This is a genomic window from Streptomyces sp. NPDC028635 (assembly GCF_040637635.1).
Taxonomy (GTDB): Bacteria; Actinomycetota; Actinomycetes; order Streptomycetales; family Streptomycetaceae; genus Streptomyces.
In genome coordinates, this window is sequence record NZ_JBEZWX010000050.1 from 1 (window position 1) to 41608 (window position 41608).

Annotated in this window: 33 protein-coding genes and 1 pseudogene; 14 read left to right on the forward strand and 20 right to left on the reverse strand. The window is 73.8% G+C overall.

Features of this window, described 5'->3' with window-relative positions; translation table 11 throughout:
- The coding region (locus tag AB0E88_RS32265) for a Gfo/Idh/MocA family oxidoreductase (protein WP_361638013.1) at positions 1–820 on the forward strand (820 nt) is incomplete at its 5' end.
- On the opposite strand, the gene AB0E88_RS32270 is transcribed toward AB0E88_RS32265, so the two are convergent.
- Entirely contained in the window at positions 810–2834 is a 2025-nt protein-coding gene (locus AB0E88_RS32270) for a phosphocholine-specific phospholipase C (protein WP_361638015.1), read from the reverse strand. The genes AB0E88_RS32265 and AB0E88_RS32270 overlap by 11 nt on opposite strands.
- Before the next feature lie 386 nt (positions 2835–3220).
- Here AB0E88_RS32270 and AB0E88_RS32275 point away from each other — a divergent pair, with 386 nt between their 5' ends.
- Positions 3221–4642: a SpoIIE family protein phosphatase gene (locus AB0E88_RS32275; protein ID WP_361638017.1), complete on the forward strand. Its 1422-nt coding sequence runs from the start codon at positions 3221–3223 to the stop codon at positions 4640–4642.
- A 100-nt stretch (positions 4643–4742) separates the two neighbouring features.
- On the opposite strand, the gene AB0E88_RS32280 is transcribed toward AB0E88_RS32275, so the two are convergent.
- Entirely contained in the window at positions 4743–6239 is a 1497-nt protein-coding gene (locus tag AB0E88_RS32280; RefSeq protein WP_361638018.1) for a hypothetical protein, read from the reverse strand.
- Between the two features lie 253 nt (positions 6240–6492).
- On the opposite strand from AB0E88_RS32280, the gene AB0E88_RS32285 reads away from it, so the two are divergent.
- Both AB0E88_RS32285 and AB0E88_RS32290 read left to right on the forward strand, forming a co-directional pair.
- A complete protein-coding gene (locus AB0E88_RS32285) occupies positions 6493–7638 on the forward strand; it encodes an aminoglycoside phosphotransferase family protein (RefSeq protein ID WP_361638020.1) in 1146 nt (381 codons plus the stop codon).
- A gap of 426 nt (positions 7639–8064) precedes the next feature.
- A complete protein-coding gene (locus AB0E88_RS32290) occupies positions 8065–10029 on the forward strand; it encodes an N-acetylmuramoyl-L-alanine amidase (RefSeq protein WP_361638022.1) in 1965 nt (654 codons plus the stop codon).
- Between the two features lie 12 nt (positions 10030–10041).
- Here AB0E88_RS32290 and AB0E88_RS32295 read toward each other — a convergent pair whose 3' ends face one another.
- The 8 genes and pseudogenes from AB0E88_RS32295 to AB0E88_RS32330 form a co-directional block, all read right to left on the reverse strand.
- The gene (locus AB0E88_RS32295; protein ID WP_361638024.1) at positions 10042–10539 is read right to left on the reverse strand and encodes a hypothetical protein; all 498 of its coding nucleotides are present in this window, start codon (positions 10537–10539) and stop codon (positions 10042–10044) included.
- 112 nt (positions 10540–10651) lie between these two features.
- Positions 10652–11551, reverse strand: coding sequence for a universal stress protein (locus AB0E88_RS32300; protein ID WP_361638026.1), 900 nt, complete (start codon positions 11549–11551; stop codon positions 10652–10654).
- A 200-nt stretch (positions 11552–11751) separates the two neighbouring features.
- Entirely contained in the window at positions 11752–12147 is a 396-nt protein-coding gene (locus tag AB0E88_RS32305) for a GNAT family N-acetyltransferase (RefSeq protein WP_361638028.1), read from the reverse strand.
- A gap of 28 nt (positions 12148–12175) precedes the next feature.
- Positions 12176–12418 carry a DUF397 domain-containing protein gene (locus tag AB0E88_RS32310; RefSeq protein ID WP_361638029.1) on the reverse strand — a complete coding sequence of 81 codons (243 nt, stop codon included), beginning with the start codon at positions 12416–12418 and terminating at the stop codon, positions 12176–12178.
- A 217-nt stretch (positions 12419–12635) separates the two neighbouring features.
- Positions 12636–14978, reverse strand: coding sequence for an MFS transporter (locus AB0E88_RS32315; protein ID WP_361638031.1), 2343 nt, complete (start codon positions 14976–14978; stop codon positions 12636–12638).
- A gap of 126 nt (positions 14979–15104) precedes the next feature.
- Positions 15105–16123: pseudogene (locus AB0E88_RS32320) on the reverse strand (sigma-70 family RNA polymerase sigma factor).
- Positions 16124–16256: 133 nt separating this feature from the next.
- Positions 16257–17711, reverse strand: coding sequence for an FAD-dependent oxidoreductase (locus AB0E88_RS32325; RefSeq protein ID WP_361638033.1), 1455 nt, complete (start codon positions 17709–17711; stop codon positions 16257–16259).
- 58 nt (positions 17712–17769) lie between these two features.
- Positions 17770–19002: a polysaccharide pyruvyl transferase family protein gene (locus tag AB0E88_RS32330; protein ID WP_361638035.1), complete on the reverse strand. Its 1233-nt coding sequence runs from the start codon at positions 19000–19002 to the stop codon at positions 17770–17772.
- Between the two features lie 213 nt (positions 19003–19215).
- Between AB0E88_RS32330 and AB0E88_RS32335 the strand changes: the two genes are divergently transcribed.
- Positions 19216–19701 (forward strand): DUF1360 domain-containing protein, encoded by a 486-nt coding sequence (locus AB0E88_RS32335; RefSeq protein ID WP_361638037.1) that lies wholly within the window; start codon positions 19216–19218, stop codon positions 19699–19701.
- Positions 19702–19827: 126 nt separating this feature from the next.
- On the opposite strand, the gene AB0E88_RS32340 is transcribed toward AB0E88_RS32335, so the two are convergent.
- Both AB0E88_RS32340 and AB0E88_RS32345 read right to left on the reverse strand, forming a co-directional pair.
- Positions 19828–21099, reverse strand: a complete 1272-nt coding sequence (locus tag AB0E88_RS32340; protein WP_361638039.1) for a cytochrome P450 — start codon at positions 21097–21099, stop codon at positions 19828–19830.
- Between the two features lie 70 nt (positions 21100–21169).
- Positions 21170–22273, reverse strand: a complete 1104-nt coding sequence (locus tag AB0E88_RS32345; RefSeq protein ID WP_361638072.1) for a galactosyldiacylglycerol synthase — start codon at positions 22271–22273, stop codon at positions 21170–21172.
- Between the two features lie 305 nt (positions 22274–22578).
- Between AB0E88_RS32345 and AB0E88_RS32350 the strand changes: the two genes are divergently transcribed.
- From AB0E88_RS32350 to AB0E88_RS32370, 5 genes are all read left to right on the forward strand, one after another.
- Positions 22579–23430 (forward strand): SDR family NAD(P)-dependent oxidoreductase, encoded by an 852-nt coding sequence (locus AB0E88_RS32350; protein ID WP_361638041.1) that lies wholly within the window; start codon positions 22579–22581, stop codon positions 23428–23430.
- Between the two features lie 149 nt (positions 23431–23579).
- A complete protein-coding gene (locus AB0E88_RS32355) occupies positions 23580–24479 on the forward strand; it encodes a DMT family transporter (protein ID WP_361638043.1) in 900 nt (299 codons plus the stop codon).
- The gene (locus AB0E88_RS32360; RefSeq protein WP_361638044.1) at positions 24476–25243 is read left to right on the forward strand and encodes a polysaccharide deacetylase family protein; all 768 of its coding nucleotides are present in this window, start codon (positions 24476–24478) and stop codon (positions 25241–25243) included. The genes AB0E88_RS32355 and AB0E88_RS32360 overlap by 4 nt, the downstream gene beginning before the upstream one ends.
- A complete protein-coding gene (locus AB0E88_RS32365) occupies positions 25236–26042 on the forward strand; it encodes an SDR family NAD(P)-dependent oxidoreductase (protein ID WP_361638045.1) in 807 nt (268 codons plus the stop codon). Before AB0E88_RS32360 ends, AB0E88_RS32365 begins: the two co-directional genes overlap by 8 nt.
- Positions 26039–26551 (forward strand): hypothetical protein, encoded by a 513-nt coding sequence (locus tag AB0E88_RS32370; protein ID WP_361638047.1) that lies wholly within the window; start codon positions 26039–26041, stop codon positions 26549–26551. Before AB0E88_RS32365 ends, AB0E88_RS32370 begins: the two co-directional genes overlap by 4 nt.
- Before the next feature lie 124 nt (positions 26552–26675).
- Here the strand turns inward: AB0E88_RS32370 and AB0E88_RS32375 are convergent, their stop codons facing one another.
- Both AB0E88_RS32375 and AB0E88_RS32380 read right to left on the reverse strand, forming a co-directional pair.
- Positions 26676–27167 carry a hypothetical protein gene (locus tag AB0E88_RS32375; protein WP_361638048.1) on the reverse strand — a complete coding sequence of 164 codons (492 nt, stop codon included), beginning with the start codon at positions 27165–27167 and terminating at the stop codon, positions 26676–26678.
- On the reverse strand, positions 27164–29548 hold the full coding sequence (locus AB0E88_RS32380) for a nitrate reductase (protein ID WP_361638050.1): 2385 nt from the start codon (positions 29546–29548) through the stop codon (positions 27164–27166). The genes AB0E88_RS32375 and AB0E88_RS32380 overlap by 4 nt, the downstream gene beginning before the upstream one ends.
- A 193-nt stretch (positions 29549–29741) precedes the next feature.
- Here AB0E88_RS32380 and AB0E88_RS32385 point away from each other — a divergent pair, with 193 nt between their 5' ends.
- Complete coding sequence (locus AB0E88_RS32385; RefSeq protein ID WP_361638052.1) at positions 29742–30878, forward strand: SchA/CurD-like domain-containing protein; 1137 nt, start codon at positions 29742–29744, stop codon at positions 30876–30878.
- A 73-nt stretch (positions 30879–30951) separates the two neighbouring features.
- On the opposite strand, the gene AB0E88_RS32390 is transcribed toward AB0E88_RS32385, so the two are convergent.
- The 4 genes from AB0E88_RS32390 to AB0E88_RS32405 all read right to left on the reverse strand — a co-directional run bounded on the left by AB0E88_RS32390 (position 30952) and on the right by AB0E88_RS32405 (position 35987).
- A complete protein-coding gene (locus AB0E88_RS32390; RefSeq protein ID WP_361638054.1) occupies positions 30952–31980 on the reverse strand; it encodes a methyltransferase in 1029 nt (342 codons plus the stop codon).
- Positions 31981–32028: 48 nt separating this feature from the next.
- Positions 32029–33087, reverse strand: coding sequence for a right-handed parallel beta-helix repeat-containing protein (locus AB0E88_RS32395; RefSeq protein ID WP_361638056.1), 1059 nt, complete (start codon positions 33085–33087; stop codon positions 32029–32031).
- Positions 33088–33456: 369 nt separating this feature from the next.
- The gene (locus AB0E88_RS32400) at positions 33457–34542 is read right to left on the reverse strand and encodes a C45 family peptidase (RefSeq protein ID WP_361638058.1); all 1086 of its coding nucleotides are present in this window, start codon (positions 34540–34542) and stop codon (positions 33457–33459) included.
- Positions 34539–35987: a cytosine permease gene (locus tag AB0E88_RS32405; RefSeq protein ID WP_361638060.1), complete on the reverse strand. Its 1449-nt coding sequence runs from the start codon at positions 35985–35987 to the stop codon at positions 34539–34541. The genes AB0E88_RS32400 and AB0E88_RS32405 overlap by 4 nt, the downstream gene beginning before the upstream one ends.
- Positions 35988–36137: 150 nt before the next feature.
- Here AB0E88_RS32405 and AB0E88_RS32410 point away from each other — a divergent pair, with 150 nt between their 5' ends.
- Both AB0E88_RS32410 and AB0E88_RS32415 read left to right on the forward strand, forming a co-directional pair.
- A complete protein-coding gene (locus AB0E88_RS32410; protein WP_361638062.1) occupies positions 36138–36761 on the forward strand; it encodes a TetR family transcriptional regulator C-terminal domain-containing protein in 624 nt (207 codons plus the stop codon).
- Between the two features lie 113 nt (positions 36762–36874).
- Positions 36875–38497, forward strand: a complete 1623-nt coding sequence (locus tag AB0E88_RS32415; RefSeq protein ID WP_361638064.1) for an amidohydrolase — start codon at positions 36875–36877, stop codon at positions 38495–38497.
- Positions 38498–38500: 3 nt separating this feature from the next.
- Here AB0E88_RS32415 and AB0E88_RS32420 read toward each other — a convergent pair whose 3' ends face one another.
- Both AB0E88_RS32420 and AB0E88_RS32425 read right to left on the reverse strand, forming a co-directional pair.
- Positions 38501–38896, reverse strand: coding sequence for a VOC family protein (locus tag AB0E88_RS32420; protein WP_361638066.1), 396 nt, complete (start codon positions 38894–38896; stop codon positions 38501–38503).
- A 154-nt stretch (positions 38897–39050) separates the two neighbouring features.
- Positions 39051–39737 (reverse strand): helix-turn-helix domain-containing protein, encoded by a 687-nt coding sequence (locus AB0E88_RS32425; RefSeq protein ID WP_361638068.1) that lies wholly within the window; start codon positions 39735–39737, stop codon positions 39051–39053.
- A 103-nt stretch (positions 39738–39840) separates the two neighbouring features.
- On the opposite strand from AB0E88_RS32425, the gene AB0E88_RS32430 reads away from it, so the two are divergent.
- A complete protein-coding gene (locus tag AB0E88_RS32430; protein WP_361638070.1) occupies positions 39841–41427 on the forward strand; it encodes a methylmalonyl-CoA mutase family protein in 1587 nt (528 codons plus the stop codon).
- Positions 41428–41608 lie beyond the last annotated feature (181 nt).

Here is a 41608-nt window from a genome sequence, read left to right on the forward strand (position 1 = left end):
CGCCGACATGCCCAAGCCGGTGGTCGCCGTGTCCGAGATGGACATGCCGAACGCGTTCGCCACGGGCCGCAATCCCGACCATGCCGTGGTCTGTGGCCCGGACTCCGACGGCGCCCTGCGGGTGGTCGAGGCGGAGGCGCGGCTCGGCCGGCGCCTGGCGCAGATCGGCTTCATGCGCCGCTACGACGCCGAGTACCAGCGGCTGAAGGCGCTGCTGGACGGCGGGACGCTCGGCCGGCCGCTGATGCTGCACTGCGTGCACCGCAACGTCTCCTCCCCGCCCGGCTTCACCAGCGCGATGCTGGTCAACAGCTCCGTCTCGCACGAGATCGACGCCGCGCGCTGGCTGCTGGGGCAGGAGCTGACCGCGGTGACCGTGCTGCGTCCGCGCTCCTCCTCCAAAGCCCCCGGGGGGTTGGCCGACCCGCAGTTCGTGCTGTTCGAGACCGAGCGGGGCGCCCTGGTCGACGTGGAGGTGTTCGTCAACTGCGGCTTCGGCTATCAGGTGCGCTGCGAGGCCGTCTGCGAGGCGGGCAGCGCACGGATCGGCGAGGAGCACGGCATGGCCCTCACCGCGCGCGGCGGCGCGGGCGTCGAGGTGCCGCAGGACTATCTGGTGCGGTTCGCGGACGCCTACGACCGTGAGGTGCAGGCCTGGGTCGACGCCACCCGGGAGGGCCGGGTCACCGGTCCCGGCGCGTGGGACGGCTATGCGGCGTCCCTGGTCGCCGAGGCCGGCGTGCGCTCGCTGGAGAACGGCGGGCGGGTGGCCGTGGAGCCGGCCCCGCGCCCGCCGCTGTACGCCGGGGTCAGCCGCTGACGCTGGGCGCGCCGGTCTCCAGGTGCCCGGTGAACCGGCGCGACCAGGACGGGTCCAGGTCCACGGTCACCGTCAGGTCGTACCAGCCGTCGCTGTAGGCGACGGCGTTGAAGAAGTCCTCCGTCGACGAACCGGCGGCGACGGTGTAGGTCCACGGGCCGTCGCCGCGGTAGTGGTTCGCGGTGACGGTGAACTTCGCCGCCGCCGTTCCCGTGTTGGTCATCTTCAGGTAGACGGCGAGCTTGCCGGTGCCCGGCTCCACCGCGTAGCGGCTGTGGACCTCGGCCGCCTTGCCGGCCTTCGTGGCGTCGCCGGTGACGCGGCGCAGGAAGCGGTTCGGGCCGGCCATGGTGAAGTCGTACTTCCCGTCGCCGTACCCCGTGCCGATGTTGAAGGAGTCGGCGGTCGTGCCGCCCGGGTCGACCGTGTACTGCCAGGGTGTGGTGTCCCGGTAGGCGGCCGGGTGGAGGGAGAAGTGGGCGGCCCGGGTGGCGGGGGTGCCCTGGTTGGACAGGGTGAACCAGGCGAGGATCTTGCCGGCGCTGCCGAACTCCAGCCGGTCCAGGTAGCCGTTGGGCTGATAGGGCAGGGCGCGGGCCGGGCGGGTGCCGGTCTCCTGGGCGGGCAGCGCGTTGCCGGTCGGGACCGGGTTCGGCAGCGGGCCGCAGGTGGAGTAACCGATCACCTTGGTCGCGGGCAGCGCGACGGAGCCGTACACCGGACGGGCGAAGTCGAAGACGCCGGTCAGGTCGCCGCTCACCCTGCGCCGCCAGTCGCTGATGTTGGGGCACTTGGCGGGCTTGCCCAGGGCGGTCGTCCAGGTCTCGAGGAAGCGCAGCACCGAGGTGTGCTCGAAGACCTCCGAGGAGACCCAGCCGCCGCGCGTCCAGGGCGAGACGACGATCATCGGGACGCGGAAGCCGAAGCCGAACGGCACCCCGTTGAGGAACTCCCCGGCGGTGCCGGCGGGCGGTGCCGGAGGCGGGACGTGGTCGAAACAGCCGTCGTTCTCGTCGTAGTTGAGGAACAGGACCGTCGAGTCGAAGACGTCCGGGTCGGCGGCGAGTGCCTGGTAGACCAGGTGGACGAAGTGGGCGCCGTCGCCGGGCGGGGCGTAGGGGTGTTCGGAGAAGGCCTGGTTGGGGACCACCCAGGACACCTGCGGCAGGGTGCCGGCGAGGACGTCGGCCTTGATGGCGGCGGCGATGTCGTCGGGGGTGGAGCCGGTGACCTTCGGGACGGAGGACATCCCCCGGTCGTACAGCGGGGTGCCGGGACCCGCCGCGGTGAAGTTCTTGAAGTAGGCGCAGCCGTTGTCGCCGTAGTTGTCCGCCGCGTTCTGGTAGACCTTCCAGCTCACCCCGGCGGCCTGGAGGGATTCGGCGTAGGTCTGCCAGGTCAGGCCGGACTCCTCGCCGCCGTCGTAGCTGGTGGAGTCGACCTTGCCGCTCCACAGGTAGGTGCGGTTGGGTCCGGTGGCGCTGAGGGCGGAGCAGAAGTAGGCGTCGCAGACGGTGTAGTTGTCCGCCAGCGCGTAGTGGAAGGGGATGTCGGCGCGGTCCAGGTAGCCGAGCGAGCGGACGTTGCCGACGCCGGCGACCCAGTTGTCCAGACGGCCCTTGTTCCACGCCGCGTGCTGCGAGGTCCACGAGTGCGGCAGATCGCCGGAGCACTGGGCGAGGGTCTCGCCGTCGGTGCCGCCCGCGGCGGGGGTGGCGCTGAGCTTCCAGGGGTACTGCCGGCCGGTGCCGTTGGGCTGGTCGAAGACCGTGTGGCCGCCAGCGAGGGTGATCGTCGCCCGGTCGTCGAAACCGCGGACGCCCTTGAGGCGGCCGAAGTAGTGGTCGAAGCTGCGGTTCTCCTGCATCAGGATCACCACGTGCCGTACGTCGGAGATGGTGCCCGTCGCCGCGGACCCCGCCGCGGCCGCGGGCCGCGCGGCGGCGCCCGTCGCCAGGCCCGCCGCCACGGTGGCGCCCAGACTCACGAAACCTCTTCGGCTGATCGGTGTCATCGGCCCCGTCCTCGTCACGGAGTGCCCCTGCGGCACACCGCGCGCAAGGGTGCACCCGGTGAGGGGCGGGGTCCATACCCGTGCGGTGAGAGGGCAGTGAACAGGAGACGACGAGAGGGGCGAACACATGCCCGTCGAACACTCGCCTGATTGTCTGCCCCCAATCTCCGACGGTCCGTCAAGTCACGTACAACGACTACGATTTACCCCTGGCGGCGACTACTCCGATCGTAGCGCGCCGTCGGTCCGGGAAGACTGTGGCATATGCCAGAAGCACCACCGTATCGTGTGGTGCCAAATCCCTTACACGGCCTCGCGGGCTGTGCAACAGTCGTAACCGGCCCCACCCGTCCGCCTGGCCGTACCGTCCCGCATCGGAGTGCGTCATGCCGTCCCATGTCTCCGCGGACCGCTCTTCCGCCCAGCCGCCCTCCCGCGGCTCGGTGGACGCGCTGATATCGCAGGCGCGGCGGCTCAAGGGCGATGTGGACGCGGTCCGGCGCGGCACCCAGGGCGACGGCAGCGACCCCACGGAGCGCTGGCAGCGCGCCCTGTACGACCTGGCCCTGCACCAGCTCGACGACCTCGACGAGCACTTGGCGCAGTTGCGGGACGGACCGCTGCCCGCCGGGCCCGCGCCCGAGGAGCCGCCCGCCGAGGCCGAGCGGGCACCGAGCGGTGCGCTGCTCAGCCGGGTCGGCAGCGCGGAGTGGAACCTGCTGACCGACGAGGCCACCTGGTCCGGCGAGCTGTACCGGATCCTCGGCCGCGACCCGTCGGGGCCGGCGCTCACCCTGGACGAACTGCCCTCCCTGGTGCTGGAGGAGGACCGGCCGCAGCTGACGGCGATGGTCACGGACTGCCTGATCGACGCCAAACCGATCGACGGCGAGTTCCGCATCGTGCGCCCGGACCGTGAGGTCCGCACGGTGCACATGATGGGCGAGCCGGTGCTCGACACCGACGGCAGCACCACGTCCATGTGGGCGGTGCTGCGCGACGTCAGTGAACTGCGGCGCAGTGAGCGGGCGGTGAGCGAGACCCGTGACTCGCTCCGGCGCCGCCGGCAGCGGGCGCAGACCGAGCACCGGGTCGCGGTCGAGCTGCAGGAAGCCGTGCTCCCCCCGTGGCACGGCTCCCTGCGGCTCCCGCGCCGCGGCACCGGCTCCCTCGACATCGCCGCCCACTACCTGCCCGCCTCGGCCGGCGAGCTGATCGGCGGCGACTGGTACGACGCCATGGAACTGCCCGCGGGTGAGAGCCTGCTGGGCGTCGGTGACCTCACCGGCCACGGACCTGTCGTGACGTCCACCATGGCCATGCTGCTCGGCGCCGTGCGCGGCATGGCGATGGCGGGCACCGCGCCCGGGCAGCTCATGGCGCTGCTCAACCAGTTACTGGACACCGCCGGCCGGCCGGCCCTGGGTAGCGCCGTCTGCTGCCGCTACCGGCCGGCCGACCGCACCCTGACGTGGGCGCAGGCCGCGAATCCCGCCCCCGTGCTGTACCGCGCCGGGTCGGGGCGCAGGCTGGTGCCCCCGGACGGCGTCCTGCTCGGCGCCACCCCGACCGCAGGTTACGGCCAGGCCGAGGAGGTGCTCGAGGTCGGCGACGTGCTCCTGCTGCACACCGCCGGCCTGCTGCCCTCACACGCCGGGACGGACGGCTCCGACGCCCTGCTCGACCTGGCCCCGCGGTGCGCGCAAGCCGCCGATGCGCAGGACTGCGTGCGCGCGGTCGTGGCGGAGTTCGACGCCGCGGAGCGCCAGGACGGTGCGTGCGTCCTGGTGGCCCGGGTGGAGTCGTAACCCCGTTTCCTCACGGCGGTGGCGCCTGTCGCCTGTTCCGGGATCGCCCGCGTCTTGCGCCGGGAGCGCGCGCTGTGGCGTCACCGCGGCCGCCCGCTTCTCACGCCGGTGCGCTGCCCCCCGCCCTGCCGCTCTTGCCCTTGGGCAGGGCCTGCATGATCTCCTCGCGCAGCTCCTGGATCCCCGGGTAGCCGGCGTACTCGGCGGTGAGCCGGTACATCTGGCGCAGCCGGTCCCAGGTGCGGCGGGAGGAGTTCGAGCCCATCGACATCAGGGCCAGGCGGGCGTAGCGGTCGGCCTGTTCGGGGTCGTCGGCGATGAAGCAGGCCGACGCCATGGACAGGTGGTCGAAGATCTTCGAGCGTTCCCGGCCGTCGATCCGCAGGTCCAGCGCCTTCTGCGCGTAGTACTGGGCGTGCACGGCGGCACCGGGGTCGAACTCCGCCAGGGTGCGGTAGGCGAGCGCCTGCATGCCGTACAGGTCCTCGTCCTTGAAGGTCTGCATCCAGTCCGGCGTCTCCTCGTCGGCCTTGTCGGAGACGAAGAGGTCCTCGGCCCGGCCCAGGGTGCGGCGCATCGCCTGGCCCTTGCCCATCGACGCCTGCGCCCAGGCCTCGATGGTGTGGAACATCGCCTTGGTCCGGGGCAGCAGCCGGTCGCCGGAGCCCGACTGGGCGAGTTTCATCAGGTCCAGCGCGTCGTCGGGCCGGCCCAGATGCACCATCTGCCGGGCCGCCCGGGACAGAGCCTCGCCCGCGCGCGGACGGTCGCCGCCCTCGCGCGCCGCGTGGGCGGCGATGACGAAGTACTTCTGCGCGGTGGGCTCCAGGCCCACGTCGTGCGACATCCAGCCGGCCAGGACGGCGAGGTTGGCGGCCACGCCCCACAGGCGGCGCTGGATGTGGGGCGAGTGGTGGTAGGAGAGGATGCCGCCCACCTCGTTGAGCTGGCCCACCACGGCCTTGCGCTGGAGCCCGCCGCCGCGGGCCGCGTCCCAGGCACGGAAGACCTCGACCGAGCGTTCGAGCTCCTCGACCTCCTGCGTCCCGATGGGGGCGGCCTCGTAGCGGTCGAACCCGGCGGGGTCGGCGTGCAGGGGGTGGTCGATGTGGGGGGCGTCGGCGGAAAGGGTCGGGTCGGTGTGCAGCCAGTCGTGCATGGCTCCGCTGAGTGCGGATCCCGCGGCGAGCGCGGCACCCGCGCCCACCAAGCCGCGTCGGTTGAGCATGAGGTCCATTCCCGTGAATTCGGTGAGGACCGCCGCGGTCCGCTCGGGCGCCCACGGCACACCGTCGGGATGCTCCACGCTCCCGTCGCCCTGCCGTTTCCCCGCGCGCCCGTGCCTGACCAGACCGAGGTCCTCGATGGTCACGACACGGCCGAGACGCTCGGTGAACAGGGCCGCCAGCACCCGCGGCACCGGATCGCGCGGGATCTCCCCCGTCTCGATCCACCGCCGCACCCGGGAGGTGTCGGTCGACAGCTGGGGGTGGCCCATGGCCGCCGCCTGCTTGTTGACCAGCCTCGCGAGTTCTCCCTTGGACCAGCCGGCCATGCCGAACAGGTCCGAAAGACGGGTGTTGGGTTGTCCGCTCACTCAAGCCCCCAGGTTCTCGGCTGAGTTGACACTAGCCCGGTGGGAGGTGCCGAGCGACTATTCGCCAGGGTTCGCCAGGGTCCGCCAGATGGTGTGCCAGTGGCTGTCGGGTGTCAGGTAGATATGCGCCACCCCGACCCGGTCGCCACCCGCTCGCAGCCATCGCGACGGGCGCACTCCCCAGGGTGCACCACGGCGGCCGGGCCGGACGGCGCTTTGACGTCGCAGGCACACGAAGGGATCTGTTTCGCCCATGTACGCAGCATCATCCTCCGTGTCCGCCCCGCCCCGGCCGCTGCTCCCCCGCCCCGCGGTGGGCGGCAGCGGCCCCTACCTGGCCCCCGCGCGTGGGGCGGCCCCCGTGCTCGGTGCCGGCCGCGGCCGGCGCGGCCCGGGGGCCGGCACGCAACCGCTCAGCGGGAGACTCGACTTGTCCGGCCCCCAGGGAGCGCAGCTGCGCTCGGCGATCGCGTCGGTGCACCGGATCTGCCCGGAGTTCTCCCCGGTGCAGGTACTGCGCCGCAGCGGACGTTCCGTGCTCCTGGTCGGCACGACCGGTCGCAGCACGGCCGTCGCCAAGTGCTTACTGGATCACTCCCCCGAGTGGGCCGAGCGGTACCGGCAGGAGATAGCCGCATACCGCACGTTCGTCCGGCACCGCCCGCCGGTGCGGGTGCCGAGGCTGATCGCGGCGGATCCGGACAACTGCACGCTGATCGTGGAGCGGATGCCGGGACGGGTGGCGGCACTCCAGCGGCATCCGGTGGAGGCACCGCCGCGGGCGGACGTACGGGCTGCCCTGTCGGCGATCTGCCGGCTGAACGCCTGGCGGCCGCCGGCCGGCACCTTCGGCGCCCCCCTGGACTACGCGGCCCGCATCAACCGCTACCACGAACTGGGCCTGCTCACCGACCGCGACCTGGGCGACCTGCAGAAGCTGCTGCACGGCATCGCGCACGCGGCGGGCCGGGGCGGCATGGGCCAGTTCTGTCACGGCGACGCGCTGCTGTCGAACCTCCTGCTGTCACCGGCCGGTCCAGTGCTGGTGGACTGGGAGCACGCGGGCTGGTACCTGCCGGGCTACGACCTGGCGACGCTGTGGTCCGTGCTCGGAGACGCGCCCGTGGCCCGGCGGCAGATCAGCCAGCTCGCGCAGCAGGCGGGACCGGCGGCCCGGGACGCGTTCCTGGTGAACCTGATGCTGGTCCTCACCCGGGAGATCCGCACCTACGAGACGGCCGTGCAGCGTTCGATGCACGACGCTCCCCCGGCGGCCCCGGGAGCGGCCCATCCGGGCGCCGCGCCCTCCGGTGAGGAACTGCGCCTGCTGTTGCGCCGCCTGCACGACGACTGCCAGCTGGTCCGCCGGGCGGTACGCGCGGCGGTCGGCACGCGCTGACGGACGGCCCGGGTACGAGCGGTGCGCACCGACGGCCGCCGCGGGCGAAGACGCGGCGTTCACCGAAGGCAGCCCCTCCAGCGGTGCGCCCGGCCGCCGTGGGCCGGGCGCCCGAAACCCCGGCCGCCGAGCACCGGCACCCTCCCACGCCGGTCGGTGCTCCCGTGCCGGGGCCGTGGTCCGCGGTGCGTTCGCAGCGGCGGCGCACCGCGGACGGCCGCCGGGTGGCGGACCGCGACCACTGGTATGGGCCACTGACGCCGCGCAGGCGGGTGAACCGCCCGTCACGAAACCCGCCCCACCCACCGCTTGACGTGGGAAATCGCCTCCACGACCGCATGATTGACGGATCGTCGGCCAACCGGTACCACTGACCGGGTTCGGCCCCGCACGCCCCGTCATGACCGCCCGTCTCTGGAGGCAGCTTTGCGCGGTTCCGTCACCGACCCCCACCTCTCCCCCGGCCCGAGACGGCTCGCCCACCGGGGAGCCGTCGCCATGGCGTCCGGCGCGCTGCTGCTGCCGCTGCTCGGCGCCGGACCGTCCCACGCCGACGACTCGGCGGGCGCGCTCCAGCGGGCCTTCGCCACCGCGGCGGCCGAGTACCACGTGCCGCAGAGCGTGCTGCTCGGCGTCTCCTACCTCCAGTCCCGCTGGGACGCGCACGCGGGCGCGCCGAGCGTGACCGGCGGCTACGGCCCCATGCACCTCACCGACGCCCGCACCGCCCTGGCGACCGCGCCGCACCACGGCGACGGCACCGAGGACGCCCGCGGCGACGAATCCCGTCCGGCGCTGCGCCCCGAGCCGAGGCTCCCCAAGGAGAGCGCGCTGCCCGCGCGGCTGAAGACCCTCACGCGTGCCGCCGAGCTGACCGGCATCCCGGACGGGGAGCTGCGCTCCGACGCGGCCGCGAACATCGCGGGCGGTGCCGCGCTGCTGGCCGCCGCGCAGAAGGACCTGGGCGAGCCGCTCAGCGCCGACCCGGCCGAGTGGTACGGCGCCGTCGCCCGCTTCTCCGGCGCCGACGACACGGCGACGGCAGCGGCGTACGCGAACGACGTGTTCGACGTGATCCACACCGGGCAGGAACGTTTCACGGACTCGGGCCAGCTGGTGGCGCTCGCCGCGCAGCCCGGCGTGGCCCCGGACACCCGGCAGCTGACGCGCACGGGCCTGCGCCGGGCGTCGACGGCGAACACCGAGTGCCCGGCGTCCGTGTCGTGCGAGTGGGTGCCGGCGCCGTACGAGGAGTTCGGCGACAACGACTACGGCAACCACGATCTGGGCGACCGGCCCGCCTCGCAGCGCATCCGCTACATCGTCGTCCATGACACCGAGGGCAGCTGGGAGGGCGTCCTCAACCTGATCAAGGATCCGACGTACGTGTCGTGGAACTACACGCTGCGCTCCACCGACGGACACATCGCCCAGCACGTGAAGGCCAAGGACGTGGCCTGGCACGCGGGCAACTGGTACATCAACGGCGCGTCCGTCGGCCTCGAGCACGAGGGCTTCCTGGCCAACCCGGACGCCTGGTACACGGAGGCGATGTACCGGGCCTCCGCCCGGCTGGTGAAGTACCTGTCGGGCCGGTACGGCATCCCGCTGGACCGGCAGCACATCCTGGGCCATGACACGGTGCCGGGCCCGACCACGGGCACGATCCCCGGCATGCACACCGACCCGGGCCCCTACTGGGACTGGCGGCACTACTTCGAGCTGCTGGGCCACCCGGTCAAGCGCACCGCGCGCGGCGGCGGCCTGGTGACGATCCGGCCGGACTACGCGGCCAACCAGCCGGTGTACACGGGCTGCGCCAAGAGCGGCCAGCCGTGCCCGGCGCACGGCTCCAGCGAGGTGCGGCTGTACTCGCAGCCGGACGAGAACTCCCCGCTGATCAAGGACATCGGAACGGGGACGACGCCGACGACCGACGTCAACGACCTGTCGTCACGGGTGTCCACCGGACAGCAGTTCGCGGTGGCCGGCCAGGACGGCGACTGGACGGCGATCTGGTACCTGGGCCAGAAGGCCTGGTTCAAGAACCCCAAGGGCAAGCCGGCGGCCGTGCCCGCGGCGGGCCTGGTGGTGACCCCGAAGGCCGGGGCGACGAGCATCCCGGTGTACGGCAGGGCGTACCCGGAGGCCTCGGCCTATCCGGCGGGTGTCCCCGCGCAGTCGGTGTCCCCGCTGCCGTACAAGGTGCCGGCGGGCCAGAGTTACGTGGTCGGCGACAAGGTGCCGGGTGAGTACTACTACGCGGTGACCTTCGACGAGGCCTCGCACCGGGTGGTGGCCGGCAAGGACCTGTACTACGAGATCCAGTACGGCCACCGCGTGGCGTTCGTGCGGGCGGCCGATGTGCGGGTGGCGCAGTCGGCCGAGTAGCGGCGGCGGGCCTCAGCCCTGCTGGAACAGCTCCGCCGGGAGCGGCTTCAGCAGGGCGTACAGGTCGTCCGTGATGGGACGGTCCCAGGCGGCGATGGTGACCAGGACGTTGTCGCTGCGGTCGAACTGCACGCAGGAGATGCGGGACTCCGACAGCTTCAGCCGGCGCACGATGAGCAGGTTGTCGCCCTGCAGCACGGGCACGTCCTCGGTGCCGACCACGGTCACCTCCTCGTCGTTCTCCAGCGCCAGCAGCAGCTGGGCCACCTCGAAGGGGACCTCTCCCTCGTCGACCTCCCGGGCCGGTGAGCCCTCGGGGAGATTGCCGATGATCATGGCCGGGCCGCGGCCGCCGAAGAGGTCGTAGCGCAGGTAGACGCCCTGGCAGGTGCCGTCGGGGGCGGGCAGCAGACCGGCGCCCAGGTTTCCGGGCCAGTCACCCGGGTCCATGGCCAGCACGTCGAAGTCGGGGCCGGCGGGGGTGGCGCTGCGGCGACGGAGGAACGACATGCGGCCCATGGTACGTGCCCGGGGCCCCTTGTCGTCGTGCGGGCCGCCGGCCAGGTGATCTTGCGGTGGCGTCCGGCCGGTGGCCGGGGCGGCGCCGCGCACGGGCCGCGGGTCACTCCTCCGGCGGATGCGGGGGGACGACCGCGATCGGGCACACCGCGTGCAGCAGGACCGCGTGGGTGACGGAGCCCAGCAGCCGCGGGGCCAGGATCCGGCGGCGGTGGCGGCCGACGACGATCAGGTCGGCGCCCTGGGAGGCGGCGACGAGGTTGCCCGCCGCGTCGCCGGGGAGCACGGACGGCTCGGCCCGCACCTCCGGGTGGCGTTCGCGGTGCGGGGCGAGGAACCCTTCGGTCAGAGCGCGGGTCTCGGCCTCCACGGCCGCCTGGTCGACGGCCGGCGGCAGGATCTCGCCGTGTGTGCTCCAGGTCTGCGCGGGCCACGGGTAGGCGGCGACCACCTGGAGACGGGCGCGGCGCAGCTCGGCCTCCGTGAACGCGAACTCCAGGGTGGTCTCGTCGGGGCCGTCGGCGTTGAGGCCCACGACCACGCGGGGGCCCGGCTCGCCCGGCAGGGCGCCCTCCACGGTGCGGTCCGGCCGGGGCACGACGACGACGGGGCACGGGGCCTCCCGCGCCGCGGTCATGCCGTTGGAGCCGAGCAGCAGGCTGGTGAAGCCGCCGCGGCCCCGGGAGCCGAGCACGAGCAGCTGGGCGTCGGCGGCCAGTTCCGGCAGGGCGGCGGCCGGTGCGCCGTCGATGCCGATGTACGCCGCCGCCGGGGCCTGTCCGCGCGTCTCGAGGCGGGCGCGGGCGTCGGTGAGCACCGGGTCCTCCTCCGGCGGGGGCGGCAGGACGACCGGCGCGCCGGGCTGCGCCCAGGCGACGTACTGCCGCACATGGACGACCTGCAGGGGAGCCGTGCGCGCCCGGGCCGCGTCGGCGGCCCAGTCCAGGGCGCGCAGGCTGTCCTCGGAGCCGTCGACCGCCGCGATGACCGGCAGGGTGCTCATGCGTCTCTCACCTCCGGAACAAGACCTTCCTCATCCTGGGCCAGCCTGGCGCAGGCGGCGCGCCGGGAGCGGCCGGTGGGGTCGCGTGTCCGGAAAACGGGGTGCAAAGAACGCGGGCGGCCCCTCGCGGGATGTCACAGCACACGGGCGGCCCTCGCGGGATGCCGACGCACGGGGCGGCCTTCGCGGGACGTCGGCCGTCACAGGGCGAGCAGGCCCGCGCTGGTCGGCTTGAAGCCGCAGGCCCCGAGGTAGAAGGCCGTCAGCTCCGGCTCGTGGTCGACGTGCAGCCAGGCGCAGCCCGCCGCGCGGGCCCCGCGGGCGGCCTCGGCGACGAGCGCGGCGCCGACGCCCGCCCCGCGTTCGGGCGCGGTCACCATGGTGTCCAGGACGAAGGCGTGGGCGCCGCCGTCCCAGGCGAGGTTCACGAAGCCGACGAGTACGCCGTCCCGCCGCGCGCAGACCCAGCCGAGGCTGTGTCCGAGGAGGCGGGCCCGCCACTCGGCTCCGAGCGGCGGGTGCCCGAAACACTCCGCGTGCAGATGGTCGGTCTCGTCGTCGGTGAAGTCGCCGCGCCATTCGTAGGTGATCGTCACCGCCGCATCGTACGGGCGGCGGCGCGGCTCAGGTCAGGTCGAACTCGCCCTCTCGTGCGCCGGAGACGAAGGCGCCCCACTCCGCGGGTGTGAAGATCAGGGACGGGCTCGCGGGGCGGCGGCTGTTGCGCATCGCGATGAACCCCTCGACAAAAGCGATCTGGACATCCCCCAGGCCCCGGCTCCCCGACTGCCACTGGGCGTTGCTGAGGTCCAGCTCCGGCTTGTCCCAGCCCGTGAGCGGCTGCTGCTGGATGGTGCTCTCGGCCACGTCCGTGCTCCTCCCGACTCGTCGTCCGCGGTCAGCCTAGCGATCGACCGGGGACCCCGACAGGCCACGTGAGGGGGACCTTTCGGGAGCGGGGAGGATCCGATCCCACCCGTCACACGGGTGCGTACGGGCACTGACCGGCGTCCGCCAGCACGGCGCCCGGTCCGCACGCGGGCGGGCCGGGCAGCGTCTTCCGCGCTTCCGCCGGCGGGTCGGTCTACGACACCGGGTGGGCCAGTTCGATGTCGTGCTCCCCGTCTCCCCCGCCGGCGACGGTGATCCCGGTCGCCTTGGGCGGATAGCCGGTCGCGATCACCGTGTACGCGCCGCTGTCCAGGTCGGAGAAGGCGTACGCCCCGTCCGCGCCGGTGGTGGTCGTGCCGACGACGTTGCCCGCGGCGTCCACCAGCGTGACCCGGGCGTCACCGAGCGGTGCGCCGGCGCCGCGCACGGTGCCCCGGACGTACGCGCCGGCGGTCAGGTCGAGGTCGACGCGGGTGACGCCGGTGGCGGATATCTCGGCGTGCAGGGCCAGCGGGCGGTGCTTGGGCGCGTTGACGGCGAGGGTGACGGGGCCGGGCACCAGGTCGGTGAGGGTGAACTCGCCGAGGGCGTCGGTGCGTCCGGTGGCCAGGACGTCGCCGCGGACATCGGTGACGATGACGACCGCGTCGGCGACGGGCGCCCCGCTGTCCGCGGACCGCACCACGCCGCTCAGCCCGCCGGAGCCGTCGAGCAGCACGTCATGGGCGGTCTCGGGGCCGGTGACGACGAGGGTGGTGGCCTGCGGCCGGCAGCCGTCGGCCGCCGCGATCAGCACATACGTCCCCGGCCCGGGCGCCGGCAGGACGTAGGAGCCGTCGGTGTCCGTGACCGCCCGGCCCAACTGCCGTCCCTCGAGGGAGATCAGGGTCAGGGCGGCGCCCGGGACCGGCGCCGATTCGGCGCCGCGCACCCGGCCCCGCACCTCGGCTGCGCCGGGCGCCGGCTCGTCGCCGGTCAGGCCCGGGACCGTCGCCACCAGCTCGGCGACCGCCCGGGCCAGCGGAACGGCGACCGCCGCGCCGACGGCCTCCTCGGCGGCGGCCGCTGCGGGTTCCTCGGCCGGGGCGGGCGCCGGTCCGGGCGCGGGGGCGGGCGCCGCGGCCGGGCGCCGGCCCGGGATGAAGGCGGCGACCAGCAGGGCCAGGACCGCCGCGCCGCAGCCGGTGGCCATCACGACCTTGAACCCGTTCTCGCTGGGCAGCGCCACCGGTCCCAGGTGCGTCGTCAGGTGGGCCAGGACGACTCCGGCGATCGCACTGGCCGTCGAGGTGCCGATGGAGCGCATGAGTGTGTTGAGGCTGTTCGCGGCTGCCGTCTCGGAGGGCTCCACCGCGCCCATGATCAGGGCGGGCATCGCGCCGTAGGCGAAGCCGACGCCGGCGCCGATCACGCAGGAGACGAGGACGAGCTGCCAGACGGCGCTCATCAGCCAGATGTTCAGCCCGTAGCCGGCCGCGACGATCACCGCGCCGAGCATCAGCGTCACCTTCGGGCCCTTGGCGCGGGAGACGGCGGCGGAGACGGGCGCCGTCGCCATCATCACCAGGCCCGTCGGGGCCAGGACGAGACCGGCGTCGAGCATCGACCTGCCGAGGCCGTAGCCGGTCGCCTCGGGGAGCTGGAGCAGCTGCGGCAGCACCAGCGACATCGCGAACATCGAGAAACCGAACGCGATCGAGGCGAGGTTGGTGACCAGCACCTGGCGACGTGCGGTCGTGCGCAGGTCGACCAGCGGTTCCGCAGTGCGCAGTTCGTACGCGCCCCACAGCAGCAGGATCACGACGGCCGCGGCGAACAGGCCGAGCGTGGTGCGGCCGGCCCAGCCCCAGTCGGCGCCCTTGGAGATGGCCAGCAGCAGGCAGATCAGGCCGGTGGCCATGCCCAGCGCGCCGACGCCGTCGAAGCGGCCGCCCGTGCGCACCGCCGATTCCGGCACCAGCGTCAGGACCAGCGTGAACGCCACCACGCCCAGCACCGCGGAGGTCCAGAACAGCACGTGCCAGTCGAAGTGGTCGGCGATCAGGGCCGCGGCGGGCAGGCCGAGTGCGCCGCCGACCCCGAGTGAGGCGCTCATCAGCGCCGTCGCCGAGCCCAGCCGCTCGGCGGGCAGTTCGTCGCGCATGATGCTGATGCCGAGCGGGATCACACCGGAGGCCAGGCCCTGCAGTGCCCGGCCCACGATCATCGGCGCCAGGCTGTCGCTGAGCGCGGCCGTCACCGAGCCCGCCACCAGCAGCACCACGCTCACCAGCAGCAGGCGCCGCTTGCCGAACATGTCCCCGAGGCGCCCCGTCACCGGCGTCGCCACGGCGGCCGCCAGCAGCGTCGCGGTGACCGCCCAGGCCGCGTCGGAGGCGGACGCGCCGAGCAGTTTCGGCAGCTCCGGGACGATCGGGATCACCAGGGTCTGCATCAGCGAGACGACGATCCCGCCGAAGGCCAGCACCGCCACCACGAGGTTGGTCCGCCCAGGAGCGGTCACCTGCTCGGCGGGCCGGGGATGAGCGTGAGACATGGCTGTCGGGCCTCCGTGAGGGCAGCGCGCATCGATACGGCCCACGAAGGTAGGACAATTGATTGACTTAGGCAAGGAGATGGGGGAAGTGTGATCGTCCCGTGAGAATCCGGGTGGCGCGGAGGGTCAACTCGCCCACTCCACAAGGCGTTCGCCCGTTTCGCGCTCGCGGAGCAGGGCCAGCGACTGCTTCTCCAGCTGCCGCACCCGTTCACGGGTCAGACCCACGTGCCGGGCCACCTCCTCCAGGGTGCGCGGCCGGCCGTCGTGCAGGCCGTACCGCAGGCTGAGGATCATCGCCTCGCGGGGTGCGAGGGTGCCGACGGCGTCGCGCAGTTCCTCCGCCAGCGCCTGGTACTCGGCGACCTCCGGGGCCTGCAGGACGTCCGTGTCCGGGATGAGGTCGCCGACGACCGTCTCGCCGGTCTCGTCGACCGGGGTGTCCAGGCTGACGGACTGCCGCCCCACACGGCGCAGCCACACCACCTTGTCCTGGGCGAGCTTGCCCTCCTCGGCCACCTCCTCGGGGGTCGGATCCCTCCCGAGGGCCAGTTGCAGACGCCGTTCCACCTTGGCGAGTTTCTGCAGTTGCTCGACGACGTGCATCGGCAGCCGTACCGACCGGGCGTTGTTGGCCAGGCCCCGTTCGATGGCCTGACGGATCCACCAGGTGGCGTACGTGGAGAACTTGAAGCCCTTGGTGTGGTCGAACTTCTCCACCGCCCGGATCAGACCGAGGTTGCCTCCTGGATGACGTCCAGCAGCGGCAGTCCGCGGTGGGCGTGCCGTTTCGCCATCGACACCACCAGGCGCAGGTTGGCGCGCACCATGTGGTCCTTGGCCGCCTGCCCGTCGCGCACGGCGGCCTCCAGCGCGGCGCGCCGCCGCGGGGCCGGCGCGCGCTCCCCCGCGTCGGCCTGCTCCAGTTCCTCCAGCGCCTGGACGCCGGCCTGGATGCGCCGGGCGAGCCACACCTCCTGCCCGGCGTCCAGGAGGGGGGTGGCCGCGATCTGCGCCAGGTACTGACCGAGCAGGTCCGGCTCGTCGTCGAGTCCGCCGACCGGATCGCGGCGCCGTGACGTGCGGGCCCGTGCCGGGCCGTCGCGGCGGGGGCCGGACGCGGCCTTGTGTGCCTGCGGAGGCATCGTTCGCTCCTCGCACTCCGTGCTGTCCGGGCGCCCGGGTACCCGGCGGGCACCGGGCGAACCGCGGGCCGGCGCACGCAGACGCGGGCCCGCGCACGCAGCCCGGTACTCGCCGTGGCATCCGGTGCGGCCGCTAGCCTCCCGCCGCCTGGACGTGTCCGCCCTGTGGGAGTTGCAGGCGGGCGCCCTGGCGCAGGAGTTCCTGCTGTACGAGGGCGGCGGGGACCCTGCGCGGGGAGCGGCCGAGGCGTACGGCGAGGGCGGCGCAGGCGCCCGCGGCCTGGCCCGTCGCCATGGCGATCGGCATGACGCGGTACGAGGAGTGCGCCACGTGGGAGCCGGAGATGCAGCGCCCGGCGACCAGGAGGCGTTCGGTGCCCCGGGGCAGCAGGCAGCGCAGCGGGATGTCGTAGAAGCGGCCGCGGGGCACGCGTTTGAGGACCGTGCCGGTGCCGCGCGGGTTGTGGATGTCGATCGGGTAGGCGCCGTGCGCGACGACGTCCGGGAAGGAGCGGGCGCCGAGGATGTCGTGGCCGGTGAGCTGGTAGTCGCCGAGGATGCGACGGGTCTCGCGGACGCCGATCTGGGTGCCGCTCTGCACGGCGTACGCCTTCTCGAAGCCCGGCACCCGGGTGCGCAGGAAGCGGTCGATCTGTTCCATCTGGCGGCGGGCGACGCACTCGGCGCGGGTCAGGTCCCACACGTCGATGCCGAGGGCCCTGGTGACGCGCGTGCTGTTGACGCTCAGCTCGTGCGGGTGGGGCGTGCCGAAGAAGAGCATGTCCTCACGGGCGAGCCGCAGTTCGCCGTCCCTGGTGGCCTCCTCCACGAGGTCCCACAGCCCGTGCACACCGCGCCACTGGTCGGGGTGGGCCTGCACGTACCCGGCGAAGCCCTGCGGGTCGAAGTCGGCGACGCGGAACATCAGCGTCATCGGCTGCACCCGCCCGTCCTCGGGCCGTCCGACCTCGAACGGCGCCCCGGCGGCGGCCGCCACGTCGCCGTCCCCGGTGCCGTCGACGACCACGCCTGCGTCGATCACCACCGGCCCGGACTTGGTCTCGAACACCACCCGCCAGCCGTCGTCCAGGGGCAGCGCGGCGGAGGCGAACGAGTGCAGCAGCAGCCGTACGCCGGCCTCGTCGAGCAGGTCGAGGAGGACGAGCTTGAAGATCTCCGGGTCGAACGGCACGGTGTAGCCGGTGTCGAGGGAGGGCGGGATGCAGCCGCCGCGCGCGGTGAGCCGGTCCAGCAGCCGCCACAGGAACCCGGCCACGACCGCCTCGCCCTCGCCGTGGTCGGAGGGCAGCAGCCGGCCGTCCTGCCCGGCCTCGTCGAAGACGGCCTGCTTCTGCTCGTTGTGGAACGACATCAGCGGCATCACCAGGGCGGCGGTGGCGTTGCCGCCGAGGAAGCCGTAGCGCTCCACCAGGACGACGTCGGCGCCGGCCTCCGCGGCGGCGTGGGCCGCGGCGGTGCCGGCCGGCCCGCCGCCGACGACGAGGACGTCCGTGCGGCCTCCGTGCCGGGCCGGGCGCGCGGGCAGGGTGACGGTGCGGGGTTCGCTGGGCGGTTCCAGGAGGGGCATGTCCTCTTCCCGTCGGCTGGTTCCGGGGTGCTCGGCAGGGCGGCGGCCCGGTGGGAGGTCAGACCGGGAAGGCCGTGTGGGCCCGCGGCGGGTCGCCGGCGGCCAGGCGGTCGTCGCCGGGGACGCCGGCCGGGTCGGCCGGGAGGGCCTGGAGGGTGTCGAGGAGCGCGCCGCAGCGCGCACAGGTCTCGCGTGAGCGTTCCCGCAGTTGCCGGACCCGCTCGTCGAAGTCGGGGCGCCGCTGCGGGAACTCGTCCCACAGCCGGTCCACCTCGGCCAGCAGCAGTCCGGCCTGCTCGCGGGCCACGCCGACCAGCGCGGGCGCGCCCAGGCGGCGGGCGAAGTCGAAGACCTTGCCGGAGTACGGCAGCGGCAGCACGGGCAGCCCGGCCAGCGCCGCGAAGATCAGGAAGTGCAGGCGCATGCCGACCACCAGGTCGAGGTGGCTCATGAAGCCCAGGATCTGGCCGGGGCTGTATGTGTTGTGCAGGATGCGCCCGCGGTCGGGCGCGGTCATCCGGGACAGTACGCCGTGGGCGTGCCGGACGTCCTGGCGCTCCATCGGCACGAACACCACGTGCGCGTCGAGCCGGCGGACCAGGAAGTCGGCGACGTCGGCGAGCAGCGCGTGGTAGTCGCCCTCGTCGAGCTTCTCCGCCGCCCGGCCCGGCTCGCGCACCGACATCCCCACCAGCCGTACCCCGCCCGGGACGCCCTCCTGCCGCATCATCTGCTCGGTGAACGGCTCGGGGGGCAGCAGCAGGGCCGGATCGGCGGTGACGGTGAGGTCACGGTCGATGCCGACCTCCTCCAGGACGAGCCGGGACTCCTCGTCGCGCACCACCACGTCCGCCATGGCCGGCAGCACCGTGCGCACCGCCGCCCGGTCGTCGGCCTCGCGCAGCGGCCCCGCGCCGACCGCGTAGGCGAATGTGGGCACGCCCCGGGCCTGGGCCGCGCCGACCAGGCGCAGATACCGGCGGGCCTCACCGTCGTACAGGATGCCGCCGCCGCCCAGCACCAGCAGGTCCAGGCCGGCCAGCACGTCGAGGACCGGCTTCTGCGGGACGCCCTCCCAGTCGACGACCTCGTCGGCCTGGCTCTGGTGGGCGCGGGTGTGGCCGGCGTCGCGGCTGAACACGACGAGCCGCGCCTGCGGCCGGTGGGCGCGCAGACAGCTCAGGACACAGGTGAGGATGGCTTCGTCGCCGGTGTTGAAGCCTCCGTAGGAGCCGAGCACGCCGATGCGTGGGCCGCCCCGGACGGTCGGCGAGGGCTCGGTGATGGTCATCCGGACCTCCTCGGAACGCGCCGGCGGGCACTGGCCGCCGGGCGTACTGCGTCGTGCCGTCGGCCCCGGGTCGCCCGCGCCGCCCCGGGCAAACACCCTCGCGCGCACGGGTGGCCCGAGGGTGTGGCGCTGTGTTCATTGTGCGGTCGCGTGTGGCCACGCGCGCGGCGGGGCACTCGGGCCCGGCCCGACCGGCCGACCAGGGAGGATTTCATGACGGCACCCCGCTACGACGACGAGGGCGAGGTCCCCCTCGGGGGGTACGCCGCGCTCGCGACGACCTTCACCGCGGGGGTCGCGCTCTTCGCGGCCGTCGCGCACCGCCGTGGTGTGCGGCCGCCCGAGCAGGTACCGCCGTGGGACGTGGCCCTGATGGGCACGGCGGTGTTCAAGGCGTCCCGGCTGCTCACCCGGGACAAGATCACCAGTTTTCTGCGGGCGCCGTTCACCCGGCGCACCCGTCAGGGTGAGGCCAGTGAGGTGATGGACGAGCCGCGCGGCGGTGGTGCGCAGCGGGCCGTGGGCGACCTGGTGTCGTGCCCGTTCTGCACCTCGGCGTGGGTGGCGGGCGCGCTGGTGTGCTCCTACGCCGTCGCCCCGCGCGGCACCCGGCTGGTGTGCGCGGGGCTGACCGCCGTCACGGCCGCGGACTGGCTGCAGTACGCCTGGACCTGGGCGCAGCAGAACGCCGAGGGCTGAGCGCGGTGGCCGGCGGTGCTCGTCGGGCCGCGGGCGGCTGGGGAAGACGGCACGGGCCCTTTCGCGTACGGCCTCCCGCCGGACGGTCGGGGCCGTCCGTGGCGAGGGCGGACGCCGGGCGTGCGTTCAGGCGGCGTGCGCCGTGCGCGGTGTCGCCGGGAGACGGACGTCCCGCATCACGAAGCCCTCGGCGACCTTCGCGGGCAGGCGGCGCAGGGAGATCCGCAGATCCTGCGGCGGCACCGTGTAGTCGAGGGCGGCCAGCCGCTGGGCGAGCGCTTCGAGCAGCCCGATGGTCAGGCCCTCGCCGGGGCAGCGGTGACCGGCGGCGGGATCGCCCCCGCCCTGCGGGATCAGTTCGTCGCGGTCGACGTGCCGGCGGAACCGCTCGGGGCGGAAGACGTACGGGTCGCCCCACAGCCCGGCGTCGTGGTTCTGGCCGAAGACGTCGAGCAGGACCAGCCCACCGGCCGGCACCGACACCCCCTGCCAGGTCAGGTCCCGCACGGCCACACCGCCGAGGTAGGGCGCGAAGGGGTAGAAGCGGCGCACCTCGTTGGCGAAGCCGGCCGCCTCGGAGAGGTCGCCGCCGCGCAGCCGCGCGCGGTGCTGCGGCCAGCGGTGCAGGGCGTGCGCGGTGTACGCCACGAACCAGGCGACCGCGGCCGTGGGGCGCACGATGTTCAGCAGCTCGACGGCCGCCGTGCGCGCGTCCAGCTCCTCCCCGTCGGCCTCGCGGTGCCGGCACACGGCCGCCGTCAGGGAGCCGGCGGGCGCGTCGGCGCGACCGGCGCGCACGTCCTCGACCAGCCGGGTGAACCGCTTCTCCTGCCGGCTGCGGGCGCGGCGGGCCCGCCAGTGCCGGGGGCCGGCGGTGGCGAAGCCGTCGACCATCGCCACGAGATCGTGGGCGAGCCGCCGGGCCTCGCCGCCGTCCTCGTCGAGCGGCACACCCGCCCAGCGGCACACGCCGCGGGTCAGCACCTCGGCCGCCGCGTCGAACAGCACCACCTGTTCGGCCGCGCTCCAGTCCCGTACGGCGTCGTCCCAGGCGGAACCCACGTGCTCGACCAGGGCGGCGATCCGGTCGCCGTGCAGCAGGGGCAGGAACAGCCGCTTGCGCGCGCGGTGGGCGTCCCCGTCGAGGGTGTGGACGGCGCCGTGCCCGAACAGGGTGCTCAGCACGGGGCCCGGCAGCGCGCCGGAGCGGTGGACGTGGTCCTCGTCGTAGAAGAACCGCACCGCCTGCGGCCCGCGTACGACGAGCGCGGGACGGCCCAGCACGCGGGTGGCCGCCGCCCCGCCGGAGGCGTGGCGCAGCAGACCGGGCAGCCAGGTGTAGCCCTGGGTGAGGGCAGTGAGCGAGCGGTCGGACCGGAGGCGGTCGCTGACGTTCATGCCGGCCGGGTGCCCCGGTGGCCGCGTCGGAACACCCGCCCCGGTGATCACGCCGGTGTCTCGCGGCGGCTCATGCCGGTACCGGGCGGGCGCTCTCGGCCACCCGGGTCAGTACGTCCTGGCGGAACAGCGCCCGTCCGCGCGCGATCCGCCCGGCGCGCTCGGGGCCGTCGGCGGTGAGCCGTTCGAGTGAAGCGAGCAGGGCCGTTTCGTCGGCGGCCGCGTCGGACAGGCCGAGCGCCGCCATCCGGGCCACCCCCTCCGCGCCATGGCCGGGCACGGGCCGGTGGGCGACGACGGGCAACCCCGCGGCGAGGGCCTGGACGGCGGTCTGGCCCGCCGCGTTGTCGACGAGCGCGCGGGCCGCGTGCAGCAGTCCCGGCATGTCCTCGACCCAGCCCGGGGTCAGCACGCCCGGCAGCTCGGCGCAGCGGGCACGCAGGCGTTCGTTGCGACCGCACAGGACGACCGGGAGGAAACCCGACCGGGCGAGCAGCCGGGCGGTGCCGGGCAGTCGGGAGGCGGCTCCCCAGGCTCCCGCGGACAGGACGACGGGCCGGTCGCCGTGGGCGTGGCGGGCGAAGCGCGCGCTCCAGCCGGCCGCGCCGGCCGGTGTGCCGTCCCCGGCGGCGGCTCCACGGAGTTCGTTCCCGGGTGTGAAGAAGCGGGGGGACACCACGGGGCCGGTCGCCTCGGCCGGAGTGCCGAGGTCGGCGCCGACCTCCCGGGCGGCCTGCTCGGTGAGGCAGAAGTAGCGGTCGTTGCCGGGGTGCAGCCACTGGCGGTGGACGGCGAAGTCGACCAGGCACACGGTGCTCGGCACCCGCAGCAGGCCGCGCTCGCGCAGGTGGCCGGTGAGCTGCGCCGCGAGGTGGAACACCGGCACCACCACGTCGGCGCCGTCGCGCTCGACCCGCTCCAGGAACCGTCCGGCGGCGAGCCGGGCCAGCGGCACCCCGCTGGGGCGCGGCCCGTCGCCGCGGCGCAGCAGGGCGCGGTAGACGCCCTCGTAGACCCACGGGGCGTGCAGGACGGACGACCGGTACCCCCGGCGCACCACCCCGCCCAGGGGGTGCGGCAGCAGGGCGAGGACGTCCACGGCGTCGGCGCGGTGGCCGCGCTCGCGGGCACGGCGGACGAGCTCGGCGGCCACGGTGTCGTGGCCCTCGCCCATGCTCGCGCTGACGACCAGGATGCGCCGGGGGCCGCCCGTGGCGGCGGGGGTGTCGTTCACGTCTTCCGGCTGTCCCCCGCACCGTCCGCACCCAAACGGCCGGGCTGCTCCGGCCACCCGCGGGCCCCGGTCCCCTGAGCGAGAGAGCGCCCGCCGCCCTGCGGTCGCGGCCACCCGAGCGGCCATCGTCCAGGGCCTTCATGGCCCGGTGTCACCCGGTGTGCCCCGGTCGGAGAGCGTTTCGGCAGGCTTCAGACGGGATACTCCTCTCCGGCGTTCTCCGTCGCACTCCGAGGTCATCCGACATGCCCCGTGCCCCGCTCAGCGCCCGATCCGCCCACCAGACGCCCGCGGGCGTGCCGGGCCGGGTCGCCGATCCCGGGCTGCTCGGCGCCGACGGCAGGCCCGCGCACCGGGGCGTGGCGGTGGTGACCGGCGCGTCGTCGGGTATCGGCGCCGCCGTGGCCCGCCGGCTGGCCGCCGCGGGCGGCTGGTACCTGGTGCTCAACGGCCGCGACATGCTGCGTCTGGAGCGCGTCGCCGGGCAGGCGTCCGGTGCCGTCTTCCCCGCGGATCTGACCACGCCAGGCTGCGACCGCCGGCTGGCCGACTTCGTGCTGGACCGCACCGGACGGGTGGACCTGCTGGTGGCGGGCGCGGGCATCGGCTGGGCCGGTGACTTCCGCACCATGCCCCCGCGCGCCATCCAGGACGTGATCGACGTGGATCTCACGGCGACCATCGGCCTGGTGCGGCAGATGGTGCCGCACATGGTTCAGGCGGGGTCCGGACGGGTGGTGCTCGTCGGCTCCCTGGCGGGCGCCGTCGGTGTGCGCGGCGAGGCGGTCTACTCGGCCGCGAAGGCCGCGCTCGGCGTCTTCGCCGACGCGCTGCGCTACGAGCTGGACGGCAGCGGGGTGCGGGTCAGCCATGTGATCCCCGGGGTCGTCGACACCCCGTTCTTCGAACGCCGGGGAGAGCCCTACCGGCGTGCGCGGCCCAGGCCGGTCCCTCCCGAGCGGGTGGCGGACGCGGTGTGGCGGGCCGTGCGCCGGGACCTGGACGAGGTGTACGTCCCCGGCTGGCTGCGGCTGCCCGTGCGGGTGCACGGCATGGCACCGGGCCTGTACCGGCGCCTCGCGGCCCGGTTCGGATGAGCCGTGGGAAGCGAATGATCCGGAGATGCGGATGAGCCGGGGATGCGGATGAGCCGTGGGGTGCGGATGAGCCGGGGGATGCGGATGAGGCGTGGGATGCGGTGGAGCCGCCGCGCGCGCCGTCGTCCGAGCCGGTGGGAGACCGCCGGGTGACCGCGCTCACCGTCGTCCTCGCGTTGCTCGCCGCGCTGTCCAACGCCTCGGCGTCCGTGTTCCAGCGGCGTGCGGCGGCCGAGGAGCCCGCGGACGGCGCCGGGGCCCGCGGGGCGCTGCGCCTGTTCGCCCGCCTGGTGCGCCGGCCGTACTGGCTGGCCGGCGCGCTGCTGCTGCTGGCGTCGACGGTGTTGCAGGCGGCGGCGCTGGCCGGGGGCAGCCTGTCCCTGGTGCAGCCGCTGCTGACCGCGGAGCTGTTGTTCACGCTGGCGGTGGGCAGCGTGGTCTTCGGGCACCGGCCCGACCGTCGCACCTGGCTCGCCTTCTCGGCGCTCGCGGCCGGGCTGGCGCTGTTCCTGGGCACGGCGGCGCCGTCCGGCGCACGCACGACCGCCTCGCCGGGGCGCTGGCTGCTGGCCGGGGTGGTCGCCCTCGGCGTGGTGGTGGCGCTGGGCCTGGTGGCCCGCACGGTCGTGGGCGCGCCGCGCGCCGCCCTGCTGGGCCTCGCGTCGGCGGTGTCCTTCGCGTGTACGGCCGCCCTGCTGAAGGAGGTCATGGGCCGGCTGTCCGAGGGGGTGGGCACCGTCCTGCAGCAGTGGCCGCCGTACGCGACCGTCGTCGCCGGGCTCACGGCGTTCGTGCTGTTGCAGGGGTCGCTGCGGGCGGGCACGCTGGCGGCGTCGCAGCCCGCGCTGACCCTGGGCGACGCGCTGACCAGCGTGGCACTCGGCTGGGCCCTCTTCCAGGAGCACATCCTGCTCGGCGTGCGGATCGTGCCGGAACTGATCGGCGTGACGCTGATCGGCCTGGGCAGCGTGGGCCTGGCCCGGGCACCGTCGGTCTCCGGCGCCTGGGACAGCCCCCGGCAACCGAACGAGGAGGCGAAGCGCCCGTGAACCCCGCCGCCGTCAGCCGTACGGCCCTCCTGGGCGCCGTCGGTCTGGCGCTCGGGCACATCGGGCCCGCCGGCACCTGGCTGCCGGGGCCGCGGCGGCGCTGGCTGCCGGGGCTGGCCGGGGTGGGCCACGCCGGGCATGTCGCCCTCACCTTCGACGACGGGCCCGACCCGGTGTCCACGCCGCGCTTCCTCGACGTGCTGGACGAACTGGGAGTGCGGGCGACGTTCTTCGTGCTGGGCCAGCGGGCGGCGGCGCACCCGGGTGTGCTGCGCGAGACGGCCCGCCGGGGGCACGAGGTGGCCGTGCACGGCTGGACCCACGCCCGCCCCTGGCTGCCGGCGCCGGTGCGCGACACGCGGGAGGTACGGGCCGCCGCCGCGGCGGTGCGGGAGCTGACGGGATGCCGTCCGCGCTGGTACCGCCCGCCGTACGGGATCCTGACCTCCGGTCGCTGGGCGGCCGCCCGCGCCGCCGGACTGCGGCCGGTGCTGTGGAGCGCCTGGGGCCGGGACTGGACCCCCGACGCGACGGGCGCCTCGGTCCGGGCGACGGTGACGGCGCAGGTACAGGGCGGGGGCACGATCCTGCTGCACGACTCCGACGTCACCTCCGCCCCCGGCTGCTGGCGCGCCGCGCTCGACGCGCTCCCGGACATCGTCACCGGCTGCCGGCGGGCGGGCCTGACGGTGGGGCCGCTGGCCGAACACGGAGTGCCGGACGGTTGGCGGGGCGGGGCACGGTTACTTGGTCGTCATGACTGACACGCGGCCGCTCGCCCTGGTCACCGGGGCCTCCAGCGGCATCGGATTCGAACTCGCCCGGCAGTTCGCGCAGGCCGGCTTCGACCTGCTCGTGAACGCCGAGGACGACCGCCTCGACCACGCGGCTCAGCGGCTGCGGGAGACGGGCGCCTCGGTGCGGGCCGTGCGCGCCGATCTGCGGGACCCGGCGGGCGTGGACCGGCTGGTCGCCGCCACGACCGGTCTGGACGTGGACGTGGCGGCGCTGAACGCCGGTGTGGGGCAGGGCGGCGCGTTCGTGGACACGGACCTGGCCGACGACCAGGCGGTGATCGACCTGAACGTGACGTCGACGGTCCGGCTGGCCAAGCCGCTGCTGCGGCAGATGGTGGCGCGCGGGGTGGGCCGGATGCTGTTCACGTCGTCGATCGCGGCGATGATGCCGGGTGCGTTCCAGCCGGTGTACAACGCATCGAAGTCGTTCGTGCAGTCCTTCGCGCAGGCGCTGCAGGAGGAACTGAAGGACACCGGCGTCACCGTCACCTCGTTCCTGCCCGGACCCACGGAGACCGACTTCTTCCGCCGCGCCGGTATGGCGGACACACGGGTGGGCAGCGCAGACAAGGACGATCCGGCACAGGTCGCCGCGCAGGCGTTCGAGGCGGTGATGAAGGGCCGCCGGAAGGTGGTCACCGGCTCCGCGAAGACGAAGGCGCAGGGCGTCGCCGACAAGGTCCTGCCCGACGCGGCCAAGGCCGCGGTGCACCGCCGGATGGCCGAGCCGGGGCACGGGACCGGCGCTCGCGAGGAGGAACGATGAACGACCGACCGTCCGGAGCCGTGGACCGGGACCTGCTCGGCATCTACCTCAACGACCATCTCGCGGGCGCCACGGCCGGGGTCGAGCGCGTGCGGTACCTGACGCGTGCTCAGCGGGGCACCGCGCTCGGCGCGGCCCTGCGTCCGGTCGCCGCCGAGATCGACCAGGACCGCCGCAGCCTGGTGGAGATCATGCGGGCGGTGGACGTGCCGGTGCGGCGGTACAAGGCGTACGCGGGCTGGCTCGGCGAGAAGGCGGGCCGGCTGAAGACCAACGGCCGCCTGGTGCGCCGCTCCCCCTTGAGCACCCTGCTGGAGCTCGAGCTGCTGCGGCTGGCGGTCGAGGGCAAGGCGTCGGGCTGGCAGTCGCTGCGCCGCCTCACGGACGTCGAACCGCGCCTGGACGCCGCCCGGCTCGACGAGCTGCTGGAGCGCGCCGCCCGCCAGCAGCGCACCCTGGAGGACCTCCGTGCCCGGCAGACCGGGGACACCTTCACCCGCGCGGACTAGGGGTGTGCCGTCGGTCGGGCCGGCGCGGGGCCGGCCCGACCGACCTGACCTGCCTGACCCGCCTGGCCGACGAGACAGGCCCTGGCGCTGACCGACGAGACAGGCCCTGGCGCCGGCGTGGCGGCTAGGTGCTCAGCAGCAGCTGCGGTGACAGCACCTTGATCATCGTGTTCGTCCAGCGCATCTGCCGCAGCGTCTGGGGGTGGCAGGACGAGACGACTTCGAGCAGGCGCTCGTCCCTGGCCGCCTGCGCGGCCTGCCCGAGCATCTCCCAGTGGACGGAGTTGCGGCCTGCGGCCAGGTGCAGATCGCGCAGGTCGTGCAGGAGCAGCAGCCCGGTCTCGGGGCGCCGGCCGAGCGCTTCGGCGGCCTTCTCGCGCAGTGTGGCCAGGGCGCCGGGCGTGGGGTGGTCGTGCGGGCCGGACAGGTCGAGGCCGTAGTGGTGGCCGAGGGCGGCCAGCCGGGTGCTGTGCTCGCGCGACCAGCGGGCGCAGTCGACGGCGACATGGTGGAACTCGTGCTCCGTGCGGTGCCGTTCGGCGGCGGCCAGCAGGGCCTCCTCCAGGTCGCGCTCCCCGTTGTGCAGGGTGCGCAGGGTCACGCTGATGCCGGTCATGTCCTGCTCCCTGCCTCGGTGCGGGCGCGCTCCGCGCTGTCGCGCCGGGCGACCAGGGTGACGCGGGCCGCGGCCGTCTTGAACAGCGGTTGCTTGGAGACGGGGTCCCAGTCGGTGATCGTCGTCTCGTTGGCGGCGCGGCCGGGTCCGTCGTCCGGCGGGCGGTGGCCCTGCGGGGTGTCCCAGTAGCCGTAGTGGAACGGCACGAAGACGGTGCCGTCGCGCATGGCGGTGGTGCGTAGCCGGGCGCGGATCGCGCCGCGCGGGGTGGTGACCTGGACGAGGTCGCCGTCGGCCAGGCCCTGCCGGGACGCCTCCTCGGGGCTCATCTCGGCCCATACGTCGGGGGCGGCGGCGTTGAGTTCGGGGGCGCGGCCGGTCTTGGTGCGGGTGTGGAAGTGGTAGACGGTCCGGCCGGTGATCAGCAGCAGCGGGTGCTCGGGCGAGGGGCCCTCGTGCGGCGGGACGTACTCGGCGGCCTTGAGCATCGCCTTGCCGTCCGGGTTGAGGGAGCGGTACTCGACGGGCTCCTGGGAGGCTCCGGTGACCAGGTCCTTGCCGTAACTCTCGCAGGCGTCGGGGTGCGCGTAGGGGAAGCCGTCGGTGTAGAGGCGGGCGGTGCCGTCGGGGGCGTCGGGGGTGCACGGCCACTGGATGCCCCCGCCGCGCAGCCGGTCGTAGCTCAGACCGGTGTAGTCGCACAGCCGTCCGGCGCTGCACCGCTGCCAGGCCGCGAAGGCCGACTCGGGGTCGTGCCAGGTGATCAGCGGGCCGCCGTCCTTGTCACGGAAGTCCATCCGGCGGGCGTACTCGAGGAAGATGTCGAGGTCGGGGCGGGCCTCGCCGGGCGGTTCGACGGCCTTCTCCGCGAGGTGCACCGTGCGGTCGGCGTTGGTGAGGGTGCCGGTCTTCTCGCCCCAGGTCGCCGCGGGCAGGACGACGTCGGCGAGCTGGGCGGTCTCGGTGAGGAACAGGTCCTGCACCACGACGAACAGCCGCTCCTGGGCCAGGATCGAGCGGATGCGGGAGAGTTCGGGCAGGGAGACTGCGGGGTTGGTGCCGGAGATCCACAGCATGCGGATCGAACCCTGCTCGGCGTAGCGGAAGATCTGCATCGCGTGGGTGGGCGGCCCGTGGTGCGGGATCGTCTCGGGGGTGACGTTCCACAGCCGGGCCAGCTCGGCGACGTGCTCGTCGTTCTGCCAGTTGCGGAAGCCCGGCAGGTCGCCGTCGGCGCCGCACTCGCGGGTGTTCTCGGCGCTGGGCTGCCCGTTCATCTGCAGCAGCCCGCAGCCGGGACGGCCCAGCATGCCGCGGATCAGGTGGAGGTTGTTCACCTGGACGGCGGCCGCGGTGGCCTGGTGGGACTGGTAGACGCCCTGCAGGACGGTGGAGGTGAGGCGCTGGGCGTCACCGAGGATCTCGGCCGCGCCCTGGATGGCGGCGGCCGGTACGTCGCAGATGCCGGCGGCCCAGCGCGGAGTGCACGGCTCGACCATCGCGGCCAGTTCCTCGAAGCCGACGGTGTGGCGTTCGACGTAATCAAGGTCGATGCGGCCGGTGCGGATGATCTCGTGCAGCAGGGCGTTGAGCAGGGCCACGTTGGTGCCGGGGCGCGGGGCCAGGTGGATCTCGGCCCTCCGTGCCACCGCCGTGTGACGGGGGTCGACGCAGACCAGGCGGGGCGGCGCCGGGCCGTCCAGGCGGTCCAGCACGCGCGCCCACAGCACGGTCTGCGTCTCGGCCATGTTGTGCCCGAACAGCGCGAGCGTGTCGCAGTGGTCGATGTCCTCGTACGAGCCGGGCTGCCCGTCGCAGCCGAAGGTCTCCTTCAGCGCCTCTCCGGCGGTGGCGGTGCACAGCCGGGTGTTGCCGTCGAGGTGGTTGGTGCCGATCCCGGCACGGGCCAGCACCGCGAGGGTGTAGTACTCCTCCAGGAACAGCTGGCCGGTGGTGTAGAAGCCGATCGAGCCGGGCCCCTTGTCGTCCAGCAGCTCCTTGCTGCGGGCGACGACGCGCTCCATCGCGGTGTCCCAGTCGCACTCCACGAGCCGCCCGCCCTGTCGCACCAGGGGACGGGTGAGCCGGTCGGCGGAGTTGTTGGCCTGCCAGCCGTACAGGTCCTTGGGGCCGAGGCGGCCGCGGTTGACCCGGTCACCGGGCCGGCCCCGCACGCCGACGATCCTGCCCCGGGACACGGCGATGTCCATGGCGTCGCCGTTGGAGTGCAGCACCGACGCGGCGGGGACCCAGCGTTCCACCTGGTCCTCGGTGACCCCGTCGGCCAGGTGCTGGTCGGTGCGCTGCGGCCAGGGGCTGCCGGGCGCGTAGGGGGTCCGGGCGCCCCAGGGGTCCTGGACGCGGTCTGCGGGTCGGGACACGGTACACCTCCGCGCGGGCGGGTGGGACGGGCGGCGAGTACCCTGCGGGACCTTCTCCTCACCTCCGCCGATCAACGCCGCCCCGGGCACTCACCCGCGTGGTCCGCACGAGTCGCGGCGACGGTGGGAGCGGCCCAGGATCGGACGCAGGTTCCCCCGTTTTCCGCTGTCCCGCGAAGGAGACGTGCGCAGGATGACCACCACCTCAGAACGACCGCCGGCGCGGCAGGTGTCGCAGCGGGTCTCCCAGTCCGTGTTCGACGGCTCCAGACTGCGGGTCGTCCTGCTGGTGGACGTCAACGACGGCGCCCAGCAGCAGTTCCTGGAGGCCTACGAGCAGCTGTGCAGCCATGTCGCGTCCGTGCCGGGGCACGTCAGCGAGCAGCTGTGCCAGTCGATCGAGAACCCCTCCCAGTGGCTCATCACGAGCGAGTGGGAGAGCGCCCCGCCGTTCCTCGCCTGGGTCAACAGCGAGGAGCACGTGCGGATGGTGCGGCCGCTGCACGGCTGCGTCCGGGACACCCGCTCGCTGCGCTTCCACGTCGTGCGCGAGACCGGGTCCGAGCCGGCCGCCGCGGCCCCCACGGCCACGCTGCAGGCCTCGCCGCGCATCGGTGACGGCATCATCCGGCACGCGCTGACCTTCACCGTCAAGCCGGGCACCGAGGAGGTCGTCGCCAAGATCCTCGCCGACTACGCCTCGCCGGAGCCGCGCGTGGACGACACCACCCGGCTGTGCCGCACGTCCCTGTTCATGCACGGCAACCGGGTCGTGCGCGCCATCGAGGTGCGCGGCGACCTGCTCGCGGCGCTGCGGCACGTGGCGCGCCAGCCGCAGGTGCGCGCGGTGGAGGAGGCCATCAACCCGCATCTGGAGCAGGACCGGGACCTGGACGACCCGGACTCCGCGCGCGTGTTCTTCACCCGCGCCGGGCTGCCGGCCGTCCACCACGTCACGACGGACCAGGGGTTGCGCGAGGCGGAGGGTGAGCGGCACGCGCTGTACTACCCGGCGCGGCCCGGTGAGGGCATGCGGCTGGCCGAGCTGCTCGCGCAGCGGGACGAGGCGGCCGCGGAGGACCCGAAGAGCCCGGTCCTGCGCAGCACGATCTTCCAGCGCGACGAGATCGTGGTACGGCTGCTCGACGTGCGCGGCGGTCTGGACGCCGACCCCGCCCGGGTCCTCGGCCTCACCGACGCCCGCCAGGTCGCCGATCTGACGACGCTGCTGGACGGCGAGGGCGCCGTGGCCGACGGCGTGGACCTGCGGCACGTCGTGGCGCTGGCCCGGATGGAGCCGATCACGGACCGCCGCTCGCCGCGGGAGTGACTTGGGCCGGCGCGCAAGGACGGAGGCGGGACCCGAGCGGTCCCGCCTCCGTCGTGTGCCGATGGCCCGCCGGTCAGCCGGCCACGGTGCAGTCGAAGGCGTGCAGGTAGGGGTTGACGGGGCTGATGTCGTCGATGACGAGCCCCGCGGCCGTCAGCCGGCGCACCATGCTGTCGGTGGTGTGCTTGGCGCCGCCGACGTTCAGCAGCAGGAGCAGGTCCATGGCGGTGCTGAACCGCATCGACGGGGTGTCGTCGACGAGGTTCTCGATCGCCACGACCCGGGCACCCGGGCCGCCCGCCTCGACGACGTTGCGCAGGCACCGCGCGGTGCTCTCGTCGTCCCACTCCAGGATGTTCTTGATGATGTAGACGTCCGCCTTCACCGGGATGGTGACGCGGCAGTCACCGGCGACGATCTCCACCCGGTCGGCGAAGGCGCCGCCCTCGCGCAGCCGCGGGTCGGCGTTCTCCACCACGCCCGGCAGGTCGAGCAGGGTGCCGCGCATCGCCGGGTACTTCTCCAGGAAGCCGGCGACCACGTGTCCCTGGCCGCCGCCGATGTCGGCCACGGACGTGCTCCCCGACAGGTCGAGCAGTCGCGTGACGTCCTGCGCCGACTGGCGGCTGGAGGTCGTCATGGCCTGGTTGAAGACGGCCGCCGACTCCGGCGCGTCCTCGTGGAGATAGGTGAAGAACTCCTTGCCGTAGAGCTCCTCGACGACGTTGTGGCCGGTGCGCACGGCCTCGTCGAGCAGGGGCCAGGCGTCCCAGGTCCACGGTTCGGTGCACCACAGGGTGATGGCCCGCAGGCTGTGCGGGTCGTCCTCGCGCAGCAGCCGGGACATCTCGGTGTGCGCGAAGGTGCCGTCGGCCTGCTCGGCGAAGACGCCGTAGCAGGTCAGGGCCCGCAGCAGGCGCCGCAGCGGCTTGGGCTCGCTCTTCACGGCCGCCGCGAGGTCCTCCACGGCCGTCGGGGTGTCCCCCAGCGCGTCGGCGACGCCCAGCCGGGCGGCCGCGCGGAGGGCGGCGGCGCACGCCGCCCCGAACACGAGCTCCCTCAGCCGCATGGGCGGCGGTGGGGCGGTCTGTGCGGTCGTCATGCGCCGCCTTCCTTCCTGTCCGGATTCACCGGGCGTCGGGTCCAGGGATCAGCACAGGCCCGCGGGCCGCGAGGCCGCGCACGTGTTGCCCGTGAAGGTGTTGTTCTTGGCGGTGTCGGCGTTCACCAGGTCGGCCGGGGCGTTGCCCGACAGCTTGTTGTCCCGGATCGTGTTCCGCTCGCTGGTGGCGCCCACCATGGACTTGAACAGCACGATGCCGCCGGACAGCGGGGAGGCGCCCGAGTTGTCGGTGACCTCGTTGCCGGTGACCAGGACCTTCTCGGCGCCGGTCAGGACGATGCCGGAGCCCTGGAGGGCGGGCAGCCGCTCGGTCTTGGGGCAGGACTTGTTGTTCTGCGCGATGCGGTTGTCGGCCACCGTCATGTCGCCGGCCTTGGGCTTGTTCTCGTCGCCCACGACGAAGACGCCCGCGCAGTTGCCGCTGATGCCGTTGTGCGCGACGGTCAGGTTGCGCAGCCGGCGCACGGTGACGCCGATCCGGTTGTCCTGCAGCCGGTTGTACTCGACGACCGTGCCCTGGGTGTTCGTCGCGCCCGCCTCACGCGTGACGGTGTTGGCGAGGAACAGGCCGGCGTCGCCGTTCTCACGGGCGGTGTTGTGCACGAACACGCCGCGCACGGAGCGCTCCTGGGCGATGCCCCAGACGCCGTTCTTCACCGCGCTGACCCGGCGCACCGTCAGCCCGTCGGTGGCCATGGCGAAGAGCCCGCTCTTGGGGAAGCCGGTCACGGTGAGGGAGGCGACGGTGACGCCCTTGAGGTTGTGGTTCTTGTTGCCGATGACGCAGATGCCGTTGCCGTTGGCGGCGCAGCTGGTCGTGGCCTTCTTGACGGCCGGCTTGATCACCGTGTCGCGGCCCATGCCGCGCAGGGTCAGGTCTGCCGTGCGCACCGTGACGCTCTCGTGGTAGGTCCCGGGGGCGATGAGCACGGTGTCCCCGGCAAGCGCGGCGTCCACGGCCTTCTGGATGGACTGCCCGGGATGCACCACGTGCGTGTGCGGCTGGGGCGCGGGCGGGGCCGCGCCGATTCCGGCACCGGCGAGCACGGCGGTGCATGCCAGGTAGGAGAAGTGGCGTTTCATCATATGTGGCACGGTATGACCGACTTGGGCGTGGGGCCGGTCGTTCGTCCGTCCGGTGGCGTGTCCCGCCCCGCCGTTCGCCCGTCCGGCGGCGTGTCCCGGACCATCGTCCGCCCGTCCGGTGGTGTGTCCCACGGCCCCGCCCGTTTGCCCGGCGGCGCCGGCCGCAGCCGGGCGTCCGCCCGACGCGGCTCCCGGCACGGCCCGAGCCGTGACCGGTACCGCCCGAGCCGCTTCCGGCACGGCCCAAGCCGCTTCCGGCACCGCCGGCCGCCCCACACCGCTTCTCGCGCCGCCCCCGCCCTCTGCCGGCCCGGGGCGGTACGCGGTCAGCGTGCCGGCGCGGTGACCGACGTCCAGATGGCGGGCCGGTCAGCGTGCCGGCGCCGTGACCGACGTCCAGGTGGCGGGTCCCGCACCGCACGGTCCGCCCCTGTGCACCGCCAGCCGCCGCCCGGCGACGTCGAGCGCGACCGTGGCCAGCGTCGCCCAGCGGGTGCCCAGTTCCCCGCCGTCCGGGGCGTGGCAGCACACCTGGGCGCCGTCGTCGCCACCGTGCGCGGTGAGCAGTGCGGCCAGCTCGCCGGGGCCGGCGGGGGCCGTACGTCCGCGCACACGCCGGCTGAGGACGCGGTGGCGGTCGTACGTCTCCGGCTCCCGTCGGCCGCGCAGTTCGCCCCCGGTGAGGCCGGGCGCGAGGAAGTGGTTGGTGCGCACCAGCCACCCTTCCGCGTCGGGGTGGACGACCGCGCTGCCGGCCGGGCTCAGCTCGACCGACGCCGCCCGGTCGGCGGTGACGACGGTGAGGACGGTGGAGGCGGAGACGGGCGCGTCCGCGAGCAGGGCGAGGGCCTCCTCGAAGGAGCCCGCCTCCCCCAGCACCTGCCGGGCGACCAGGTGGACGGGCACCCCGCCCGCCCCGTCGTCGTGGTGACCGAGGATGTTGAACAGCACGCCGACCCCGGCGTCGTTGACGCCGATCTTCGCCAGGATGCCGTACTCGGTGATGCCGGCGAAGCCGCGCGCGCCACCGGTGACGGTCTGGACGTGCCAGGCGTCGGCCAGTTCCTCGTGCCAGTCCCAGCACTGGCCGCCGGTGGTGGGCGGGCCGGTGCGGACGACCGTGGAGCACTCGCCGGTGCGGGGCGCACCGGCCTCGGCGAGGATCTCGGTGCGCGCGTTGAGGGCGGCGACGACCGGGAACGGCACTGCGGCGCCCTCGGCGACGCCTTCCATCTCCTCGACGAGCGCGGGTGCCCAGGCCCGGGTCGCCTCGGCCGAGCGTTCGGCGAGGGCCGGGACGTCGATCGTGCGCCCGTGCTGCGCCGCGAGAGTGGCGAAGAGCCGGTCGTACAGGGCCCAGGAGCGGGCGATCCCGGCGCGCGCCAGCCGTCCGCGGTGGCGACCGCGCTGCTTGGGGGTGTCCCCGGTGATGACCGTGATCTCGGGGCGGTTCACGCCACCTCCCGGGCGGCGCGTACGCCGGCGGAGCGACGCATGGTGAGTCCGTAGACGACGGCGGCGACGGTCATGCCGGCCGGCAGGGACAGGTCGATCCCGCCGAGGGCGCCGGCCACGGGACCGGTGTAGAGGGTGTCGACGCACAGGGCTCCGGCGGTGACGCCGGCGGCGAGGGCGCCGGCCCCGGCCCGGTTGACGCCGCCCCGGTACCAGAAGGCACTCGCGGGGGTCTCGTCCATCAGCGCGAGCCCGTCGTAGCGGTTGCGGCGCAGGACGATGTCGGTGGCGTAGACGGCCATGCTGGGGCCGAGCAGGATGACGGTCAGCTGCAGGACCTGGCTGACGGTGTCGAGGAAGTCGGAGACCAGCAGCGCGTACAGGGTGAGGGCGACGGCGGCGGTGCCGTCGAACAGGACGCTGACGGTCCGGCGGATGCGCAGGCCGACCGCCTGCAGGGCGAGGCCGGCGCTGTAACCGGTCAGGGCGTTGATGGCGATGGTGCCGAGCACCAGGGCGCACAGGAAGACCGGCGTGAACCAGCCCGGCAGGACCGCCTCCAGGCCCGTCTGAGGGTCGCTCATGTCGACGGCGGTCGCGGCGAACGCACCGAGCGAGCACACCACGACGCTCGGCAGGAAGCCGCCGAGGGCGGTCCAGCCCGCGACGGCCCGGGCCGAGGTGGCCCGCGGCAGGTAGCGGGAGAAGTCGGCGCTGGTGGTGTACGACAGCGGGCCCGAGGCGATGATCGTGACTCCGCCCATGAGGGTGGCCCACAGGGCGGTGCCGGTCGGAGGCTGCTGCGGTGTGTAGGCGAAGTCGGTGTGCCGGACGACCCCGACGGCCACGACGGCGAAGACGGCGCTGAGCGCGAGGGTGATCGGCAGATACACGCGCAGGATGAAGGCGTGGCCGTAGATGCTGATCGCGAGGGTGAGCGCGGCGATGACGATCACCGTCACGATCTTGACGGGGGTGGTCGCGGTGAGGCCGGCCTGCTCGATCAGGGCGAAGGCGGCCACGGCGGCGGAGGACAGGTTCAGCGCGAAGTAGCAGACCGAGATCATCCAGCCGGTGACGGCGTTGTTCACGCGGTTGCCGAGCACGCCGAACAGGGCGCGGGTGATCACCTCGCTGGGGGCGCCGGCGGCCGGCCCGGACACCGCGAGCAGACCGGTGAGGGCCCAGAACAGGTTGCCGACGACGATCACGGCCAGGGCCTGCCACAGGGTCAGGCCCATCAGCACCAGGGCGCCGCCGACCAGCAGGGACAGGTAGTTGACGTTGGCCGCGGCCCACACCGGGAACAGCTCGCGCGGTCGGCCGCGGCGCTCGCTGTCGGGGATGTGGTCGACGCCGTGCGCCTCGACGCGGCCGGTGGGCGGGGCCGGGTCGTCGGGACGGTCGCCGGTGTCCGTGGACGGTCTGGGAGTCGGTGAGGCCATCAGGTCACTCCACGTGCTGGGGTGCGGGGCCCGCTGGTCGGGCCGGGGGCGGGCCCGCTTCGAGGCCGCGGGCGCCGCTGGGGGGGTGCGGCGGCCCGTCCGTGCGGCCACCGCTTGCTTATTGGTCGCACACTCAATAGCATCCGGGGTATGCCGTCAAGCGTTCAGCGCACACGAGTTCGCAAGGACCCCGCCGCCCGGCGCGCGGAGATCGTCACGGCGGCCGCCGAGGTCGCCCTGTCCGAGGGGCTGGAGGCCGTCACGCTGCGCCGGATCGCCGAGGAGCTCACCGTCAGACCCGGCCTGATCAGCCACTACTTCCCCGCCGTGGAGGATCTCGTCGCGCAGGCGTTCGCCGACGCCGCGACCGGTGAACTGGACGCGCTGCTGCCCGACGGGCCGCAGGACGGCACCCCCACCGAGCGGCTGGCGCGTTTCCTCTCCCTCACCAGGGGCGAGGCCTACGACTCGATCAGCCGCCTGTGGATCAACGCCCGCCACCTCAGCCGCTACCGGCCCCCGCTGCGCGAACGGGTCGCCGTGCAGGAGGCCGCATGGCGCGAACGGCTGGCCGGGCTGATCCGGCAGGGCGTGGAGGCGGAGGAGTTCCGCACCGACGACCCCCTGGTCGCCGCCATCCAGATCCTGGTCGTGCTCGACGGCCTGGGCGTCCACGCCAACACCGACACCACGAACCGGCCCGCCGCGATCGTGCGCCTGGCCGCGACGACCGCGGAACGCGAACTCGGGCTGTCGCACGGCGCGTTGAGCTGAACCCGGCGTCTGCGGCAACCGCGGCTTCGTCCCACCGCGGCTCCGGGCCGCGCCCCATCCCCCCGTCCGCCGCCCCCGGGGCGGCCTGTCCCGTCGTACTCCCTGGAGCCGCTGTGCGCACGTCCCTCGTCCTGCTCTCCGGTCGTCTGCTCGATCCGGTCACCGGCGCCTTCCTGCCGCAGACCGCGCTCGCCGCGGCCGGCGGACGCATCACCGCCCTGGGTGACGACCGGGAGATCCGCGCCCTCGCGGACTCCGCCACCACGGTGATCGACCTCAAGGGCGCCGTGGTCACGCCAGGTCTCACCGACGGCCATCTGCACCCGGTCTCCGGTGCCGAACTCACCCACGGCCTGGACCTGTCGGGCTGCGCGGACCTCACCGAGGTGCGGGCGGCCCTGGCCCGTGAGGTGCGCCGTCTCGCGCCCGGGGCCTGGCTGCACGCCTGGGGCCTGGACCCGAACGTCTTCGGCGACCGCCCGGTCGAGGCCGCCGCGCTCGACCCCGTCCTCGACGGCGTACCCGCCCTGCTGCTGCTCTTCGACGCGCACTCCGCGCTGGCCAGCCGCCGCGCGCTGGAACTGGCGGGCGTCGACGGGCCGCGGACCTTCGACCAGGCCTCCGAGGTCGTCTGCGACGCCGCGGGCCGCCCCACCGGACTGCTGCTGGAGGACGCCGCCTGCGAACTCGTCGAGCGCGCCGCCCCGCAGCCCACCCGTCCCGAGCGCCGCGCCCGTCTCGCGGCGACCCTGCGCGCGATGGCCGCGACCGGGCTGACCGGCGGGCATGTCATGGACGCGGGCGGCGACAGCCTGGACCTCTACCGAGAGCTGGATCAGTCCGGTGAACTGCCGCTGCGGCTGCGGGTGGCGCCCTGGTGCCCGCCGGGCACCGACGGGGACGGCGTGCGCGCGCTGATCGAGCAGCAGGGCACGGGCGGCCGGCTGTGGCGGGTCGACGGCGTGAAGATCTTCATGGACGGCACCATCGACAACGGCACCGCCTGGCTGGAGAAGCCCGACTGCCACGGCGAGTCCACGCACGCGTTCTGGCCGGACCCCGCCGCCTACACCCGGGTCGTCGGCGAGCTGCACCGCGCCGGGGTGCCCGTGGCCACCCACGCCATCGGCGACGCCGCCGTCCGGCACGTCCTGGACGCCGTCGACCGGGCACGCACCACCGGGGGCCCCGCCGTGCGGCACCGCGTCGAGCACATCGAGACGGTCCCGGACGACACCGTGCGCCGCTTCGCCGAGCTGGGCGTCATCGCCTCCATGCAGCCCACCCACTGCTGCGACTTCACCCGCGCCGACCACACCGACAACTGGTCGCGCCGCCTCGGCGAGGAACGCGCCGCCCGCGCCTGGCGCTGCCGCGACCTGTGGGACGCCGGCGCGCGGGTCGTCCTCGGCTCCGACTGGCCCATCGCTCCCTATCCCCCGCTGACCGTGATGTCCGGCGCCCGCCACCGGCGCCCCACCCGCGACCTGACCCAGCCGCCGCACGGCCCCGAGCAGGCGCTCACCGCCCTGCAGGCGCTCCAGGCGATGACGGTCAACACCGCCTACGCGGCCGGCGAGGAGGACCGCGCCGGCCTGCTCGCCGTGGGTCACCGGGTCGACCTGACGGCCTTCGCCGGCGACCCGCTCACCACGGCCGCCACGGACCTGCCGGAGCTGCCAGTCGTCCTCACGGTGCTGGACGGCCGTCCGACGCACCGCAGCGCGCGGCTCTAGTCGCTAGTCCTGCCGTGCCAGGGTGCGCACGACGTCGAACTCGTTGCCCTCGGGGTCGGCCATGACCACCCAGGTGCGGTCCGGACCCTGACCCACGTCCGTCTTGGTGGCGCCGATGCCGAGCAGTCTGGTGACCTCGTCCTCGGTGCTGCGGTCGATCGGGCTGACGTCGAGATGGAGCCGGTTCTTGACGGTCTTGCCCTCGGGCACACGGATGAACACCAGGGTGGGCGGCATCTGGCGGGCCCGGACCTCCTCGGCGGTGGGCACCCAGGAGCCGATCTCGACCTTGCCCTCGCCCCGGTCGATCACCGTGAAGTCCAGGACCTCGCACCAGAAGGCCGCGAGCCTCTCGGGATCGTGGCAGTCGACGACCAGCTCGGTGAACCTGCTTGTCATGTTTCCCCCATGTCGTACGGACGGGGTCAGCGTAGGCCGCCCGCCCGCACCTGCGGGGCCTTTTCGACCAGGGACATCTTCGACCAGGGACATCGCAGGGCTTCTCCGCTCGCCGCGAGGGGCCTTGCTCCCTTGTGCGCGGTCCCGCCCCCGGTCAGTTCACCGAGCCGCCCTCGACCAGTCGCCGCAGCGCGGGCAGCAGCGCGTCGAGGTCCTGTCCGCTGCGGAAGGCGACGACCGTCGTACCGCTCTCGGGGCCGGTGCCGTCGGCCGCGGGTGCCGGGAACAGGGCGAGCACCTCGCCCATCGCCTCGTCGATCTCCGCGACGGGGTCCGCGGACTCGCCGCGCAGCCAGCGGCGCAGCACATGGTTGTGCGCCGCGACGACGGCCGCCGCCATCAGTTCCGCGCGCAGTGACGCCGCCGTCGTGGGGTCGCCCATCCAGTCCGCGATGAACTCGCGGAACAGCCGCTGATAGCGCGCCACGCTGGCGATCTCCCGGTCCCGCAGCGCGGAGACCTTGCTGGTCAGGGCGTAGCGCCGGCGCGCGAGGTCGCCTTCCTCGAGGTAGTGCAGCAGCACCAGGCGCACCGCGTCGGAGACGGCGACGAGCGCCGTGCGGTGGCTGGAGGTCGCCAGCCGTTCCCGGATCAGGTCGAGCAGCCGGTCGTGGTCGGGGAAGATCACCGCTTCCTTGGACCGGTAGTGCCGGAAGAACGTCGTGCGTCCCAGTCCGGCCCGTTCGGCGATGTCGTCGACGGTGGTCTGCTCGTATCCGCGCTCGTCGAAGAGGGCGAAGGCGGCGTCCGCGAGTCGGATCCGCGCGGGTGGCTTGCTCATGACCCCACATCCTCTCCCGTCCCGGTGGCCGGATTGCTCTTGCCCCTGCCAACGGTACTGAGTACCGTTTAATGTATATCGAGTACCAAGAGGAGGTCCCGGCGTGGATTCCGTGGCACAGAGCGAGTCCGGTCTGCCGATCCGGCCGGTGTACGACGGACCGGCGCTGTCGCAGGCCGACGCGGACGCCAGGCTCGGCGCGCCGGGCCGGTTCCCGTTCACCCGGGGCGTGTATCCGACGATGTACACGGGCCGCCCGTGGACCATGCGGCAGTACGCCGGGTTCGGCACGGCGAAGGAGTCGAACGAGCGCTACCACGAGCTGGTGGCGGCGGGCACGGGCGGTCTGAGTGTCGCCTTCGACCTGCCGACCCAGATGGGCTACGACTCCGACGAGACGATCGCCCGCGGCGAGGTCGGCAAGGTCGGCGTGGCCATCGACTCCCTCGACGACATGCGCACCCTGTTCCAGGGCCTGCCGCTCGGCAAGGTGTCGACGTCCATGACGATCAACGCCCCCGCCTCCACCCTGCTCCTGCTGTACCAGCTTGTCGCGGCCGAACAGGGCGTCTCCGGCGACCAGTTGACCGGCACCATCCAGAACGACGTGCTCAAGGAGTACATCGCCCGCGGCACCTACATCTTCCCGCCGAAGCAGTCCCTGCGGCTGATCAGCGACATCTTCGGCTACTGCCACAAGGAACTGCCGCGCTGGAACACCATCTCCATCTCCGGCTACCACATGGCCGAGGCCGGGGCGACGCCCGTGCAGGAGATCGCCTTCACCCTGGCCAACGCCAAGGAGTACGTGCGTGCCGCGCTCGCGGCCGGTCTGGACGTGGACGACTTCGCGCCCCGCCTGTCCTTCTTCTTCGTCGCCCGCACGACGCTGCTGGAGGAGATCGCGAAGTTCCGCGCCGCCCGCCGCATCTGGGCGCGGATCATGCGGGACGAGTTCGGCGCGAAGAACCCCAAGTCGCAGATGCTGCGCTTCCACACCCAGACCGCCGGTGTGCAGCTCACCGCCCAGCAGCCCGAGGTGAACCTGGTCCGGGTCGCCCTCCAGGGCCTCGGCGCGGTCCTCGGCGGCACCCAGTCCCTGCACACCAACTCCTACGACGAGGCCATCGCCCTGCCCACGCAGAAGGCGGCCCGCCTCGCCCTGCGCACGCAGCAGGTCATCGCCTACGAGACCGACGTGACCAAGACCGTGGACCCCTTCGCCGGGTCCTACGTGGTGGAGTCGATGACGGACGACATCGAGGCGGCCGCCCTGGAGCTGATCCAGGCCGTGGAGGACCGCGGGGGTGCGGTCGCCGCGATCGAGCAGGGCTTCCAGAAGTCGGAGATCGAGAAGTCGGCGTACCGCATCGCCCTGGAGATCGACCACCAGGAGCGCACCGTCGTCGGGGTCAACAAGTACGTCCTCGACGAGGAGGAGCCCTACGAACCGCTCCGCGTCGACCCGCAGATCGAGATCGACCAGTGCGAACGTCTCGCGGTGCTGCGCGCGGAGCGCGACAAGGACGCCGTCGAGCGCGCCCTCGACGCCCTGCGGGAGGCCGCCCGGGGCACGGACAACGTGCTGCCGCCGATGCGTGAGGCGCTGCGGCAGCGGGCGACCGTCGGCGAGGTGTCCCACGCCCTGCGTGACGTGTGGGGCGTGCACGTCCCGCACGACACGTTCTGATCAGCGAAGTCCCGGTGCGGCGAGAGCACCCGGTGGAGCGAGAGAAAGTCCTGGTGGAGCGAGAAGTGAACGACATCGACATCCGTACGACCGCGGGCAAGCTCGCGGATCTGCAGCGCCGTATCGAGGAAGCGACGCACGCCGGCTCGGAACGCGCCGTCGAGAAACAGCACGCCAAGGG

Coding starts and splice junctions, on each gene's coding strand:
- AB0E88_RS32275 (WP_361638017.1), top strand. CDS start 3,221: ATGCCGTCCCATGTCTCCGCGGACCGCTCTTCCGCCCAGCCGCCCTCC.
- AB0E88_RS32375 (WP_361638048.1), bottom strand. CDS start 27,167: ATGACCGGCATCAGCGTGACCCTGCGCACCCTGCACAACGGGGAGCGC.
- AB0E88_RS32420 (WP_361638066.1), bottom strand. CDS start 38,896: ATGACAAGCAGGTTCACCGAGCTGGTCGTCGACTGCCACGATCCCGAG.
- AB0E88_RS32295 (WP_361638024.1), bottom strand. CDS start 10,539: ATGTCGTTCCTCCGTCGCCGCAGCGCCACCCCCGCCGGCCCCGACTTC.
- AB0E88_RS32340 (WP_361638039.1), bottom strand. CDS start 21,099: ATGAACGTCAGCGACCGCCTCCGGTCCGACCGCTCGCTCACTGCCCTC.
- AB0E88_RS32315 (WP_361638031.1), bottom strand. CDS start 14,978: ATGTCTCACGCTCATCCCCGGCCCGCCGAGCAGGTGACCGCTCCTGGG.
- AB0E88_RS32285 (WP_361638020.1), top strand. CDS start 6,493: ATGTACGCAGCATCATCCTCCGTGTCCGCCCCGCCCCGGCCGCTGCTC.
- AB0E88_RS32345 (WP_361638072.1), bottom strand. CDS start 22,273: ATGGGCGAGGGCCACGACACCGTGGCCGCCGAGCTCGTCCGCCGTGCC.
- AB0E88_RS32365 (WP_361638045.1), top strand. CDS start 25,236: ATGACTGACACGCGGCCGCTCGCCCTGGTCACCGGGGCCTCCAGCGGC.
- AB0E88_RS32425 (WP_361638068.1), bottom strand. CDS start 39,737: ATGAGCAAGCCACCCGCGCGGATCCGACTCGCGGACGCCGCCTTCGCC.
- AB0E88_RS32405 (WP_361638060.1), bottom strand. CDS start 35,987: ATGGCCTCACCGACTCCCAGACCGTCCACGGACACCGGCGACCGTCCC.
- AB0E88_RS32300 (WP_361638026.1), bottom strand. CDS start 11,551: ATGAGCACCCTGCCGGTCATCGCGGCGGTCGACGGCTCCGAGGACAGC.
- AB0E88_RS32410 (WP_361638062.1), top strand. CDS start 36,138: ATGCCGTCAAGCGTTCAGCGCACACGAGTTCGCAAGGACCCCGCCGCC.
- AB0E88_RS32335 (WP_361638037.1), top strand. CDS start 19,216: ATGACGGCACCCCGCTACGACGACGAGGGCGAGGTCCCCCTCGGGGGG.
- AB0E88_RS32270 (WP_361638015.1), bottom strand. CDS start 2,834: ATGACACCGATCAGCCGAAGAGGTTTCGTGAGTCTGGGCGCCACCGTG.
- AB0E88_RS32395 (WP_361638056.1), bottom strand. CDS start 33,087: ATGATGAAACGCCACTTCTCCTACCTGGCATGCACCGCCGTGCTCGCC.
- AB0E88_RS32350 (WP_361638041.1), top strand. CDS start 22,579: ATGCCCCGTGCCCCGCTCAGCGCCCGATCCGCCCACCAGACGCCCGCG.
- AB0E88_RS32325 (WP_361638033.1), bottom strand. CDS start 17,711: ATGCCCCTCCTGGAACCGCCCAGCGAACCCCGCACCGTCACCCTGCCC.
- AB0E88_RS32385 (WP_361638052.1), top strand. CDS start 29,742: ATGACCACCACCTCAGAACGACCGCCGGCGCGGCAGGTGTCGCAGCGG.
- AB0E88_RS32370 (WP_361638047.1), top strand. CDS start 26,039: ATGAACGACCGACCGTCCGGAGCCGTGGACCGGGACCTGCTCGGCATC.
- AB0E88_RS32390 (WP_361638054.1), bottom strand. CDS start 31,980: ATGACGACCGCACAGACCGCCCCACCGCCGCCCATGCGGCTGAGGGAG.
- AB0E88_RS32330 (WP_361638035.1), bottom strand. CDS start 19,002: ATGACCATCACCGAGCCCTCGCCGACCGTCCGGGGCGGCCCACGCATC.